The organism is Cronobacter sakazakii, assembly GCF_000982825.1.
Classification (GTDB): Bacteria; Pseudomonadota; Gammaproteobacteria; order Enterobacterales; family Enterobacteriaceae; genus Cronobacter; species Cronobacter sakazakii.
On record NZ_CP011047.1, the window covers coordinates 1374294 to 1428388 of the forward strand.

General features: G+C 54.1%; 67 protein-coding genes, 1 tRNA gene, 3 rRNA genes and 1 pseudogene (2 of these 72 cut by a window edge). 59 read left to right on the top strand and 13 right to left on the bottom strand.

Annotated features, from left to right (window positions below):
- From CSK29544_RS06355 to bfr, 10 genes are all read left to right on the top strand, one after another.
- Positions 1 to 423, top strand: the 3' portion of a protein-coding gene (locus tag CSK29544_RS06355) for a helix-turn-helix transcriptional regulator (RefSeq protein ID WP_004386612.1). Its footprint begins 300 nt before the window's first position; the window shows 423 of its 723 coding nt (coding positions 301–723); its start codon lies beyond the left edge, outside the window; its stop codon occupies positions 421 to 423.
- A complete protein-coding gene (gene tusD / locus CSK29544_RS06360) occupies positions 423 to 809 on the top strand; it encodes a sulfurtransferase complex subunit TusD (protein ID WP_007899709.1) in 387 nt (128 codons plus the stop codon). Before CSK29544_RS06355 ends, tusD begins: the two co-directional genes overlap by 1 nt.
- Complete coding sequence (gene tusC, locus CSK29544_RS06365; RefSeq protein ID WP_007899706.1) at positions 809 to 1168, top strand: sulfurtransferase complex subunit TusC; 360 nt, start codon at positions 809 to 811, stop codon at positions 1166 to 1168. The genes tusD and tusC overlap by 1 nt, the downstream gene beginning before the upstream one ends.
- Before the next feature lie 8 nt (positions 1169 to 1176).
- Complete coding sequence (tusB, locus tag CSK29544_RS06370) at positions 1177 to 1464, top strand: sulfurtransferase complex subunit TusB (RefSeq protein ID WP_007899703.1); 288 nt, start codon at positions 1177 to 1179, stop codon at positions 1462 to 1464.
- Between the two features lie 126 nt (positions 1465 to 1590).
- On the top strand, positions 1591 to 1965 hold the full coding sequence (rpsL, locus tag CSK29544_RS06375) for a 30S ribosomal protein S12 (RefSeq protein WP_000246815.1): 375 nt from the start codon (positions 1591 to 1593) through the stop codon (positions 1963 to 1965).
- Between the two features lie 96 nt (positions 1966 to 2061).
- On the top strand, positions 2062 to 2532 hold the full coding sequence (gene rpsG / locus CSK29544_RS06380; protein WP_001138042.1) for a 30S ribosomal protein S7: 471 nt from the start codon (positions 2062 to 2064) through the stop codon (positions 2530 to 2532).
- A gap of 94 nt (positions 2533 to 2626) precedes the next feature.
- Complete coding sequence (fusA, locus tag CSK29544_RS06385) at positions 2627 to 4741, top strand: elongation factor G (RefSeq protein WP_004386616.1); 2115 nt, start codon at positions 2627 to 2629, stop codon at positions 4739 to 4741.
- A gap of 67 nt (positions 4742 to 4808) precedes the next feature.
- Complete coding sequence (tuf, locus tag CSK29544_RS06390) at positions 4809 to 5993, top strand: elongation factor Tu (protein ID WP_007872666.1); 1185 nt, start codon at positions 4809 to 4811, stop codon at positions 5991 to 5993.
- Between the two features lie 179 nt (positions 5994 to 6172).
- The gene (bfd, locus tag CSK29544_RS06395) at positions 6173 to 6367 is read left to right on the top strand and encodes a bacterioferritin-associated ferredoxin (protein ID WP_004387802.1); all 195 of its coding nucleotides are present in this window, start codon (positions 6173 to 6175) and stop codon (positions 6365 to 6367) included.
- Between the two features lie 65 nt (positions 6368 to 6432).
- The gene (gene bfr, locus CSK29544_RS06400) at positions 6433 to 6909 is read left to right on the top strand and encodes a bacterioferritin (RefSeq protein ID WP_004387803.1); all 477 of its coding nucleotides are present in this window, start codon (positions 6433 to 6435) and stop codon (positions 6907 to 6909) included.
- A 3-nt stretch (positions 6910 to 6912) separates the two neighbouring features.
- On the opposite strand, the gene CSK29544_RS06405 is transcribed toward bfr, so the two are convergent.
- Positions 6913 to 7380, bottom strand: a complete 468-nt coding sequence (locus tag CSK29544_RS06405; RefSeq protein ID WP_007899103.1) for a prepilin peptidase — start codon at positions 7378 to 7380, stop codon at positions 6913 to 6915.
- Positions 7381 to 7758: 378 nt separating this feature from the next.
- Between CSK29544_RS06405 and rpsJ the strand changes: the two genes are divergently transcribed.
- The 31 genes from rpsJ to CSK29544_RS22520 all read left to right on the top strand — a co-directional run bounded on the left by rpsJ (position 7759) and on the right by CSK29544_RS22520 (position 22642).
- Positions 7759 to 8070, top strand: a complete 312-nt coding sequence (gene rpsJ / locus CSK29544_RS06410; RefSeq protein WP_001181005.1) for a 30S ribosomal protein S10 — start codon at positions 7759 to 7761, stop codon at positions 8068 to 8070.
- Positions 8071 to 8102: 32 nt separating this feature from the next.
- Complete coding sequence (gene rplC / locus CSK29544_RS06415; protein WP_007681261.1) at positions 8103 to 8732, top strand: 50S ribosomal protein L3; 630 nt, start codon at positions 8103 to 8105, stop codon at positions 8730 to 8732.
- Between the two features lie 10 nt (positions 8733 to 8742).
- Complete coding sequence (gene rplD, locus CSK29544_RS06420) at positions 8743 to 9348, top strand: 50S ribosomal protein L4 (protein WP_000424395.1); 606 nt, start codon at positions 8743 to 8745, stop codon at positions 9346 to 9348.
- Positions 9345 to 9647, top strand: a complete 303-nt coding sequence (rplW, locus tag CSK29544_RS06425; RefSeq protein WP_004388606.1) for a 50S ribosomal protein L23 — start codon at positions 9345 to 9347, stop codon at positions 9645 to 9647. Before rplD ends, rplW begins: the two co-directional genes overlap by 4 nt.
- A gap of 17 nt (positions 9648 to 9664) precedes the next feature.
- A complete protein-coding gene (rplB, locus tag CSK29544_RS06430; RefSeq protein WP_000301864.1) occupies positions 9665 to 10486 on the top strand; it encodes a 50S ribosomal protein L2 in 822 nt (273 codons plus the stop codon).
- A gap of 16 nt (positions 10487 to 10502) precedes the next feature.
- Positions 10503 to 10781 (top strand): 30S ribosomal protein S19, encoded by a 279-nt coding sequence (gene rpsS / locus CSK29544_RS06435; protein ID WP_001138115.1) that lies wholly within the window; start codon positions 10503 to 10505, stop codon positions 10779 to 10781.
- 13 nt (positions 10782 to 10794) lie between these two features.
- On the top strand, positions 10795 to 11127 hold the full coding sequence (rplV, locus tag CSK29544_RS06440) for a 50S ribosomal protein L22 (protein WP_000447529.1): 333 nt from the start codon (positions 10795 to 10797) through the stop codon (positions 11125 to 11127).
- A gap of 17 nt (positions 11128 to 11144) precedes the next feature.
- A complete protein-coding gene (gene rpsC / locus CSK29544_RS06445) occupies positions 11145 to 11846 on the top strand; it encodes a 30S ribosomal protein S3 (protein WP_004388607.1) in 702 nt (233 codons plus the stop codon).
- 12 nt (positions 11847 to 11858) lie between these two features.
- Positions 11859 to 12269 carry a 50S ribosomal protein L16 gene (rplP, locus tag CSK29544_RS06450; RefSeq protein WP_004388608.1) on the top strand — a complete coding sequence of 137 codons (411 nt, stop codon included), beginning with the start codon at positions 11859 to 11861 and terminating at the stop codon, positions 12267 to 12269.
- The gene (rpmC, locus tag CSK29544_RS06455) at positions 12269 to 12460 is read left to right on the top strand and encodes a 50S ribosomal protein L29 (RefSeq protein ID WP_004388609.1); all 192 of its coding nucleotides are present in this window, start codon (positions 12269 to 12271) and stop codon (positions 12458 to 12460) included. The genes rplP and rpmC overlap by 1 nt, the downstream gene beginning before the upstream one ends.
- Entirely contained in the window at positions 12460 to 12714 is a 255-nt protein-coding gene (gene rpsQ / locus CSK29544_RS06460; RefSeq protein WP_000130100.1) for a 30S ribosomal protein S17, read from the top strand. The genes rpmC and rpsQ overlap by 1 nt, the downstream gene beginning before the upstream one ends.
- A gap of 166 nt (positions 12715 to 12880) precedes the next feature.
- Positions 12881 to 13252, top strand: a complete 372-nt coding sequence (gene rplN, locus CSK29544_RS06465; protein ID WP_004388611.1) for a 50S ribosomal protein L14 — start codon at positions 12881 to 12883, stop codon at positions 13250 to 13252.
- Between the two features lie 10 nt (positions 13253 to 13262).
- Positions 13263 to 13577 (top strand): 50S ribosomal protein L24, encoded by a 315-nt coding sequence (gene rplX / locus CSK29544_RS06470; RefSeq protein ID WP_000729185.1) that lies wholly within the window; start codon positions 13263 to 13265, stop codon positions 13575 to 13577.
- Between the two features lie 14 nt (positions 13578 to 13591).
- Entirely contained in the window at positions 13592 to 14131 is a 540-nt protein-coding gene (rplE, locus tag CSK29544_RS06475; RefSeq protein WP_004388613.1) for a 50S ribosomal protein L5, read from the top strand.
- A 14-nt stretch (positions 14132 to 14145) separates the two neighbouring features.
- A complete protein-coding gene (gene rpsN, locus CSK29544_RS06480) occupies positions 14146 to 14451 on the top strand; it encodes a 30S ribosomal protein S14 (RefSeq protein WP_004388614.1) in 306 nt (101 codons plus the stop codon).
- Between the two features lie 33 nt (positions 14452 to 14484).
- Positions 14485 to 14877 carry a 30S ribosomal protein S8 gene (gene rpsH / locus CSK29544_RS06485; RefSeq protein ID WP_004388615.1) on the top strand — a complete coding sequence of 131 codons (393 nt, stop codon included), beginning with the start codon at positions 14485 to 14487 and terminating at the stop codon, positions 14875 to 14877.
- A gap of 12 nt (positions 14878 to 14889) precedes the next feature.
- Entirely contained in the window at positions 14890 to 15423 is a 534-nt protein-coding gene (gene rplF, locus CSK29544_RS06490; protein WP_004388616.1) for a 50S ribosomal protein L6, read from the top strand.
- Positions 15424 to 15432: 9 nt separating this feature from the next.
- On the top strand, positions 15433 to 15786 hold the full coding sequence (rplR, locus tag CSK29544_RS06495) for a 50S ribosomal protein L18 (protein WP_000358956.1): 354 nt from the start codon (positions 15433 to 15435) through the stop codon (positions 15784 to 15786).
- 14 nt (positions 15787 to 15800) lie between these two features.
- The gene (gene rpsE / locus CSK29544_RS06500) at positions 15801 to 16301 is read left to right on the top strand and encodes a 30S ribosomal protein S5 (protein WP_004388617.1); all 501 of its coding nucleotides are present in this window, start codon (positions 15801 to 15803) and stop codon (positions 16299 to 16301) included.
- Between the two features lie 6 nt (positions 16302 to 16307).
- Complete coding sequence (gene rpmD, locus CSK29544_RS06505; protein ID WP_001140434.1) at positions 16308 to 16487, top strand: 50S ribosomal protein L30; 180 nt, start codon at positions 16308 to 16310, stop codon at positions 16485 to 16487.
- A 3-nt stretch (positions 16488 to 16490) separates the two neighbouring features.
- Entirely contained in the window at positions 16491 to 16925 is a 435-nt protein-coding gene (gene rplO / locus CSK29544_RS06510; protein WP_004388618.1) for a 50S ribosomal protein L15, read from the top strand.
- A 7-nt stretch (positions 16926 to 16932) separates the two neighbouring features.
- A complete protein-coding gene (secY, locus tag CSK29544_RS06515; RefSeq protein ID WP_004388619.1) occupies positions 16933 to 18264 on the top strand; it encodes a preprotein translocase subunit SecY in 1332 nt (443 codons plus the stop codon).
- Between the two features lie 30 nt (positions 18265 to 18294).
- Positions 18295 to 18411, top strand: coding sequence for a 50S ribosomal protein L36 (rpmJ, locus tag CSK29544_RS22515; RefSeq protein ID WP_000868187.1), 117 nt, complete (start codon positions 18295 to 18297; stop codon positions 18409 to 18411).
- Between the two features lie 146 nt (positions 18412 to 18557).
- Positions 18558 to 18914 carry a 30S ribosomal protein S13 gene (gene rpsM / locus CSK29544_RS06520; RefSeq protein WP_004388620.1) on the top strand — a complete coding sequence of 119 codons (357 nt, stop codon included), beginning with the start codon at positions 18558 to 18560 and terminating at the stop codon, positions 18912 to 18914.
- Between the two features lie 16 nt (positions 18915 to 18930).
- Positions 18931 to 19320: a 30S ribosomal protein S11 gene (rpsK, locus tag CSK29544_RS06525; protein ID WP_004388621.1), complete on the top strand. Its 390-nt coding sequence runs from the start codon at positions 18931 to 18933 to the stop codon at positions 19318 to 19320.
- 31 nt (positions 19321 to 19351) lie between these two features.
- Positions 19352 to 19972 (top strand): 30S ribosomal protein S4, encoded by a 621-nt coding sequence (gene rpsD, locus CSK29544_RS06530; protein WP_004388622.1) that lies wholly within the window; start codon positions 19352 to 19354, stop codon positions 19970 to 19972.
- Positions 19973 to 19997: 25 nt separating this feature from the next.
- Positions 19998 to 20987: a DNA-directed RNA polymerase subunit alpha gene (locus CSK29544_RS06535; RefSeq protein ID WP_004388623.1), complete on the top strand. Its 990-nt coding sequence runs from the start codon at positions 19998 to 20000 to the stop codon at positions 20985 to 20987.
- A gap of 40 nt (positions 20988 to 21027) precedes the next feature.
- Entirely contained in the window at positions 21028 to 21414 is a 387-nt protein-coding gene (gene rplQ, locus CSK29544_RS06540) for a 50S ribosomal protein L17 (protein WP_004388624.1), read from the top strand.
- A gap of 117 nt (positions 21415 to 21531) precedes the next feature.
- Complete coding sequence (locus CSK29544_RS06545) at positions 21532 to 21900, top strand: DnaJ family domain-containing protein (RefSeq protein WP_007899077.1); 369 nt, start codon at positions 21532 to 21534, stop codon at positions 21898 to 21900.
- On the top strand, positions 21900 to 22325 hold the full coding sequence (zntR, locus tag CSK29544_RS06550) for a Zn(2+)-responsive transcriptional regulator (protein ID WP_007899075.1): 426 nt from the start codon (positions 21900 to 21902) through the stop codon (positions 22323 to 22325). The genes CSK29544_RS06545 and zntR overlap by 1 nt, the downstream gene beginning before the upstream one ends.
- A 53-nt stretch (positions 22326 to 22378) precedes the next feature.
- The gene (locus tag CSK29544_RS22520; RefSeq protein WP_038859530.1) at positions 22379 to 22642 is read left to right on the top strand and encodes an alternative ribosome-rescue factor A; all 264 of its coding nucleotides are present in this window, start codon (positions 22379 to 22381) and stop codon (positions 22640 to 22642) included.
- Here the strand turns inward: CSK29544_RS22520 and mscL are convergent.
- The 5 genes from mscL to def all read right to left on the bottom strand — a co-directional run bounded on the left by mscL (position 22593) and on the right by def (position 27410).
- Positions 22593 to 23000, bottom strand: coding sequence for a large-conductance mechanosensitive channel protein MscL (gene mscL / locus CSK29544_RS06555; protein WP_007778669.1), 408 nt, complete (start codon positions 22998 to 23000; stop codon positions 22593 to 22595). The genes CSK29544_RS22520 and mscL overlap by 50 nt on opposite strands.
- Positions 23001 to 23154: 154 nt before the next feature.
- Entirely contained in the window at positions 23155 to 24531 is a 1377-nt protein-coding gene (trkA, locus tag CSK29544_RS06560; RefSeq protein ID WP_004388629.1) for a Trk system potassium transporter TrkA, read from the bottom strand.
- Between the two features lie 39 nt (positions 24532 to 24570).
- Positions 24571 to 25860 (bottom strand): 16S rRNA (cytosine(967)-C(5))-methyltransferase RsmB, encoded by a 1290-nt coding sequence (gene rsmB / locus CSK29544_RS06565; RefSeq protein WP_029039078.1) that lies wholly within the window; start codon positions 25858 to 25860, stop codon positions 24571 to 24573.
- A gap of 68 nt (positions 25861 to 25928) precedes the next feature.
- Entirely contained in the window at positions 25929 to 26876 is a 948-nt protein-coding gene (gene fmt, locus CSK29544_RS06570) for a methionyl-tRNA formyltransferase (RefSeq protein WP_007899066.1), read from the bottom strand.
- Positions 26877 to 26894: 18 nt separating this feature from the next.
- The gene (def, locus tag CSK29544_RS06575; RefSeq protein WP_004388632.1) at positions 26895 to 27410 is read right to left on the bottom strand and encodes a peptide deformylase; all 516 of its coding nucleotides are present in this window, start codon (positions 27408 to 27410) and stop codon (positions 26895 to 26897) included.
- Between the two features lie 129 nt (positions 27411 to 27539).
- On the opposite strand from def, the pseudogene dprA reads away from it, so the two are divergent.
- From dprA to CSK29544_RS06605, 6 genes and pseudogenes are all read left to right on the top strand, one after another.
- Positions 27540 to 28652, top strand: a pseudogene (gene dprA / locus CSK29544_RS06580) (DNA-protecting protein DprA).
- Positions 28624 to 29097: a DUF494 family protein Smg gene (gene smg / locus CSK29544_RS06585; protein ID WP_004388634.1), complete on the top strand. Its 474-nt coding sequence runs from the start codon at positions 28624 to 28626 to the stop codon at positions 29095 to 29097. The pseudogene dprA and the gene smg overlap by 29 nt, the downstream one beginning before the upstream one ends.
- A gap of 23 nt (positions 29098 to 29120) precedes the next feature.
- A complete protein-coding gene (locus tag CSK29544_RS06590; protein ID WP_029039077.1) occupies positions 29121 to 29678 on the top strand; it encodes a DNA topoisomerase family protein in 558 nt (185 codons plus the stop codon).
- Positions 29668 to 30240, top strand: a complete 573-nt coding sequence (tsaC, locus tag CSK29544_RS06595; RefSeq protein ID WP_007899053.1) for an L-threonylcarbamoyladenylate synthase type 1 TsaC — start codon at positions 29668 to 29670, stop codon at positions 30238 to 30240. Before CSK29544_RS06590 ends, tsaC begins: the two co-directional genes overlap by 11 nt.
- Positions 30241 to 30243: 3 nt before the next feature.
- Complete coding sequence (gene aroE, locus CSK29544_RS06600; RefSeq protein ID WP_007899051.1) at positions 30244 to 31062, top strand: shikimate dehydrogenase; 819 nt, start codon at positions 30244 to 30246, stop codon at positions 31060 to 31062.
- Positions 31059 to 31316, top strand: coding sequence for a DUF1488 family protein (locus tag CSK29544_RS06605; RefSeq protein WP_004388638.1), 258 nt, complete (start codon positions 31059 to 31061; stop codon positions 31314 to 31316). The genes aroE and CSK29544_RS06605 overlap by 4 nt, the downstream gene beginning before the upstream one ends.
- On the opposite strand, the gene CSK29544_RS06610 is transcribed toward CSK29544_RS06605, so the two are convergent.
- Entirely contained in the window at positions 31292 to 31849 is a 558-nt protein-coding gene (locus CSK29544_RS06610) for a gamma carbonic anhydrase family protein (RefSeq protein WP_029039076.1), read from the bottom strand. The two genes, CSK29544_RS06605 and CSK29544_RS06610, sit on opposite strands and share 25 nt — an antisense overlap.
- A 476-nt stretch (positions 31850 to 32325) precedes the next feature.
- Here CSK29544_RS06610 and CSK29544_RS06615 point away from each other — a divergent pair.
- The 8 genes from CSK29544_RS06615 to aceK all read left to right on the top strand — a co-directional run bounded on the left by CSK29544_RS06615 (position 32326) and on the right by aceK (position 43903).
- Positions 32326 to 33867 (top strand): 16S ribosomal RNA (locus CSK29544_RS06615).
- Between the two features lie 78 nt (positions 33868 to 33945).
- Positions 33946 to 34021 (top strand) — tRNA-Glu (locus CSK29544_RS06620).
- A gap of 201 nt (positions 34022 to 34222) precedes the next feature.
- Positions 34223 to 37125 (top strand): 23S ribosomal RNA (locus tag CSK29544_RS06625).
- Positions 37126 to 37216: 91 nt separating this feature from the next.
- Positions 37217 to 37332, top strand: a 5S ribosomal RNA gene (rrf, locus tag CSK29544_RS06630).
- The 16S, 23S and 5S rRNA genes sit together here with 1 tRNA gene alongside, the layout of an rRNA operon.
- A gap of 374 nt (positions 37333 to 37706) precedes the next feature.
- Positions 37707 to 38636, top strand: coding sequence for a homoserine O-acetyltransferase MetA (gene metA, locus CSK29544_RS06635; protein WP_012123595.1), 930 nt, complete (start codon positions 37707 to 37709; stop codon positions 38634 to 38636).
- A 272-nt stretch (positions 38637 to 38908) separates the two neighbouring features.
- A complete protein-coding gene (gene aceB, locus CSK29544_RS06640) occupies positions 38909 to 40507 on the top strand; it encodes a malate synthase A (RefSeq protein WP_007891567.1) in 1599 nt (532 codons plus the stop codon).
- A 34-nt stretch (positions 40508 to 40541) separates the two neighbouring features.
- The gene (gene aceA / locus CSK29544_RS06645; RefSeq protein WP_007702409.1) at positions 40542 to 41849 is read left to right on the top strand and encodes an isocitrate lyase; all 1308 of its coding nucleotides are present in this window, start codon (positions 40542 to 40544) and stop codon (positions 41847 to 41849) included.
- Positions 41850 to 42112: 263 nt separating this feature from the next.
- Positions 42113 to 43903, top strand: a complete 1791-nt coding sequence (gene aceK, locus CSK29544_RS06650) for a bifunctional isocitrate dehydrogenase kinase/phosphatase (protein WP_029039416.1) — start codon at positions 42113 to 42115, stop codon at positions 43901 to 43903.
- Between the two features lie 43 nt (positions 43904 to 43946).
- On the opposite strand, the gene iclR is transcribed toward aceK, so the two are convergent.
- A complete protein-coding gene (gene iclR, locus CSK29544_RS06655) occupies positions 43947 to 44783 on the bottom strand; it encodes a glyoxylate bypass operon transcriptional repressor IclR (protein ID WP_004387513.1) in 837 nt (278 codons plus the stop codon).
- A 197-nt stretch (positions 44784 to 44980) separates the two neighbouring features.
- Here iclR and metH point away from each other — a divergent pair, with 197 nt between their 5' ends.
- Positions 44981 to 48664, top strand: a complete 3684-nt coding sequence (gene metH / locus CSK29544_RS06660) for a methionine synthase (protein WP_007891563.1) — start codon at positions 44981 to 44983, stop codon at positions 48662 to 48664.
- A gap of 490 nt (positions 48665 to 49154) precedes the next feature.
- Complete coding sequence (locus CSK29544_RS06665) at positions 49155 to 50786, top strand: Na/Pi cotransporter family protein (RefSeq protein WP_007891561.1); 1632 nt, start codon at positions 49155 to 49157, stop codon at positions 50784 to 50786.
- 16 nt (positions 50787 to 50802) lie between these two features.
- Here the strand turns inward: CSK29544_RS06665 and CSK29544_RS06670 are convergent, their stop codons facing one another.
- Together CSK29544_RS06670 and CSK29544_RS06675 are read right to left on the bottom strand one after the other, a co-directional pair.
- Positions 50803 to 51078, bottom strand: coding sequence for an addiction module antidote protein (locus CSK29544_RS06670; protein WP_007852536.1), 276 nt, complete (start codon positions 51076 to 51078; stop codon positions 50803 to 50805).
- Between the two features lie 4 nt (positions 51079 to 51082).
- Positions 51083 to 51388, bottom strand: coding sequence for a type II toxin-antitoxin system RelE/ParE family toxin (locus CSK29544_RS06675; RefSeq protein WP_029039415.1), 306 nt, complete (start codon positions 51386 to 51388; stop codon positions 51083 to 51085).
- 216 nt (positions 51389 to 51604) lie between these two features.
- Here CSK29544_RS06675 and CSK29544_RS06680 point away from each other — a divergent pair, with 216 nt between their 5' ends.
- Both CSK29544_RS06680 and CSK29544_RS06685 read left to right on the top strand, forming a co-directional pair.
- A complete protein-coding gene (locus CSK29544_RS06680) occupies positions 51605 to 51955 on the top strand; it encodes a type II toxin-antitoxin system RelE/ParE family toxin (RefSeq protein ID WP_007891559.1) in 351 nt (116 codons plus the stop codon).
- A complete protein-coding gene (locus tag CSK29544_RS06685) occupies positions 51952 to 52275 on the top strand; it encodes a helix-turn-helix domain-containing protein (protein WP_007891558.1) in 324 nt (107 codons plus the stop codon). Before CSK29544_RS06680 ends, CSK29544_RS06685 begins: the two co-directional genes overlap by 4 nt.
- Positions 52276 to 52301: 26 nt before the next feature.
- Here the strand turns inward: CSK29544_RS06685 and CSK29544_RS06690 are convergent, their stop codons facing one another.
- The 3 genes from CSK29544_RS06690 to rtcR form a co-directional block, all read right to left on the bottom strand.
- Complete coding sequence (locus tag CSK29544_RS06690) at positions 52302 to 52574, bottom strand: YjbD family protein (protein WP_007702377.1); 273 nt, start codon at positions 52572 to 52574, stop codon at positions 52302 to 52304.
- Between the two features lie 90 nt (positions 52575 to 52664).
- Positions 52665 to 53600, bottom strand: a complete 936-nt coding sequence (gene panS, locus CSK29544_RS06695; RefSeq protein ID WP_007891556.1) for a ketopantoate/pantoate/pantothenate transporter PanS — start codon at positions 53598 to 53600, stop codon at positions 52665 to 52667.
- Between the two features lie 161 nt (positions 53601 to 53761).
- Positions 53762 to 54095, bottom strand: partial view of an RNA repair transcriptional activator RtcR gene (gene rtcR, locus CSK29544_RS06700; protein WP_007891554.1) — the end only. 1259 nt of this gene lie beyond the right edge of the window; the window shows 334 of its 1593 coding nt (coding positions 1260–1593); its start codon lies beyond the right edge, outside the window; it ends in the stop codon at positions 53762 to 53764.

Below are 54095 nucleotides of genomic sequence, written 5' to 3' on the forward strand. Positions count from 1 at the left end.
TTCACCCGCGCGAAAAGCGGCGTTCTGATGAAATCGGTGACTATCGCCATCCGTAACCGGGAACATCGCGTGATCGGTCTGCTGTGCATTAATATGAACCTGGATGTGCCGTTCTCCCAGATTATGAGCACCTTTGTACCGCCGGAAACGCAGGAAGTGCCGTCTTCCGTAAACTTTGCCTCGTCCGTGGAAGATCTTGTGACCCAGACGCTGGAGTTCACCATTGAAGAGGTGAACGCGGATCGCAATGTCTCGAACAACGCCAAGAACCGCCAGATTGTCCTTAACCTTTACGAGAAAGGCATTTTTGATATTAAGGACGCTATTAATCAGGTGGCCGACCGGCTGAATATCTCCAAGCACACGGTTTATCTGTATATCCGTCAGTTTAAGAACGGTGATTTTCAGGGGCATGAACGTTAATGCGCTTTACCCTGATGGTTACCGGCCCGGCCTATGGCACGCAGCAGGCGAGCAGCGCCTTACAGTTTGCGAAAGCGTTGCTGGCGGAAGGGCACAGCCTTGAAAGCGTCTTTTTTTATCGGGAAGGGGTCTACAACGCGAATCAGTTCACGTCGCCCGCGAGTGACGAATTCGATCTGGTGCGCGCCTGGCAACAGCTTCACGACGAAAACGGCGTCGCGTTGCATATCTGCGTGGCGGCCGCGCTGCGTCGCGGCGTGACGGATGAAAATGAAGCGCGAGCGCAGGGGCTGCCTGGTGCCAATCTTCAGCCCGGGTTTCAGCTGAGCGGCCTGGGCGCGCTGGCCGAAGCCGCGCTGACCTGCGACAGAGTGGTAGAGTTTTAATGAAACAGGTGGCTTTTGTCTTTACCCAGGCACCGCATGGCACCTCGGCGGGCCGCGAAGGGCTCGACGCGCTGCTGGCAATGTCTGCGTTAACGGAAGAGATTGGCGTCTTTTTTCTGAGCGACGGCGTTTTTCAGATTCTGCCAGGTCAGCATCCACAGGCGGTCCTGAGCCGCGATTATATCTCTACGTTTAAAGTTCTGCCGTTGTACGATATTGAGCGCTGCTATATTTGCCGGGAATCGCTGCAGGAGCGCGGGCTTAGTGAAGAACACGCCTTTGTGTTTGATGTCGAGGCGCTGGACGCCGCAGCGCTGCGCGAACGCCTCGATGATTACGACGTCGTGCTGACATTTTAAGGAACGCCATGCTGTATACGCTTTCTCGCTCGCCCTGGCAGGTGGATATTCACGCGCTGCTGCGCCTTGTGCGTTCGGGCGATGACATTCTTCTGATGCAAAACGGCGTGGTCGCCGCGCTTCACGACAGCCGCTATCTCGCCGTGCTGCTGGCGTCGCCCGCCCGGGTTGTCGCCTTAGAAAACGATGTGGAAGCTCGCGGCCTTGTCGCTCAAATTTCGAGCAGCATCGATACGATTAGCTATACTGAGTTCGTCAACCTTACCGTAAAACACGCAAGTCAGATGGCCTGGTAACGTGCGAACGCTGTATATTTCTTGACACCCTTAAAGCACAGCCCTAAAATTCCGCGTCCTCATATTATATGAGGGCGATTTATTACGTGTTTACGAAGCAAAAGCTATAAAACCAGGAGCTATTTAATGGCAACAGTTAACCAGCTGGTTCGCAAACCTCGCGCTCGCAAAGTTGCTAAGAGCAACGTGCCGGCGCTGGAAGCTTGCCCGCAAAAACGTGGTGTATGTACTCGCGTATATACCACCACTCCGAAAAAACCGAACTCCGCACTGCGTAAAGTATGCCGTGTTCGTCTGACTAACGGTTTTGAAGTGACTTCCTACATCGGTGGTGAAGGTCACAACCTGCAGGAGCACTCCGTGATCCTGATCCGTGGCGGTCGTGTTAAAGACCTCCCGGGTGTTCGTTACCACACCGTGCGTGGCGCGCTTGACTGCTCCGGCGTTAAAGACCGTAAGCAGGCTCGCTCCAAGTATGGCGTGAAGCGTCCTAAGGCTTAATGGTTCTCCGTTAAGTAAGGCCAAACGTTTTAACTTTAATGTCAAACTAAACTCGTAGAGTTTTGGACAATCCTGAATTAACAACGGAGTATTTCCATGCCACGTCGTCGCGTCATTGGTCAGCGTAAAATTCTGCCGGATCCGAAGTTCGGATCAGAACTGCTGGCTAAATTTGTCAATATCCTGATGGTAGATGGTAAAAAATCTACTGCAGAATCAATCGTATACAGCGCGCTGGAGACCCTGGCTCAGCGCTCTGGTAAATCTGAACTGGAAGCTTTCGAAGTCGCTCTCGAAAACGTGCGCCCGACTGTAGAAGTTAAGTCTCGCCGCGTTGGTGGTTCTACCTACCAGGTTCCGGTTGAAGTCCGTCCGGTTCGCCGCAATGCTCTGGCAATGCGTTGGATCGTTGAAGCTGCTCGTAAACGCGGTGATAAATCCATGGCTCTGCGCCTGGCGAACGAACTTTCTGATGCTGCAGACAACAAAGGTACTGCAGTTAAGAAACGTGAAGACGTTCACCGTATGGCAGAAGCCAACAAGGCGTTCGCACACTACCGCTGGTAATCCCTGCGGCATGTTAGTCACCAGACGGGCGCTTCAGGTAAGCCGCCCGTTCTGGGTAACTTATCCTGAACGCCTAAGGCAATAGAGGAATCAAATGGCTCGTACAACACCTATTGCACGCTACCGTAACATCGGTATCAGTGCGCACATCGACGCCGGTAAAACCACTACTACCGAACGTATTCTGTTCTACACCGGTGTAAACCACAAAATCGGTGAAGTTCATGACGGCGCCGCAACTATGGACTGGATGGAACAGGAGCAGGAGCGTGGTATTACCATTACCTCCGCTGCGACTACCGCATTCTGGTCTGGTATGGCTAAGCAGTATGAACCGCACCGTATCAACATCATCGACACCCCGGGGCACGTTGACTTCACCATCGAAGTAGAACGTTCCATGCGTGTCCTTGACGGTGCGGTAATGGTTTACTGCGCAGTTGGTGGTGTTCAGCCGCAGTCTGAAACCGTATGGCGTCAGGCTAACAAATACAAAGTTCCGCGTATTGCGTTCGTTAACAAAATGGACCGCATGGGCGCGAACTTCCTGAAAGTTGTTGGTCAGATCAAAACCCGTCTGGGCGCGAACCCGGTTCCGCTGCAGCTGGCGATTGGTGCTGAAGAAGGTTTCACCGGTGTTGTTGACCTGGTGAAAATGAAAGCCATCAACTGGAACGATGCAGACCAGGGCGTAACCTTCGAATACGAAGATATCCCGGCTGACATGCAGGACCTGGCTGACGAATGGCACCAGAACCTGATCGAGTCCGCAGCTGAAGCTTCTGAAGAGCTGATGGAGAAATACCTGGGTGGTGAAGAACTGACTGAAGAAGAGATCAAAAAAGCTCTGCGTCAGCGCGTTCTGAACAACGAAATCATCCTGGTAACCTGTGGTTCTGCGTTCAAAAACAAAGGCGTACAGGCGATGCTGGATGCGGTAATTGATTACCTGCCATCCCCGGTTGACGTACCTGCGATCAACGGTATCCTGGACGACGGTAAAGATACTCCGGCTGAGCGTCACGCTAGCGATGAAGAGCCGTTCTCTGCACTGGCGTTCAAAATCGCTACCGACCCGTTCGTTGGTAACCTGACGTTCTTCCGCGTGTACTCTGGTGTGGTTAACTCTGGTGATACCATCCTGAACTCCGTGAAATCCGCACGTGAGCGTTTCGGTCGTATCGTTCAGATGCACGCTAACAAACGTGAAGAGATCAAAGAAGTTCGCGCAGGCGACATCGCGGCTGCAATCGGTCTGAAAGACGTGACCACTGGTGACACTCTGTGTAACCCGGATCACCCGATCATTCTGGAGCGCATGGAGTTCCCTGAGCCGGTAATCTCTATCGCGGTTGAACCGAAAACCAAAGCTGACCAGGAAAAAATGGGTCTGGCTCTGGGCCGTCTGGCTAAAGAAGACCCGTCTTTCCGCGTATGGACTGACGAAGAATCTAACCAGACCATCATCGCTGGTATGGGTGAGCTGCACCTCGACATCATCGTTGACCGTATGAAGCGTGAGTTCAACGTTGAAGCTAACGTAGGTAAACCTCAGGTTGCTTACCGCGAAGCGATTCGCAGCAAAGTTACCGACATCGAAGGTAAACACGCTAAGCAGTCTGGTGGTCGCGGTCAGTACGGTCACGTTGTGATCGACATGTACCCGCTGGAGCCGGGCTCTAACCCGAAAGGTTACGAGTTCATCAACGACATTAAAGGTGGTGTAATTCCTGGCGAATACATCCCGGCCGTTGATAAAGGCATCCAGGAGCAGCTGAAGTCTGGTCCGCTGGCAGGTTACCCGGTAGTAGACATCGGTATCCGTCTGCACTTCGGTTCTTACCACGACGTTGACTCCTCTGAACTGGCGTTTAAACTGGCAGCTTCTATCGCCTTTAAAGAAGGCTTTAAGAAAGCAAAACCAGTTCTGCTTGAGCCGATCATGAAGGTTGAAGTAGAAACTCCGGAAGAGAACACTGGTGACGTTATCGGTGACTTGAGCCGTCGTCGCGGTATGCTGCGTGGTCAGGAATCCGAAGTAACTGGCGTTAAGATCCACGCTGAAGTTCCGCTGTCTGAAATGTTCGGATATGCAACTCAGCTGCGTTCTCTGACCAAAGGTCGTGCATCATACACTATGGAATTCCTGAAGTATGATGATGCGCCGAACAACGTTGCTCAGGCCGTTATCGAAGCCCGTGGCAAATAAGCCTCAGGGTTAAAACCAAAGTCCCGTGCCCTCTCGGCGAGGGGGCACTATAGTAAGGAATATAGCCGTGTCTAAAGAAAAATTTGAACGTACAAAACCGCACGTCAACGTCGGTACTATCGGCCACGTTGACCATGGTAAAACTACCCTGACCGCTGCCATCACTACCGTTCTGGCGAAAACCTACGGTGGTTCTGCTCGTGCATTCGACCAGATCGATAACGCGCCGGAAGAAAAAGCTCGTGGTATCACCATCAACACCTCTCACGTTGAATATGACACCCCGACTCGCCACTACGCGCACGTTGACTGCCCGGGCCACGCCGACTACGTGAAAAACATGATCACCGGTGCTGCTCAGATGGACGGCGCTATCCTGGTTGTTGCTGCGACTGACGGCCCGATGCCGCAGACCCGTGAGCACATCCTGCTGGGTCGTCAGGTAGGCGTTCCGTACATCATCGTGTTCCTGAACAAATGCGACATGGTTGATGACGAAGAGCTGCTGGAACTGGTTGAGATGGAAGTGCGCGAGCTGCTGTCTCAGTACGACTTCCCGGGCGACGACACCCCGATCGTTCGTGGTTCTGCTCTGAAAGCGCTGGAAGGCGACGCTGAGTGGGAAGCGAAAATCATCGAGCTGGCAGGTCACCTGGATTCCTACATCCCGGAACCGGAGCGTGCGATTGACAAGCCGTTCCTGCTGCCGATCGAAGACGTATTCTCCATCTCTGGTCGTGGTACCGTTGTTACCGGTCGTGTAGAGCGCGGTATCATCAAGGTTGGTGAAGAAGTTGAAATCGTGGGCATCAAAGACACCGCGAAATCCACCTGTACCGGCGTTGAAATGTTCCGCAAACTGCTGGACGAAGGCCGTGCGGGCGAGAACGTAGGTGTTCTGCTGCGTGGTATCAAACGTGAAGAAATCGAACGTGGTCAGGTACTGGCTAAGCCGGGCTCCATCAAGCCGCACACCAAGTTCGAATCTGAAGTGTACATTCTGTCCAAAGATGAAGGCGGCCGTCACACTCCGTTCTTCAAAGGCTACCGTCCGCAGTTCTACTTCCGTACGACTGACGTGACTGGCACCATCGAACTGCCGGAAGGCGTTGAGATGGTAATGCCGGGCGACAACATCAAAATGGTTGTTACCCTGATCCACCCGATCGCGATGGACGACGGTCTGCGTTTCGCAATCCGCGAAGGCGGCCGTACCGTTGGCGCGGGCGTGGTTGCTAAAGTTCTGGGCTAATTGCTACAGAATTGAAAAGGGCGCTTCGGCGCCCTTTTTTGTTTTATAAGGAAAAGTAGTTTGAAAACATTCATGCCTTCAAAAGAAGCCCATTCTGCATCAGAAAACTCTACTCCAGTCTCGTTGTAATCGTAACTATTCTCATTTACACTCTGTGCATAAACTGAACGGGAGTCATCATGTACGTTTGTTTGTGTAACGGTATCAGCGATAAAAAAATACGGCAGGCGGTACGCCAGCACCATCCCCAGTCCTTCCAGCAGCTTCGTAAATTCATGCCGATTGGTAATCAGTGCGGCAAGTGTGTCCGTGCCGCGCGTGAAATTATGCAGGATGAACTGCTGCAGATTCCGGAATACCAGGAAATTGCGTAAGCTCAGATTTTGACTTCCTCGCCAGCCCATCTACGCTTCATGTAGTGGAAGCGGAGGGAAGCAAAATGAAAGGTGATATTAAGATAATAAATTATCTCAATAAATTATTGGGAAATGAGCTTGTCGCAATCAATCAGTACTTTCTCCATGCAAGAATGTTTAAAAACTGGGGCCTCATGCGCCTCAACGACGTTGAGTATCATGAATCCATTGATGAGATGAAGCACGCCGATATCTATATCGAGCGTATTCTCTTTCTTGAAGGTATCCCAAATCTTCAGGATCTTGGTAAGTTACACATTGGCGAAGACGTAGAAGAGATGCTGCGCTCCGATCTCAATCTTGAGATGGAAGGGGCGAAAGATCTGCGTGAAGCCATCGCCTATGCCGATTCAATTCATGACTACGTCAGCAGGGACATTATGATTAAAATCCTTGAAGACGAAGAGCATCACATTGACTGGCTCGAAACCGAACTGGATCTTATCGGTAAAATTGGCCTGCAGAATTACATCCAGTCCCAGATTAAAGAGCAGAGCTAACGTTCACAGAGTCAGTATCTGGAATGTGACGCCACTGCACACTAACCCCGCTATCGCCAGAAACGGCCCAAAAGGTAGCGGGGTTTTACGTACGGGTGCTTTGCCTTTTATGTAATAAACTATCAATGCGGCCGCAAGCCCAAGTAAAGAAGCAATGGTAAGTAGAACACCAAGCAGTTGCCATCCGTGCCAGGCGCCAAGCGCACCCAAAAATTTCACATCCCCATACCCCAACCCTTCATAACCACGCAGCCAACGATAAGCCCAGTAGAAAAAGCATAATGAAAGGTATCCGGCCAGCGCTCCGGTGACAGCATCCGCCAGATGCTGTGGCGCAAATATAAGCTGGTAAGAAAGCCCTATCCACAAGAGAGGGCAGGTAAGGTTGTCAGGTAGAAGACCGTCACGCACATCTTTTACCACCAGACCCGCATTCAACAGCATATACGCTGAAATCCATATCGCGATCATTCTTGTTCCCTGAGTGCGCCTTCAATGAACTCATAACATACGCTTCCCGGAAGACACGCCAAACGGTGTTTATGCAACAATGCGCGTAGTTTCCATAAAAGAAATGAAGAGAATTGGCGTGATACACAGAATTGCGAGACAGTACGAAAGAATGTTTAATTTCTAATCAGCGCTTGCGTCAGCGCCAGATTTACGTATAATGCGCGGGCCTGTCATCAATGACGGCTGGTTCGATATGAACCCTGATAGCTTCTTTTTCGCTATCAAACAATGCCCCCAATCGGGGGGCTACGTAAGAACGATTACACTCTCCCATCAATCGTAATGGGTTCGAGGAGTAATCATTTTCGTCTATAAAATAATTGGAGCTCTGGTCTCATGCAGAACCAAAGAATCCGTATCCGCCTGAAAGCGTTTGATCATCGTCTGATCGATCAATCAACCGCGGAAATCGTCGAGACTGCTAAGCGCACTGGTGCGCAAGTCCGTGGTCCGATCCCGCTGCCGACCCGCAAAGAGCGCTTTACCGTTCTGATCTCCCCGCACGTTAACAAAGACGCGCGCGATCAGTACGAAATCCGCACTCACAAGCGTCTGGTTGACATCGTTGAGCCAACCGAGAAAACCGTTGATGCTCTGATGCGTCTGGATCTGGCTGCCGGTGTAGACGTGCAGATCAGCCTGGGTTAATCAGGTCATTGAGCGATTGAGAGGTTGAAACAATGATTGGTTTAGTCGGTAAAAAAGTGGGTATGACCCGCATCTTCACTGAAGAAGGCGTTTCTATCCCAGTAACCGTAATCGAAGTTGAAGCAAACCGCGTTACTCAGGTTAAAGACCTGGCTAACGACGGCTACCGCGCTGTGCAGGTTACCACCGGTGCTAAAAAAGCTAACCGCGTAACCAAGCCGGAAGCGGGTCACTTCGCTAAAGCTGGCGTAGAAGCTGGCCGTGGTCTGTGGGAATTCCGTCTCGCTGATGGCGAAGAATACACCGTAGGTCAGAGCATTAGCGTTGAGCTGTTTGCTGAAGTTAAAAAAGTTGACGTAACTGGCACCTCTAAAGGTAAAGGTTTCGCCGGTACCGTTAAGCGCTGGAACTTCCGTACCCAGGACGCTACCCACGGTAACTCCTTGTCTCACCGCGTTCCGGGTTCTATCGGTCAGAACCAGACTCCGGGCAAAGTGTTCAAAGGCAAGAAAATGGCAGGTCAGCTGGGTAACGAACGTGTAACCGTTCAGAGCCTGGACGTAGTACGTGTTGACGCTGAGCGCAACCTGCTGCTGGTTAAAGGTGCTGTCCCGGGTGCAACCGGTAGCGACCTGATCGTTAAACCAGCTGTGAAGGCGTGAGGAGATAGCAATGGAATTAGTACTGAAAGACGCGCAGAGCGCGCTGACTGTTTCCGAAACTACCTTCGGTCGTGATTTCAACGAAGCGCTGGTACACCAGGTTGTAGTTGCTTACGCAGCTGGTGCTCGTCAGGGTACTCGTGCTCAGAAGACCCGTGCTGAAGTAACTGGCTCCGGTAAAAAACCGTGGCGCCAGAAAGGTACCGGCCGTGCGCGTTCTGGTTCCATCAAGAGCCCGATCTGGCGCTCTGGTGGCGTGACCTTCGCTGCGCGTCCGCAGGACCACAGTCAAAAAGTTAACAAAAAGATGTACCGCGGCGCGCTGAAAAGCATCCTGTCCGAACTGGTACGTCAGGATCGTCTGATCGTTGTCGAGAAGTTCTCTGTAGAAGCGCCGAAAACCAAGCTGCTGGCACAGAAACTGAAAGACATGGCTCTGGAAGATGTGCTGATCATCACCGGTGAACTGGACGAAAACCTGTTCCTGGCCGCACGTAACCTGCACAAGGTTGACGTACGCGATGCTACAGGTATCGACCCGGTTAGCCTGATCGCCTTCGACAAAGTCGTAATGACTGCTGATGCTGTTAAGCAAGTTGAGGAGATGCTGGCATGATTCGTGAAGAACGTCTGCTGAAGGTGCTGCGCGCACCGCACGTTTCTGAAAAAGCGTCTACTGCGATGGAAAAAACCAACACCATCGTTCTCAAAGTTGCTAAAGACGCGACTAAAGCAGAAATCAAAGCTGCTGTGCAGAAACTGTTTGAAGTCGAAGTCGAAGTCGTTAACACCCTGGTAGTTAAAGGGAAAGTTAAACGTCACGGACAGCGTATCGGTCGTCGTAGCGACTGGAAAAAAGCTTACGTCACCCTGAAAGAAGGCCAGAATCTGGACTTCATCGGCGGCGCTGAGTAAGTCGGAGGAGTAATACAATGGCAGTTGTTAAATGTAAACCGACATCTCCGGGTCGTCGCCACGTAGTTAAAGTGGTTAACCCTGAGCTGCACAAGGGCAAACCTTTTGCTCCGTTGCTGGAAAAAAACAGCAAATCCGGTGGTCGTAACAACAATGGCCGTATCACCACTCGTCACATCGGTGGTGGTCACAAACAGGCCTACCGTATTGTTGACTTCAAACGCAACAAAGACGGTATCCCGGCAGTTGTTGAACGTCTTGAGTACGATCCGAACCGCTCCGCGAACATCGCGCTGGTTCTGTACAAAGACGGCGAGCGCCGTTACATCCTGGCCCCTAAAGGCCTGAAAGCTGGCGACCAGATTCAGTCTGGCGTTGATGCTGCAATCAAACCAGGTAACACCCTGCCGATGCGCAACATCCCGGTTGGTTCTACTGTTCACAACGTAGAAATGAAACCAGGTAAAGGCGGTCAGCTGGCGCGTTCTGCTGGTACCTATGTTCAGATCGTTGCTCGTGACGGTGCTTATGTCACCCTGCGTCTGCGTTCTGGCGAAATGCGTAAAGTGGAAGCTGACTGCCGCGCAACTCTGGGCGAAGTTGGTAACGCTGAGCATATGCTGCGCGTTCTGGGTAAAGCAGGTGCTGCACGCTGGCGTGGTGTTCGTCCGACCGTTCGCGGTACGGCGATGAACCCGGTGGATCACCCACATGGTGGTGGTGAAGGTCGTAACTTTGGTAAGCACCCGGTAACTCCGTGGGGCGTTCAGACCAAAGGTAAGAAGACCCGCAGCAACAAGCGTACTGATAAATTCATCGTACGTCGCCGTAGCAAATAATTTTAGAGGATAAGCCATGCCACGTTCTCTCAAGAAAGGTCCTTTTATTGACCTGCACTTGCTGAAGAAGGTAGAGAAAGCGGTGGAAAGCGGTGACAAGAAGCCCCTGCGCACTTGGTCCCGTCGTTCAACGATCTTTCCAAACATGATCGGTTTGACCATCGCTGTCCATAATGGTCGTCAGCACGTTCCAGTATTTGTTTCCGACGAAATGGTCGGCCACAAACTGGGTGAATTCGCACCGACCCGTACTTATCGCGGTCACGCGGCTGATAAAAAAGCCAAGAAGAAATAAGTAGGAGGAAGAGATGGAAACTATCGCTAAACATCGCCATGCTCGTTCTTCTGCTCAGAAGGTTCGCCTGGTGGCTGACCTGATTCGCGGTAAGAAAGTGTCGCAGGCTCTGGATATTCTGACCTACACCAATAAGAAAGCGGCTGTATTGGTTAAGAAAGTCCTGGAATCTGCCATTGCTAACGCTGAACACAACGATGGCGCTGACATTGACGATCTGAAAGTCACGAAAATTTTCGTAGACGAAGGCCCGAGCATGAAACGCATTATGCCGCGTGCGAAAGGTCGTGCAGATCGCATTCTGAAGCGCACCAGCCACATCACTGTGGTTGTGTCCGATCGCTGAGACTCTGGAGACTAGCAATGGGTCAGAAAGTACATCCTAATGGTATTCGCCTGGGTATTGTAAAACCATGGAACTCTACCTGGTTCGCGAACACCAAAGAATTCGCTGACAACCTGGACAGCGACTTTAAAGTTCGTCAGTACCTGAACAAGGAACTGGCTAAAGCGTCTGTATCTCGTATCGTTATCGAGCGTCCGGCTAAAAGCATTCGTGTGACCATTCACACTGCTCGCCCGGGTATCGTTATCGGTAAGAAAGGTGAAGACGTCGAAAAACTGCGTAAGGGCGTAGCGGACATCGCTGGCGTGCCTGCACAGATCAATATCGCCGAAGTTCGTAAACCTGAACTGGACGCAAAACTGGTTGCGGACAGCATCACTTCTCAGCTGGAACGTCGTGTTATGTTCCGTCGTGCTATGAAGCGTGCTGTACAGAACGCCATGCGTCTGGGCGCGAAAGGTATCAAAGTTGAAGTTAGCGGCCGTCTGGGCGGCGCTGAGATCGCACGTACCGAATGGTACCGTGAAGGTCGCGTTCCGCTGCACACTCTGCGCGCTGACATCGACTACAACACCTCCGAAGCGCACACCACTTACGGTGTAATCGGCGTTAAAGTGTGGATCTTCAAAGGTGAGATCCTTGGTGGTATGGCTGCTGTTGAACAACCGGAAAAACCGGCTGCTCAACCGAAAAAGCAGCAGCGTAAAGGCCGTAAATAAGGAGCGTCGCTGATGTTACAACCAAAGCGTACAAAATTCCGTAAAGTGCACAAAGGCCGCAACCGTGGTCTGGCGCAGGGTACGGATGTTAGCTTCGGCACTTACGGTCTTAAAGCTGTTGGCCGTGGTCGTCTGACTGCCCGTCAGATCGAAGCAGCACGTCGTGCAATGACCCGTGCAGTTAAGCGTCAGGGTAAGATCTGGATCCGTGTATTCCCGGACAAACCGATCACCGAGAAGCCGCTGGAAGTGCGTATGGGTAAAGGTAAAGGTAACGTGGAGTATTGGGTTGCCTTGATTCAGCCGGGTAAAGTCCTGTACGAAATGGACGGTGTGCCGGAAGAGCTGGCCCGTGAAGCATTCAAGCTGGCAGCAGCGAAACTGCCGATTAAAACCACCTTTGTAACTAAGACGGTGATGTAATGAAAGCAAAAGAGCTGCGTGAGAAGAGTGTTGAAGAGCTGAACACCGAGCTGCTTAACCTGCTGCGCGAGCAGTTCAACCTGCGTATGCAGGCTGCAAGTGGCCAGCTGCAACAGACTCACCTGTTGAAGCAAGTGCGTCGTGATGTCGCACGCGTTAAGACTTTACTGACTGAGAAGGCGGGTGCGTAATGACAGATAAAATCCGTACTCTGCAAGGTCGCGTTGTTAGCGACAAAATGGAGAAATCCATTGTTGTTGCCATCGAGCGTTTTGTGAAACACCCGATCTACGGTAAATTCATTAAGCGTACGACCAAACTGCACGTACATGACGAGAACAACGAATGCGGTATCGGTGACGTGGTTGAAATCCGCGAATGCCGTCCGCTGTCCAAGACTAAGTCCTGGACGCTGGTTCGCGTTGTAGAGAAAGCGGTTCTGTAATAGAGTAGCGCTCTCTAACAGAATAAACGGCTCAGCGATGAGCCGTTTATTTTTTCTACCCATATCCTGTGAGCGGTGTTATAATGCCGCGCCCTCGATTATGGGGATTTTTTAACGACCTGAAGTTAGGTCCCGAAGTAGTAGTTGACATTAGCGGAGCACTGAAATGATCCAAGAACAGACTATGCTGAACGTCGCCGACAACTCCGGCGCGCGTCGCGTAATGTGTATCAAGGTTCTGGGTGGCTCGCACCGTCGCTACGCAGGCGTCGGCGATATCATCAAAATTACCATCAAGGAAGCAATTCCGCGCGGTAAAGTTAAAAAAGGTGATGTGCTGAAGGCGGTAGTGGTGCGCACCAAGAAGGGTGTTCGTCGCCCTGACGGTTCTGTCGTTCGCTTCGATGGCAATGCTTGTGTTCTTCTGAACAACAACAGCGAGCAGCCTATCGGTACGCGTATTTTTGGGCCGGTAACTCGTGAACTTCGTTCTGAGAAGTTTATGAAAATCATCTCTCTGGCACCAGAAGTACTCTAAGGAGCGAATCATGGCAGCGAAAATCCGTCGTGATGACGAAGTTATCGTGTTAACCGGTAAAGATAAAGGTAAGCGCGGTAAAGTAAAAAATGTCCTGTCTTCCGGCAAGGTCATTGTTGAAGGTATCAACCTGGTTAAGAAACATCAGAAGCCGGTTCCGGCCCTGAACCAACCGGGTGGCATCGTTGAAAAAGAAGCTGCTATTCAGGTTTCTAACGTTGCAATCTTCAATGCGGCAACCGGCAAGGCTGACCGTGTAGGCTTTAGATTCGAAGACGGCAAAAAAGTCCGTTTCTTCAAGTCTAACAGCGAAACTATCAAGTAATTTGGAGTAGTACGATGGCGAAACTGCATGATTACTACAAAGACGAAGTAGTTAAAAAACTGATGACTCAGTTCAACTACAATTCTGTCATGCAAGTCCCTCGGGTCGAGAAGATCACCCTGAACATGGGTGTTGGTGAAGCGATCGCTGACAAGAAACTGCTGGATAACGCAGCAGCTGACCTGGCAGCAATCTCCGGTCAAAAACCGCTGATCACCAAAGCACGCAAATCTGTTGCAGGCTTCAAAATCCGTCAGGGCTATCCGATCGGCTGTAAAGTAACTCTGCGTGGCGAACGCATGTGGGAGTTCTTTGAGCGCCTGATCACTATTGCTGTACCGCGTATTCGTGACTTCCGCGGCCTGTCCGCTAAGTCTTTCGACGGTCGTGGCAATTACAGCATGGGTGTCCGTGAGCAGATCATCTTCCCGGAAATCGACTATGACAAAGTCGATCGCGTTCGTGGTTTGGATATTACCATTACCACTACTGCGAAATCTGATGAAGAAGGCCGTGCTCTGCTGGCTGCCTTTGACTTCCCGTTCCGCAAGTAAGGTAGGGTTACTTCATGGCTAAGCAATCAATGAAAGCACGCGAAGTAAAGCGCGTAGCTTTAGCTGAAAAATACTTCGCTAAACGCGCTGAACTGAAAGCGATCATTTCTGATGTGAACGCTTCCGACGAAGATCGTTGGAACGCTGTTCTGAAGCTGCAGACTCTGCCGCGTGATTCCAGCCCGTCTCGTCAGCGTAACCGCTGCCGTCAAACTGGTCGTCCGCACGCTTTCCTGCGGAAGTTCGGGTTGAGCCGTATCAAGGTCCGTGAAGCCGCTATGCGCGGTGAAATCCCGGGTCTGAAAAAGGCTAGCTGGTAATTGTCACCAATTGAATCACGGGAGTAAAGACAGATGAGCATGCAAGATCCGATCGCGGATATGCTGACCCGTATCCGTAACGGTCAGGCCGCGAACAAAGCTGCGGTCACCATGCCTTCCTCCAAGCTGAAAGTGGCAATCGCCAACGTGCTGAAGGAAGAAGGTTTTATTGAAGATTTTAAAGTTGAAGGCGACACCAAGCCGGAACTGGAACTGACTCTTAAGTATTTCCAGGGTAAAGCTGTTGTAGAAAGCATTCAGCGTGTCAGCCGCCCAGGTCTGCGCATCTATAAGAAAAAAGATGAGCTGCCGAAAGTTATGGCCGGCCTGGGTATCGCGGTTATTTCTACCTCTAAAGGTGTTATGACTGATCGTGCAGCGCGCCAGGCTGGTCTTGGTGGCGAAATTATCTGCTACGTAGCCTAATCGGAGGAAAAAATGTCTCGTGTTGCTAAAGCACCGGTCGTTATTCCTGCCGGCGTTGATGTAAAACTCAACGGTCAGGTTATCACGATCAAAGGTAAAAACGGCGAGCTGACTCGTACTCTCAACGATGCTGTTGAAGTTAAACATGCAGATAATGCTCTGACTTTCGGTCCGCGTGATGGTTACGCAGACGGTTGGGCTCAGGCTGGTACCGCGCGTGCCCTGCTGAATTCAATGGTTATCGGTGTTACCGAAGGCTTCACTAAGAAGCTGCAGCTGGTTGGTGTAGGTTATCGTGCAGCGATCAAAGGGAACGTAGTAAACCTGTCTCTGGGTTTCTCTCATCCTGTTGATCATCAGCTGCCTGCGGGTATCACTGCAGAATGTCCGTCTCAGACTGAAATCGTGCTGAAAGGCGCTGATAAACAGCTGATCGGCCAGGTTGCTGCTGACCTGCGCGCCTACCGTCGTCCTGAGCCTTATAAAGGCAAGGGTGTTCGTTACGCCGACGAAGTCGTGCGTACCAAAGAGGCTAAGAAGAAGTAAGGTAACACTATGGATAAGAAATCTGCTCGTATCCGTCGTGCGACCCGCGCACGTCGCAAGCTCAAAGAGCTTGGTGCGACCCGCCTGGTGGTACATCGTACCCCGCGTCATATTTACGCACAGGTAATCGCCCCGAACGGTTCTGAAGTTCTGGTAGCCGCTTCTACTGTAGAAAAAGCTATCGCTGAGCAACTGAAGTACACTGGAAACAAAGACGCCGCTGCTGCAGTTGGTAAAGCTGTTGCTGAGCGCGCGCTGGAAAAAGGCATCAAAGATGTTTCTTTTGACCGCTCTGGTTTCCAATATCATGGTCGTGTCCAGGCACTGGCAGATGCTGCCCGTGAAGCTGGCCTTCAGTTCTAAGGTAGAGGTGTAAGATGGCTCACATCGAAAAACAAGCTGGCGAACTGCAGGAAAAGCTGATCGCGGTAAACCGCGTATCTAAAACCGTAAAAGGTGGTCGTATCTTTAGCTTCACCGCTCTGACTGTAGTCGGTGATGGCAACGGCCGCGTTGGTTTTGGTTACGGTAAAGCACGCGAAGTTCCGGCAGCGATCCAGAAAGCGATGGAAAAAGCTCGTCGCAATATGATTAACGTCGCGCTGAACCACGGCACCCTGCAGCACCCGGTTAAAGGTGCTCACACGGGTTCTCGTGTATTCATGCAGCCGGCTTCCGAAGGTACCGGTATCATCGCCGGTGGTGCAATGCGCGCCGTTCTGGAAGTCGCTGGGGTTCATAACGTTCTGGCTAAAGCCTATGGTTCCACTAACCCGATCAACGTGGTTCGTGCGACTATTGATGGCCTGGCCAACATGAAGTCCCCGGAAATGGTCGCTGCCAAGCGTGGTAAATCCGTTGAAGAAATTCTGGGGTAATTGACCATGGCAAAGACTATTAAAATCACTCAAACCCGCAGTGCAATCGGTCGTCTGCCGAAACACAAGGCAACGCTGCTTGGCCTGGGTCTGCGTCGTATTGGTCACACCGTTGAGCGCGAGGATACTCCTGCTGTTCGCGGTATGGTCAACGCGGTTTCCTTCATGGTTAAAGTTGAGGAGTAAGAGATGCGTTTAAATACTCTGTCTCCGGCCGAAGGCTCCAAAAAGGCGGGTAAACGCCTGGGTCGTGGTATCGGTTCTGGCCTCGGTAAAACCGGTGGTCGTGGTCACAAAGGTCAGAAATCTCGTTCTGGCGGTGGCGTACGTCGCGGTTTCGAGGGTGGTCAGATGCCTCTGTACCGTCGTCTGCCGAAATTCGGTTTCACTTCTCGTAAAGCAATGATCACTGCAGAAGTTCGTCTGTCTGATCTGGCTAAAGTAGAAGGCGACGTAGTAGACCTGAACACGCTGAAAGCGGCAAACATTATCGGCATCCAGATCGAATTCGCGAAAGTGATTCTGGCTGGTGAAGTTACTCGTCCGGTAACTGTTCGTGGCCTGCGTGTGACTAAAGGCGCTCGTGCTGCTATCGAAGCTGCTGGCGGTAAAATCGAGGAATAAGTAGCAGATGGCTAAACAACCGGGATTAGATTTTCAAAGTGCCAAAGGTGGCCTTGGCGAGCTGAAACGCAGACTGCTGTTTGTTATCGGTGCGCTGATTGTGTTCCGAATTGGCTCTTTTATTCCAATCCCTGGTATTGATGCCGCTGTACTTGCCAAACTGCTTGAGCAACAGCGTGGCACCATCATTGAAATGTTCAACATGTTCTCTGGTGGTGCTCTTAGCCGTGCTTCTATTTTCGCTCTGGGTATTATGCCGTATATTTCGGCCTCTATTATTATCCAGCTGTTGACCGTCGTTCACCCGACGCTGGCAGAAATGAAGAAAGAAGGGGAGTCTGGTCGTCGTAAGATCAGCCAGTACACCCGCTACGGTACTCTGGTGCTGGCAATATTTCAGTCGATCGGTATCGCTACCGGTCTGCCGAATATGCCTGGTATGCAAGGCCTGGTAATTAATCCGGGCTTTGCATTCTATTTCACCGCTGTTGTGAGTCTGGTTACCGGGACAATGTTCCTGATGTGGCTGGGCGAACAGATTACTGAACGCGGTATCGGTAACGGTATCTCAATCATAATCTTCGCTGGTATCGTTGCGGGACTTCCGCCGGCCATTGGCCATACCATCGAGCAAGCGCGGCAAGGCGACCTGCACTTCCTCCTGTTGCTGTTGGTTGCAGTATTAGTATTCGCAGTGACTTTCTTTGTTGTGTTTGTTGAGCGTGGTCAGCGCCGTATCGTCGTTAACTATGCGAAACGTCAGCAAGGTCGTCGTGTCTATGCTGCACAGAGCACACATTTACCGCTGAAAGTGAACATGGCTGGGGTTATTCCGGCGATTTTCGCTTCCAGTATTATTCTGTTCCCGGCGACCATCGCGTCATGGTTCGGGGGCGGTACTGGTTGGAACTGGCTGACAACAATTTCGCTGTATTTGCAGCCTGGGCAACCGCTTTATGTGTTACTCTATGCGTCTGCAATCATCTTCTTCTGTTTCTTCTACACGGCGTTGGTTTTCAACCCGCGTGAGACAGCAGATAACCTGAAGAAGTCCGGTGCATTTGTACCAGGAATTCGTCCGGGAGAACAAACGGCGAAGTATATCGATAAAGTAATGACACGCCTGACTCTGGTTGGCGCGCTGTATATTACTTTCATTTGCCTGATCCCGGAGTTCATGCGTGATGCAATGAAAGTTCCGTTCTATTTCGGTGGGACGTCCTTACTTATCGTTGTTGTTGTCATCATGGACTTTATGGCTCAAGTGCAAACTCTGATGATGTCTAGTCAGTATGAGTCTGCATTGAAGAAAGCGAACCTCAAAGGCTATGGCCGTTAATGGTCGCTTGAGAAGTTACGGAGAGTAAAAATGAAAGTTCGTGCTTCCGTCAAGAAACTATGCCGTAACTGCAAAATCGTTAAGCGTGATGGCGTCATCCGTGTGATTTGCAGTGCCGAGCCGAAGCATAAACAGCGTCAAGGCTGATTATCTCGCATATTTTTCTTGCAAAGTTGGGTTGAGCTGGCTAGATTAGCCAGCCAATCTTTTGTATGTCTGTGCGTTTCCATTTGAGTATCCTGAAAACGGGCTTTTCAGCATGGGACGCATAATCAATATAGTAGGAGTGCATAGTGGCCCGTATAGCAGGCATTAACATTCCTGATCATAAGCATGCCGTAATCGCATTAACTTCGATCTACGGTATCGGCAAAACCCGTTCTAAAGCTATCCTGGCTGCAGTGGGTTTCGCTGAGGATGTTAAGATCAGTGAGCTGTCTGAAGAACAAATCGACACGCTGCGTGACGAAGTTGCCAAATTTGTCGTTGAAGGTGATCTGCGCCGTGAAGTGAGTATGAGCATCAAGCGCCTGATGGATCTTGGTTGCTATCGCGGTTTGCGTCATCGTCGTGGTCTCCCGGTTCGCGGTCAGCGTACCAAGACCAACGCACGTACCCGTAAGGGTCCGCGCAAACCGATCAAGAAATAATCGGGGTGATTGAATAATGGCAAAGGCACCAGTTCGTGCACGTAAACGTGTAAGAAAACAAGTCTCTGACGGCGTGGCTCATATCCATGCTTCTTTCAACAACACCATCGTTACTATTACTGATCGTCAAGGTAACGCTCTGGGTTGGGCAACTGCCGGTGGTTCCGGTTTCCGTGGTTCTCGCAAATCCACTCCGTTCGCAGCTCAGGTTGCAGCAGAGCGTTGCGCAGAAGCCGTGAAAGAATACGGTATCAAGAACCTGGAAGTTATGGTTAAGGGACCGGGTCCGGGCCGCGAATCTACTATTCGTGCTCTGAACGCCGCTGGTTTCCGCATCACTAATATTACTGATGTGACTCCGATCCCTCACAACGGTTGTCGTCCGCCGAAAAAACGTCGCGTATAACGCCCGTTTTTAGGAATGTTGGAGAAAGAAAATGGCAAGATATTTGGGTCCTAAGCTCAAGCTGAGCCGTCGCGAGGGCACAGACCTGTTCCTTAAGTCTGGCGTTCGCGCGATCGATACCAAGTGTAAAATTGAACAAGCTCCTGGCCAGCACGGTGCGCGTAAACCGCGTCTGTCTGACTATGGTGTGCAGTTGCGTGAAAAGCAAAAAGTTCGCCGTATCTACGGTGTGCTGGAGCGTCAGTTCCGTAACTACTATAAAGAAGCCGCGCGTCTGAAAGGCAACACCGGTGAAAACCTGTTGGCTCTGCTGGAAGGTCGTCTGGACAACGTTGTATACCGTATGGGCTTCGGCGCCACTCGTGCAGAAGCACGTCAGCTGGTTAGCCACAAAGCCATCATGGTAAACGGTCGTGTTGTTAACATCGCTTCTTACCAGGTTAGTCCGAACGACGTAGTCAGCGTTCGTGAGAAAGCGAAAAAGCAGTCTCGCGTGAAAGCCGCTCTGGAGCTGGCTGAGCAGCGTGAAAAGCCAACCTGGCTGGAAGTTGATGCTGGCAAGATGGAAGGTACCTTCAAGCGTAAGCCTGAGCGCACCGATCTGTCTGCGGACATTAACGAACACCTGATCGTCGAGCTTTACTCCAAGTAAAGCTTAGTACCAAAGAGAGGACACAATGCAGGGTTCTGTGACAGAGTTTCTAAAACCGCGCCTGGTAGATATCGAGCAAGTGAGTTCGACGCACGCCAAGGTGACCCTTGAGCCTTTAGAGCGTGGCTTTGGCCATACTCTGGGTAACGCACTGCGCCGTATTCTGCTTTCATCGATGCCGGGTTGCGCGGTGACCGAGGTTGAGATTGATGGTGTACTGCACGAGTACAGCACCAAAGAAGGCGTTCAGGAAGATATCCTGGAAATCCTGCTCAACCTGAAAGGGCTGGCGGTGAGAGTTCAGGGTAAAGATGAAGTCGTACTTACTCTGAATAAATCTGGCATTGGCCCTGTAACCGCAGCCGACATCACCCACGACGGTGATGTCGAAATCGTCAAGCCGCAGCACGTGATCTGCCACCTGACCGATGAAAACGCATCTATCAGCATGCGTATCAAAGTTCAGCGCGGTCGTGGTTATGTGCCGGCGTCTGCCCGAATTCATTCGGAAGAAGATGAGCGCCCAATCGGCCGTCTGCTGGTCGACGCTTGCTACAGCCCTGTAGAACGTATCGCCTACAATGTTGAAGCAGCGCGTGTAGAACAGCGTACCGACCTGGACAAGCTGGTCATCGAAATGGAAACCAACGGCACAATCGATCCTGAAGAGGCGATTCGTCGTGCGGCGACCATTCTGGCTGAACAACTTGAAGCTTTCGTTGACTTACGTGATGTACGTCAGCCGGAAGTTAAAGAAGAGAAACCAGAATTCGATCCGATCCTGCTGCGCCCTGTTGACGATCTGGAATTGACTGTCCGCTCTGCTAACTGCCTTAAGGCAGAAGCTATCCACTATATCGGTGATCTGGTACAGCGTACCGAGGTTGAGCTGCTCAAAACGCCTAACCTTGGTAAAAAATCTCTTACTGAGATTAAAGACGTGCTGGCCTCCCGTGGTCTGTCTCTGGGCATGCGCCTGGAAAACTGGCCACCGGCAAGCATTGCTGACGAGTAACCGGATCACAGGTTAAGGTTTTACTGAGAAGGATAAGGTCATGCGCCATCGTAAGAGTGGTCGTCAACTGAACCGCAACAGCAGCCATCGCCAGGCTATGTTCCGCAACATGGCAGGTTCTCTGGTTCGTCATGAAATCATCAAGACGACCCTGCCGAAAGCGAAAGAGCTGCGTCGCGTAGTTGAGCCGCTGATTACTCTTGCCAAGACTGATAGCGTTGCTAATCGTCGTCTGGCATTCGCCCGCACTCGTGATAACGAGATCGTGGCAAAACTGTTTAACGAGCTGGGCCCGCGTTTCGCGAGCCGTGCCGGTGGTTACACTCGCATTCTGAAGTGTGGCTTCCGTGCTGGTGACAACGCTCCGATGGCATACATCGAGCTGGTTGATCGCGCCGAGCCGCAAGCAGAAGCAGCTGCAGAGTAATTTGCAGTGAAGTGAAAAAACCCGCCTCGGCGGGTTTTTTTATATCTGTTGTTCTTTGCGCCAATCGCCTATGCTTCATTTTCGTTCTTCTTTCTCATTCCCTGTCAGGAGGCCGCTATGTGGTTAATGGACCAGTGGGCTGAGCGCCATATTCTTGAAGCCCAACAAAAAGGCGAATTCGACAATCTACCCGGCACTGGCGAGCCGTTAGTGCTGGATGACGATTCACATCTTTCCCCGGAACTACGCGTGGGTTACCGACTGCTGAAAAATGCAGGCTTTCTTCCTCCCGAACTTGAGGCGCGCAAAGAAGCGCTTATGCTTAACGATCTGCTGGCGGAGATTAACGAGCATCACCCGGATTACCACCACGTTTGTAAAAGACTGACGGTACTTGAGCTGAAGTTAAAACAAGCCGGGCTTAGCACCGACTTTTTACATGGCAGTTATGCCCGCGCCGTCGCCAGTAAAATGGAGGAGCAATAATGTACCGTATCGGAGAGCTTGCTCGTCTGGCTGACGTCACGCCTGACACCGTGCGTTATTATGAAAAACAAAAGATGATGGAGCATGAAGTCCGCACCGAAGGTGGTTTCCGGCTCTATACAGAAAACGATTTGCGGCGCCTGCGCTTTATCAGACACGCGCGGCAGCTCGGCTTTACGCTTGAGGCGATACGTGAGCTGTTATCGATCCGAATTGATCCTGAGCATCACACCTGTCAGGAGTCCAAAAGCATTGTCCAGGCGCGCCTGCATGAAGTGGACAGCCGGATACAGGAATTACAAAACATGCGCCTTTCGCTGCAAAAGCTAAATGATGCGTGCTGCGGAACGGCACACAGCAGTGTTTATTGCTCGATCCTGGAGACACTCGAGCAAGGCGCCAATGGAGAGAACGGCCAACATTGATCTTTTTTCTGAGCAAGCCTACACTTGCCGCGAATTTACCACAGGAGCAATAAATGAACCGGTACAAACATACGAAAGGGCTAATTCAGGATAACGCGATTGAGGCCCTGCTGCATGATCCACTGTTTCGCCAGCGCGTTGAAAAGAATCAAAAAGGCAAAGGCAGCTATCAGCGTAAAGCGAAACACGGCAAGAAAGGTAACTGGGAGGCCAGTGGCAAACAAGCAAATCGCTTTTTTACCACTGGCCTTCTGCTTTCAGGAACGGTTAAGGACGATGTTCGTTCTGTTGTTTCAGCAAATCACGGATTTCGGTGAGTAATACTTCTTCTTTGCTGGGGCCCGGCGCTTCCTTCGGTTTTTTCTGGTGTAATTTATTAATCACCTTAATGGCCAGGAAAATAGCAAAGGCAACGATGACAAAGTCGAATACGTTCTGAATAAACACGCCATAATGCATGATGACCGCTGGCGTATCGCCAACAGCAGGACGTAACGTCAAAGCGAATTGCTTAAAGTCGATACCCCCAATCAATAAGCCCAGCGGCGGCATAATGATATCGGCAACAAGTGATGAGACAATCTTACCGAAAGCCGCACCGATAATGACACCCACTGCCAAATCCACCACATTTCCGCGCATCGCGAATTCACGAAATTCTTTAAAAAAGCTCATTCTTCTACTCCCTGGATTTCAAAGCCTACCTAAGTCTAACAAAGGAAATATGATTTTCCATTTTCGCACCGCTTTGCCAATTACTTTTTAGCCATGAAAACAATGCGGATAATAGGGTGCAGAAATAATAATGGCGGCCGCAGCCGCCAGATAATTATAAAAAGAACGGACTCGGCTGGAACAGGCGCTCAACATCCGTAACGAATTTTTTATCGGTCAGGAACATAATCACGTGATCGCCTTGCTCAATGCGTAAATTGTCATTGGCAATCATCACATCATTACCGCGCACGACGGCGCCAATGATAGTGCCTGGCGGCAGTTTAATATCATCAATGACCCGCCCGACAACCCTTGAGGTCGTTTCGTCGCCGTGCGCCACGGCTTCGATAGCTTCAGCCACACCGCGGCGAAGTGAGGATACGCTGACGATATCGGCCTTGCGCACATGGCCGAGCAGCGCGGAAATGGTGGCTTGCTGTGGCGAGATAGCAATGTCGATCACGCTTCCCTGAACAAGATCCACATAAGCGCGGCGCTGAATAAGCACCATGACTTTTTTAGCGCCCATACGTTTGGCGAGCATGGCGGACATAATATTCGCTTCGTCATCGTTCGTGACGGCGATAAAAAGATCAACCTGATCGATATGCTCTTCCGCGAGCAGTTCCTGATCCGACGCATCGCCATAAAAAACGATCGTATGCTGAAGTTTCTCGGCAAGTTCCGCGGCGCGTTGCTGATCGCGTTCGATAAGCTTAACGCTGTAGTCTTTTTCCAGCCGCTGCGCGAGCCCTGCGCCGATGTTACCGCCGCCGACCAGCATGATGCGTTTATACGGCTTTTCAAGGCGCTGAAGTTCGCTCATAACGGCGCGGATATGCTGAGATGCGGCGATAAAAAAGACTTCATCGCCGGCTTCCACAATGGTCGATCCTTGCGGCCGGATTGGCCTGTCGTGGCGAAAAATAGCGGCTACGCGGGTGTCGATATGTGGCATATGTTCGCGCATGGTCGACAGCGCATTGCCGACCAGCGGCCCGCCATAATAAGCTTTCACTACCGCGAGGCTAACTTTACCTTCGGCGAAATTCACTACCTGCAGCGCGCCCGGATATTCAATCAGCCGGTAAATATTATCAATGACCAGCTGCTCCGGGGCGATGAGGTGGTCGATGGGCACGGCTTCAGGGGTGAACAGGCGCTCGGCATCCCGAACATAATCTGGTGCGCGGATACGTGCGATGCGGTTAGGCGTATTGAAAAGCGAATACGCCACCTGACAGGCAATCATATTAGTTTCATCTGAGCTCGTGACCGCGACCAGCATATCAGCGTCATCGGCACCGGCTTCACGCAGAACGCGTGGATGGGAGCCGTGTCCCTGCACAACGCGCAGGTCAAACTTATCCTGAAGGACGCGAAGGCGATCGCTGTTGGTATCGACAACGGTAATGTCGTTATTCTCGCCCACCAGGTTTTCCGCCAGGGTGCCGCCCACCTGACCGGCACCCAAAATGATAATTTTCATTGTTGTGCTTCACCCATGCGGGGCCGCCAGCGGGCCCGGTTACTTTTTAATTAGCTTAGCGTAAAAGAAGCCGTCGCCTTCGGTTGCGCCTGGTAGATTCTGAATGCCGGGCGTTTGTGTCGATCCCGTACCGTCCAGCTGCGCATCCGGCGTCCGGGATAAAAATGCCCGGATCTGTTCGCTATTTTCTTCCGGTAAAACGGAGCAGGTGGCATACAGCAATGTACCGCCTGGTTTCAGATGCGGCCAGATAGCGTCGAGAATTTCAGACTGTAATTGCGCCAGTTCACCGATATCAGAATCACGACGCAGCCATTTAATGTCAGGGTGACGCCGAATTACGCCGGTGGCAGAGCAGGGCGCATCAAGAAGGATCCGGTCGAATTGCGTATCGCCGCACCAGGTTGACGGGAAACGACCATCACCCACTTTAACGTCGGCTTTCATCTTCAGGCGTTTGAGGTTTTCATAGACGCGGGAAATACGCTGGGCGTCCACATCGACGGCCATTACGCTGGCCTGCGGCGCGGCTTCCAGAATATGCGTGGTTTTACCGCCAGGTGCAGCGCACAGATCGAGAATCGTCTCACCGTTTTGCGGCGCTAACAGCTCGACGCAGCCCTGTGCCGAGGCGTCCTGCACCGTAACCCAGCCCTGTTCAAAGCCAGGCAGCGCGCTCACAGGCGCCGGTGCATCAAGGCGTACGGCGTCCGGGTAACGCGGGTGGATATGCCCCGTCATTCCGTTTTCTTCCAGCAGCTTAAGCCATTCGTCGCGGGAATGATGTTGACGGTTGACGCGCAGCCACATCGGCGGCCGTTCGTTATTGGCTTCCGCAACGGCTTGCCACTCTTGCGGCCAGGCGATTTGCAGTCTGTTCAGCAACCACATCGGGTGTAACCAGCGGGCATCCTGACCGGAAAATTCAGCCAGTAATTCATCTTGCTGGCGCTGGAACTGACGCAGCACACCATTAATCAGCCCTTTAAACTGCATGCGCTTGATAGCGACTGCGCCTTCTACCGTTTCAGCCAGCGCCGCATGCGGCGGGATACGGGTATAAAGAAGCTGATACAAGCCCACCATAATCAGATAATGAATGGTGCGTTGCTTACCCGTCATCGGGCGTGACATCAGTCTATTGATAAGCCATTCGAGCTGCGAGAGCGTGCGAAGCACGCCGAAACAGAGTTCCTGCAAAAGCGCTTTGTCTTTATCAGAGACTTTATGCTGGAGCGGCGGCAGAACGGTACTGAGGGACTGGCCTTTTTCGACTACCTGTTCGATAGCCTGCGCCGCCAGACTGCGGAGATTAATGGATTTTTTCATAGCCATGGGCAGGTTAACCTGCGTCTGAAATAAAAAGGCCCGGAAAACCGGGCTGTTAATGCCGACACTCAGGCGAGAATGGCGCCTGGCGTAAACCACTCCCGGCGGGAGTTTAAAAGATCCTGTGCTGACATCGGTTTTTTACCGGCAGGCTGGAGTGATTCCAGATTGAGGATACCGTCCGTCGTCGCGACCTGGATACCCTGTTTACCGGCATCAAGGATGGTGCCAGGCGTTGCATGGCTCTGCTGATGGATAACTGACGCCTTCCAGACTTTGACAGGCTGCTCATCAATCATGAAAAAGCTGACCGGCCACGGGTTAAACGCACGAATACAGCGTTCAAGCTGAGCTGCAGAAAGCGTCCAGTCGAGGCGTGCCTCTTCTTTACTGAGCTTGTCTGCATAGGTCGCCTGTGCATCATGCTGCTTTTCAGGAACCACGCGGCCCGCTGCCAAATCCTCAAGCGTGGCGAGCAGCCCCTGCGGGCCGAGCTGTGCCAGCTTGTCATACAGCGAGGCGCTGGTGTCTTCATCGGTAATTGGGCAGGAAAGCTTACGCAGCATATCGCCGGTATCAAGTCCTGTGTCCATCTGCATGATAGTCACGCCGGTTTCGGCATCGCCCGCCCATAGTGAGCGCTGAATAGGTGCCGCGCCGCGCCAGCGTGGAAGCAACGAGCCGTGTACGTTAATACAACCCAGGCGAGGCATGGCGAGCACTGCTTCCGGAAGAATCAAACCGTAAGCAACGACCACCATGACATCGGCATTCAGCGAGGCCACAAGCTCCTGGTTCTCCGCAGGACGCAGAGATTTCGGCTGAAAGACCGGAATGTTGTTTTCCTGTGCCAGCACTTTTATCGGCCCGGGCATCAGCTTTTTGCCACGGCCCGCCGGGCGGTCTGGCTGAGTGAACACGCCGACCACCTGGTGCGAAGAGGACAACAGCGCGTCGAGATGACGCGCTGCGAAATCCGGCGTACCGGCGAAAATAATGCGAAGTGACTCAGACACGTTATTCCCTGTCTTTATTTAACCTGCGGCTTTCGCCTTCATGCGATCCAGTTTTTCAACTTTCTGGCGAATACGCTGACGCTTCATCGGCGACAGATAATCGATAAACAATTTACCGACCAGATGATCCATTTCATGCTGAATGCAGATGGCCAGCAGGCCGTCGGCTTCCAGTTCAAACGGCTTCCCGTCGCGGTCAAGCGCGCGGATTTTGACTTTCTCGGCACGCGGTACAAAAGCGCGTTGCTCCGGGATAGACAGGCAGCCTTCTTCAATGCCGGTTTCGCCGGACTGTTCGAGCAGCTCAGGGTTAATAAGCACCAGGCGCTCATCACGGTTTTCAGAAACATCAATCACGATAATGCGCTGATGAATATCCACCTGCGTTGCGGCAAGCCCAATGCCTTCTTCGGCGTACATCGTGTCGAACATATCATCAACGATACGCTGAATATCTGCATTAACTTCTTTAACCGGTTCAGCGACGATGCGAAGCCGCTCGTCCGGAATATGTAATACCTGCAAAACTGACATAAATTTCCAGAGCTGTATTCAAGAGTTGAAAGGATCTTACCTTCTATTCTAGACAAATCCCCCTTTGATTGACAGCATCAGCAACGAATCACAGGGATTAGAGAACGGCGGCTGGCGGGGGATAGCGCGATGTCACCAACGGAGATTTGGTTACGCCTGATGGCGGTGTATAGCCTCGGCGGCGAAGTTATGGTTCGGGCTTTCCAGTGCCTGCAAAATATACCCGGCGATCCCACGGATGCCTTACGGCTGGCGGGGCTTAATAGTAAGCAACGGGCACTCTTTTTTTATTACCCGCAGGCCAAGCTTGAGGCTGCTCTGCGCTGGCTTGAAATGCCGGAGCATCATCTGCTTACCGCGCTATCGCCTGAATATCCCGTTGCTCTGCGCGCGATCGAGTGGTTTCCTGGTGCGTTGCTGGTGGCAGGCGATCCCAGGGCGCTGTCCCGCCCGCAACTGGCCGTCGTCGGGAGCCGTCATCATTCGTGGTATGGCGAACAGTGGGGAAGCAAACTCTGCTATGCGCTGGTGGAAAGCGGCCTCGTCTTAACCAGCGGGCTTGCACTAGGCATAGACGCTGTTGCGCATCGCAGCGCGCTGAAGGCGCAGGGGAAAACCATCGCGGTGCTGGGCAACGGCCTTGCGCAGGTTTATCCGGCGCGCCACCGTAAACTGGCGGAGGAGATCGTAGAACGGGGCGGCGCGCTGGTGTCCGAGTTTCCTTTTGAGGCGCAGCCGCGTCCGGCGCATTTCCCGAGACGTAATCGCATTATTAGTGGCTTGAGCGTTGGCGTGCTGGTGGTCGAGGCGGCCTTACGCAGCGGCTCGCTGGTCACGGCCCGGTGCGCACTGGAACAAGGCCGGGAGGTTTTCGCGCTCCCTGGGCCTGTTGGTAATCCCGGTTGTGAAGGCCCGCACTGGCTGATTCAGCAAGGCGCTGTCGCCGTTACGCATCCTCAGGACATTATCGATTATTTACAAAATGAGCTGCCCTGGCTCACGACTGCGAATTATTCACCGGATCAAGAGGAAGGTGCATTGCCATTTCCCGAGCTGTTGGCTAACGTAGGAGATGAGGTTACACCTGTTGACGTCGTCGCTGAACGTGCCGGCCAACCTGTGCCATTGACGGTAGCCTAGCTACTCGAACTGGAGTTAGCAGGATGGATCGCAGCTGTACCCGGCGGCTATGTCCGAGTGAGGAGGGCAGGCCATGTTCGACGTACTAATGTATTTGTTTGAAACCTATATCCATAACGAAGCTGAAATGCGCGTTGACCAGGATAAGCTGACGCGGGACCTGACGGATGCGGGTTTTGATCAGGAAGATATCTTTAATGCGCTGTTATGGCTGGAAAAGCTGGCGGATTATCAGGATGGTCTTTCCGCGCCGATGCAACTGGCGTCGGATCCACTCTCGATGCGTATTTATACCGCAGAGGAGTGCCAGCGGCTGGACGCCAGCTGTCGGGGGTTCCTGCTGTTTCTGGAACAAATTCAGGTGCTGAATCTCGAAACTCGTGAAATGGTTATCGAACGCGTCATGGCGCTGGATACTGCCGAGTTTGATTTAGAAGATCTCAAGTGGGTCATCCTGATGGTGCTGTTTAACATCCCCGGATGTGAAAACGCCTATCAACAAATGGAAGAACTGCTCTTTGAAGTGAATGACGGTATGCTGCACTGATATTTTCAGCGCAGTGGTGAATTATGGCAAGGTCAGCACTCTTTTCAGTGCCCAAACACGAGCCCTGCCCAAAATGCGGGGCTGAACTTCTTATCCGTTCCGGGAAGCATGGTCCTTTCCTGGGATGTTCGCATTATCCTGAGTGTGATTACGTTCGCCCGCTGAAAAGCCAGGCGGACGGTCATATTGTCAAAGTGCTCGAAGGTCAGCAATGCCCGGCATGTGATGCGACGCTGGTGCTACGGCAGGGGCGTTTTGGGATGTTTATCGGCTGCAGCCGTTATCCTGAATGCGAACATACCGAGCAAATCGATAAACCTGACGAAACCGCATTGGGCTGCCCGCAGTGTAGCGACGGTCATCTGGTTCAGCGTCGGTCGCGTTTTGGCAAAACCTTCTATTCCTGCGATCGCTATCCGGAATGCCAGTTTGTGATTAATACCAGACCGGTGGCGGGCGAGTGCCCGGAATGCCATTATCCCCTCCTTACCGAAAAGAAAACCGCGCAGGGCATAAAACGCTTTTGCGCCAGTAAACAATGTGGAAAGCCGGTAACGGCGGAAAAAGACAGTGAAGAATAATCAGCCTGCGGACGCGATATCGTCTATCGTCGACGTCCTTAAAAAAGAACAAGTCATCGCTTATCCAACTGAAGCCGTATTTGGCGTCGGGTGTGACCCCGACAGCGAAACCGCTGTAAAACGCCTGCTTGAATTAAAGCAACGCCCGATGGAAAAAGGACTCATCCTGATTGCGGCTAATTTTGATCAACTTAAGCCTTATATAGATGACGCCGCGCTGACGCCCGAACAGCGTGAGGCGGTGTTCGCCCGCTGGCCAGGGCCAGTGACGTTTGTTTTCCCGGCGAAACCGTCGACGCCACGCTGGCTGACAGGCCGTTTTGACTCACTGGCGGTGCGTGTGACCAATCATCCGCTGGTAATCGCACTGTGCGAGGCCTTTGGCAAACCACTGGTCTCGACGAGTGCAAATCTCTCCGGGGTTGAGCCATGCCGCACGGCGCAGGAAGTGCTGGCGCAGTTCGGTGATGATTTTCCTGTGCTGCATGGCGCAACAGGTGGTCGCCAGAATCCTTCCGAGATCCGTGATGCGCTGACGGGTGAACTTTTCCGACAGGGGTAACGCATGGAAACCTACGCTGTTTTTGGTAATCCTGTCTCGCACAGTAAATCGCCGTTTATTCACCAGCAATTTGCGCAGCAGTTACAGATTGAGCATCCGTATGGCCGCGTGCTGGCACCGCTCGATGATTTTGTGAAGACGCTGGAGGACTTCTTCAGCGCAGGCGGTAAAGGCGCAAACGTGACGGTGCCTTTTAAAGAACAGGCGTTTGCTCGTGCCGATGAACTGACGGAAAGAGCGGCGCTTGCCGGTGCGGTTAATACGCTGAAACGGCTCGAAGATGGTCGTTTACTGGGCGACAATACGGATGGTATTGGGCTTTTAAGCGATCTGGAACGTCTCGGTATGATCCAGCCGCGTTACCGGATCCTTCTGGTGGGCGCAGGCGGCGCAGCACGGGGCGTCTTGTTGCCTCTGCTGTCGCTGGATTGCGCGGTAACTATTACTAACCGCACTTTTGCCCGCGCGCAGGAACTCGCAACGCTCTTTAGTCATACCGGCAACGTTAACGCCGTCGCGCTTGCGGATCTGGTTGGCCATGAGTTCGATCTCATTATTAATGCCACTTCCAGTGGGATTCACGGCGAGATCCCGACTCTTCCGTCTTCTCTGCCCGGTAAAAAAACGGCGTGCTATGACATGTTCTACCAGAAAGGGCTAACGCCATTCCTTTCATGGTGTCAGGCGCAGGGGGCAACGCAACTGGCTGACGGTATCGGGATGCTGGTGGGGCAGGCGGCGCACGCGGTTCTGCTCTGGCATGGCATCCTGCCGGATGTTGTGCCCGTTATTGATAAGCTCAGACAGGAGCTGGCGCAATGAATCAGGCGATTCAGTTCCCTGATCGCGAGCACTGGGATGAACAGCGGCAGGCCGTTTGTTTTCCGGCGCTGGTCAGTGGGATGGTGCTTACCTGTGCTATTGCGCAGCCTGTGCTGGTGGCTCGCTTCTCAGGCACGTCGCCCGAAGAATGGATAGCCGCTTTTCGTCAGCACCGTTGGGATCTGGAAGAAGAGGCTGAGCAGCTGATCGCTGCTCAGGCCGAAGACGATCAGGGTTGGGTCTGGCTCTCCTGAGCCAGATACTCATCTTTCCACTTCACATAGTTGTTCGCCGAGTAGCGCAGCCCTTCGCGCTCGGTATCTTTTAACGGGCGAATCTGTTTTACCGGGCTGCCGAGATAAAGATGGCCGCTTTCCAGACGCCTATTCTGCGGCACCAGACTTCCCGCCCCTATCATCACGTCATCTTCTATAACGGCACCGTCAAGCACGATCGAGCCCATACCGACCAGTACACGATTGCCAATAATGCAGCCATGCAGCATCACTTTATGCCCAACGGTAACGTCTTCCCCAATCACCAGTGGATTACCCTCGGGGTTATAAGAAGATTTATGAGTCACGTGCAATACGCTGCCATCCTGAATGTTGGTGCGCGCGCCAACCGCAACGTAATTAACGTCGCCCCGAATCACTACCAGCGGCCAGATGCCGACATCATCAGCCAGTCTCACATCGCCAATCACCACGCTTGAGCTATCGACCATCACGCGCTGGCCTGTGGTGGGAAAGGTATTTTTATAAGGACGTAACACAGAAGAAGACATAGTCGCCTCGGTTTCTTATCAATCGTAAGAAGACTTTGGTTGGATTCAGGCGGCTGTGCAAGCGCAAATGTGTTTGTTCGTTGAGCAGATCGCGCGGGATCGCAGCAATAAGAATGAAAAAACAGCAGTTGAAAGAAAAGATCGAAAAAAGGGTTGTGCTGAAAACTGAGATCCCTATAATGCGCCTCCATCGAGACGGCAATGTGAAGCACTTCACGAAATGGCCGGCGCGATGAGAGAAAAATCCTGAAATTAAGGGTTGACTCTGAAAGAGGAAAGCGTAATATACGCCACCTCGCGACAGCAGGCTGAATGCCGCGTCGCACCGCTCTTTAACAATTTATCAGACAATCTGTGTGGGCACTCGGGGCACTGATATCTTAACGTCTACGGACGATAAACGAATATCAAGTCTCAAGTGAACAACAGTTAATTCATTACGAACTAACAGTTTAATTCTTTGAGCATCAGACTTTTAATTGAAGAGTTTGATCATGGCTCAGATTGAACGCTGGCGGCAGGCCTAACACATGCAAGTCGAACGGTAACAGGGAGTAGCTTGCTGCTCTGCTGACGAGTGGCGGACGGGTGAGTAATGTCTGGGAAACTGCCTGATGGAGGGGGATAACTACTGGAAACGGTAGCTAATACCGCATAACGTCTACGGACCAAAGTGGGGGACCTTCGGGCCTCATGCCATCAGATGTGCCCAGATGGGATTAGCTAGTAGGTGGGGTAACGGCTCACCTAGGCGACGATCCCTAGCTGGTCTGAGAGGATGACCAGCCACACTGGAACTGAGACACGGTCCAGACTCCTACGGGAGGCAGCAGTGGGGAATATTGCACAATGGGCGCAAGCCTGATGCAGCCATGCCGCGTGTATGAAGAAGGCCTTCGGGTTGTAAAGTACTTTCAGCGGGGAGGAAGGTGTTGTGGTTAATAACCGCAGCAATTGACGTTACCCGCAGAAGAAGCACCGGCTAACTCCGTGCCAGCAGCCGCGGTAATACGGAGGGTGCAAGCGTTAATCGGAATTACTGGGCGTAAAGCGCACGCAGGCGGTTGATTAAGTCAGATGTGAAATCCCCGGGCTCAACCTGGGAACTGCATTTGAAACTGGTCAGCTTGAGTCTCGTAGAGGGGGGTAGAATTCCAGGTGTAGCGGTGAAATGCGTAGAGATCTGGAGGAATACCGGTGGCGAAGGCGGCCCCCTGGACGAAGACTGACGCTCAGGTGCGAAAGCGTGGGGAGCAAACAGGATTAGATACCCTGGTAGTCCACGCCGTAAACGATGTCGACTTGGAGGTTGTGCCCTTGAGGCGTGGCTTCCGGAGCTAACGCGTTAAGTCGACCGCCTGGGGAGTACGGCCGCAAGGTTAAAACTCAAATGAATTGACGGGGGCCCGCACAAGCGGTGGAGCATGTGGTTTAATTCGATGCAACGCGAAGAACCTTACCTGGTCTTGACATCCAGAGAATCCTGCAGAGATGCGGGAGTGCCTTCGGGAACTCTGAGACAGGTGCTGCATGGCTGTCGTCAGCTCGTGTTGTGAAATGTTGGGTTAAGTCCCGCAACGAGCGCAACCCTTATCCTTTGTTGCCAGCGGTTCGGCCGGGAACTCAAAGGAGACTGCCGGTGATAAACCGGAGGAAGGTGGGGATGACGTCAAGTCATCATGGCCCTTACGACCAGGGCTACACACGTGCTACAATGGCGCATACAAAGAGAAGCGACCTCGCGAGAGCAAGCGGACCTCATAAAGTGCGTCGTAGTCCGGATTGGAGTCTGCAACTCGACTCCATGAAGTCGGAATCGCTAGTAATCGTGGATCAGAATGCCACGGTGAATACGTTCCCGGGCCTTGTACACACCGCCCGTCACACCATGGGAGTGGGTTGCAAAAGAAGTAGGTAGCTTAACCTTCGGGAGGGCGCTTACCACTTTGTGATTCATGACTGGGGTGAAGTCGTAACAAGGTAACCGTAGGGGAACCTGCGGTTGGATCACCTCCTTACCTGAAAGATACAACCTCGCGTGCTCACACAGATTGTCTGATAGAAAGTAAAGAAGCAGGGTTGTCTGCGAAAGCGAAGTCCCTTTCGTCTAGAGGCCCAGGACACCGCCCTTTCACGGCGGTAACAGGGGTTCGAATCCCCTAAGGGACGCCACCTGCTGGTAATGAGTGAAAGGCGTTACCGATTGATATCTCAAAACTGACTGTAAAGTCGCGTTTGAGATATTTGCTCTTTAACAATCCGGAACAAGCTGAAAATTGAAACAGACACGCTGCTGTATTTCTCCGTAATAAGAAATGCGCGGTGTGTCAGAGTCTCTCAAACTCGCAGCACGAAGACTTCTTCGGGTTGTGAGGTTAAGCGAACAAGCGTACACGGTGGATGCCCTGGCAGTCAGAGGCGATGAAGGACGTGCTAATCTGCGAAAAGCGCCGGTAAGGTGATATGAACCGTTATAACCGGCGATGTCCGAATGGGGAAACCCGGTGCACTTCGGTGCATCATCGTTAGCTGAATACATAGGCTAACGAGGCGAACCGGGGGAACTGAAACATCTAAGTACCCCGAGGAAAAGAAATCAACCGAGATTCCCCCAGTAGCGGCGAGCGAACGGGGAACAGCCCAGAGCCTGAATCAGCTTGTGTGTCAGTGGAACGGTCTGGAAAGGCCGGCGATACAGGGTGACAGCCCCGTACACGAAGGCACACAGGCTGTGAGCTCGATGAGTAGGGCGGGACACGTGATATCCTGTCTGAAGATGGGGGGACCATCCTCCAAGGCTAAATACTCCTGACTGACCGATAGTGAACCAGTACCGTGAGGGAAAGGCGAAAAGAACCCCGGCGAGGGGAGTGAAACAGAACCTGAAACCGTGTACGTACAAGCAGTGGGAGCCTTCGTAAGAGGGTGACTGCGTACCTTTTGTATAATGGGTCAGCGACTTATATTCTGTAGCAAGGTTAACCGTATAGGGGAGCCGAAGGGAAACCGAGTCTTAACCGGGCGTTAAGTTGCAGGGTATAGACCCGAAACCCGGTGATCTAGCCATGGGCAGGTTGAAGGTTGGGTAACACTAACTGGAGGACCGAACCGACTAATGTTGAAAAATTAGCGGATGACCTGTGGCTGGGGGTGAAAGGCCAATCAAACCGGGAGATAGCTGGTTCTCCCCGAAAGCTATTTAGGTAGCGCCTCGTGAACTCATCTCCGGGGGTAGAGCACTGTTTCGGCTAGGGGGCCATCCCGGCTTACCAACCCGATGCAAACTGCGAATACCGGAGAATGTTATCACGGGAGACACACGGCGGGTGCTAACGTCCGTCGTGAAGAGGGAAACAACCCAGACCGCCAGCTAAGGTCCCAAAGTCATGGTTAAGTGGGAAACGATGTGGGAAGGCCCAGACAGCCAGGATGTTGGCTTAGAAGCAGCCATCATTTAAAGAAAGCGTAATAGCTCACTGGTCGAGTCGGCCTGCGCGGAAGATGTAACGGGGCTAAACCATGCACCGAAGCTGCGGCAGCGACGCTTATGCGTTGTTGGGTAGGGGAGCGTTCTGTAAGCCTGCGAAGGTGTGCTGTGAGGCATGCTGGAGGTATCAGAAGTGCGAATGCTGACATAAGTAACGATAAAGCGGGTGAAAAGCCCGCTCGCCGGAAGACCAAGGGTTCCTGTCCAACGTTAATCGGGGCAGGGTGAGTCGACCCCTAAGGCGAGGCCGAAAGGCGTAGTCGATGGGAAACAGGTTAATATTCCTGTACTTGGTGTTACTGCGAAGGGGGGACGGAGAAGGCTATGTCGGCCGGGCGACGGTTGTCCCGGTTTAAGCGTGTAGGCTGACTTTCCAGGCAAATCCGGAAAGTTAAGGCTGAGGCGTGATGACGAGGCACCACGGTGCTGAAGTGACAAATGCCCTGCTTCCAGGAAAAGCCTCTAAGCATCAGGTAACATCAAATCGTACCCCAAACCGACACAGGTGGTCAGGTAGAGAATACCAAGGCGCTTGAGAGAACTCGGGTGAAGGAACTAGGCAAAATGGTGCCGTAACTTCGGGAGAAGGCACGCTGACATGTAGGTGAAGCCCCTGCGGGTGGAGCTGAAGTCAGTCGAAGATACCAGCTGGCTGCAACTGTTTATTAAAAACACAGCACTGTGCAAACACGAAAGTGGACGTATACGGTGTGACGCCTGCCCGGTGCCGGAAGGTTAATTGATGGGGTTATCGCAAGAGAAGCTCCTGATCGAAGCCCCGGTAAACGGCGGCCGTAACTATAACGGTCCTAAGGTAGCGAAATTCCTTGTCGGGTAAGTTCCGACCTGCACGAATGGCGTAATGATGGCCAGGCTGTCTCCACCCGAGACTCAGTGAAATTGAACTCGCTGTGAAGATGCAGTGTACCCGCGGCAAGACGGAAAGACCCCGTGAACCTTTACTACAGCTTGACACTGAACATTGAGCCTTGATGTGTAGGATAGGTGGGAGGCTTTGAAGCGTGGACGCCAGTCTGCGTGGAGCCGACCTTGAAATACCACCCTTTAATGTTTGATGTTCTAACCTGGCGCCATAATCTGGCGTGGGGACAGTGTCTGGTGGGTAGTTTGACTGGGGCGGTCTCCTCCCAAAGTGTAACGGAGGAGCACGAAGGTCAGCTAATCCTGGTCGGACATCAGGAGGTTAGTGCAATGGCATAAGCTGGCTTGACTGCGAGAGTGACGGCTCGAGCAGGTGCGAAAGCAGGTCATAGTGATCCGGTGGTTCTGTATGGAAGGGCCATCGCTCAACGGATAAAAGGTACTCCGGGGATAACAGGCTGATACCGCCCAAGAGTTCATATCGACGGCGGTGTTTGGCACCTCGATGTCGGCTCATCACATCCTGGGGCTGAAGTAGGTCCCAAGGGTATGGCTGTTCGCCATTTAAAGTGGTACGCGAGCTGGGTTTAGAACGTCGTGAGACAGTTCGGTCCCTATCTGCCGTGGGCGCTGGAGAATTGAGGGGGGCTGCTCCCAGTACGAGAGGACCGGAGTGGACGCATCACTGGTGTTCGGGTTGTCATGCCAATGGCACTGCCCGGTAGCTAAATGCGGAAGAGATAAGTGCTGAAAGCATCTAAGCACGAAACTTGCCCCGAGATGAGTTCTCCCTGAGACTATAAGTCTCCTGAAGGAACGTTGAAGACGACGACGTTGATAGGCCGGGTGTGTAAGCGCAGCGATGCGTTGAGCTAACCGGTACTAATGAACCGTGAGGCTTAACCTTACAACGCCAAAGAAGTCTGGCGAGTAGAGAGACAATTCAGCTTGTGACGGATAAACGTTCATGGCGGAAGCGGTGAACGGAACAGAATTTGCCTGGCGGCTGTAGCGCGGTGGTCCCACCTGACCCCATGCCGAACTCAGAAGTGAAACGCCGTAGCGCCGATGGTAGTGTGGGGCCTCCCCATGCGAGAGTAGGGAACTGCCAGGCATCAGATAAACGGAAAAGCCTCATGCGAAAGCATGGGGCTTTTTTGTATGCCGGTCAGCAATGACGCGCGCCTGCGGGCAGAGTAAACCCGGTGCAGACAGACTGGATCGTCCCGCAACGGTAACGGGCCGGGACCCGCCGGCAGGACGTCTGTCCTTTACCACCAGATGCCAGCGAAAAGCCCCCGCTTTTGTTCTGCTGCACTTCAAAAATCTCGCCCCAAATTCCCTTCCATACCCTTCATTACACCCAGCCCTCTTCCCCGTGAAACATTTTCACCTTTCGTACTCCTGCTCGACATTCTCGCCATTCCTGGTTATTGTTGGCTGTCTGGATGTCTAAACGTATAAACGTATGTTGTGAGGAAAAAGGTTATGCCGATTCGGGTGCCTGATGAGTTACCAGCCGTCAACTTTCTGCGTCAGGAAAATGTCTTCGTGATGACAACATCACGCGCCAGCGTTCAGGAGATCCGTCCGCTTAAGGTGCTGATCCTGAATCTGATGCCCAAGAAAATCGAAACGGAAAATCAGTTCCTGCGCCTTCTTTCCAACTCACCTTTGCAGGTGGATATCCGTCTGCTGCGCATAGACAGCCGTGAGTCACGCAACACGCCTGCGGAGCATCTCAATAACTTCTACTGTAATTTCGAAGATATCTGCGACGAAAACTACGATGGTCTTATCGTTACCGGCGCGCCGCTGGGCCTCGTTGAGTTTAACGATGTTGCGTACTGGCCGCAGATCCAGCAGGTGCTGGAGTGGGCAAAAGAGCATGTTACCTCCACGCTTTTTGTCTGTTGGGCCGTCCAGGCGGCGTTAAATATCCTCTATGGCATCCCCAAGCAGACGCGCCAGGAGAAAATCTCCGGCGTTTACGAGCATCACATTACGCAGCCACATGCACTGCTGACAAAAGGGTTTGACGATACTTTTCTGGCACCGCATTCACGCTATGCCGATTTCCCGGCAGCGCTCATTCGTGACTACACCGATCTTGATATTCTGGCCGAATCGGAAGAGGGAGACGCCTACCTGTTCGCCAGCAAAGACAAACGTATTGCGTTCGTTACCGGCCACCCGGAGTACGACGCCCTGACCCTTGCCGGCGAATATTTCCGCGATGTTGAAGCAGGTCTGGCACCGCGCGTGCCGTATAACTATTTCCCGAATAACGATCCGACCAAAACGCCGCGCGCCACCTGGCGCAGCCACGGCAATCTGCTCTTTACTAACTGGCTCAACTACTACGTGTATCAGATCACGCCATACGATCTGCGCCATATGAACCCCACCCTCGAGTAATCTCCCGCGTACGCGATCCTTAAGCGTTTCAGCATACTTTATAAGGCACCTTCGGGTGCCTTTTTTATTTCCGAAAACCTCTTCATTATCAAAAATGACTTTAATTGTATTTTAATCAAAAACTTATACTGATAAAGAAATTAAAATGGAAATTGTTTTTGATTTTAGAAAAAGAATGAGTAGTCTTAATTGTGCTGTACGAAATCTGAACGTAAGAGATCGCGTACGTCTGCTATGGGGAATCTTTTGGATCAAAACCGAGGAGCGCTGCTATGAATCAACAGGCAATTACCGCAGAACTGGCTTTCAGCCAGCCTTTTGGCGAGCAGGAACGGCAGATCCTGACGCCGGAGGCCGTCGAGTTTCTTACTGAACTGGTGGCGCGTTTCACGCCACAACGTAACGATCTGCTCGCCGCACGGCAACAGGTGCAGAAAGAAATTGATGGCGGAAAGCTGCCAGACTTTCTTTCGGAAACAGCTTCCATAAGAAACAGTGACTGGAAAATTCGCGGCATTCCTGAAGATTTGCAAGACCGCCGCGTCGAAATCACCGGCCCGGTCGAGCGCAAAATGGTCATCAATGCGCTGAATGCTAACGTCAAAGTATTCATGGCGGATTTTGAAGATTCCCTGGCACCCGCCTGGAACAAAGTCATCGAAGGGCAGATCAACCTGCGTGATGCGATAAAGGGCACAATTACCTGGACCAACGAGGCGGGCAAAATTTATCAGCTCAAGCCTGACCCTGCTGTGCTTATCTGCCGTGTACGCGGCCTGCATCTGCCTGAAAAACATGTTACCTGGCGCGACGAACCCGTGCCTGGCAGCCTGTTTGATTTCGCGCTCTACTTCTTCCATAACTATAAAAATCTGCTGGCCAAAGGCAGCGGCCCCTATTTCTACCTGCCGAAAACGCAGTCCTGGCAGGAGGCGGCCTGGTGGAGCGACGTCTTCAGCTATGCCGAAGATCGCTTTAACCTGCCGCGCGGCACCATCAAAGCCACGCTGCTTATTGAAACGCTGCCTGCCGTTTTCCAGATGGACGAGATCCTGCACGCGCTGCGTGACCATATCGTCGGCCTCAACTGCGGCCGCTGGGATTACATCTTCAGCTATATCAAAACCCTTAAAAATCATCCCGACCGCGTCCTGCCGGACAGACAATCCGTCACCATGGATAAGCCTTTCCTGAGCGCTTATTCGCGGCTGCTCATTAAAACCTGTCATCGCCGGGGCGCGTTCGCGATGGGCGGCATGGCCGCGTTCATCCCGAGCAAAGATACCGAGCGCAATAACTGGGTGCTTAACAAAGTGAAGGCGGATAAAGAGCTGGAAGCCGCGAACGGTCACGACGGCACCTGGATTGCTCACCCCGGTCTTGGCGATACGGTCATGGCGGTTTTTGACGCCGCGCTGGGCGAGCATAAAAACCAACTGCATGTATTGCGTGAAAACGACGCGCCCATCACCGCCGCGCAACTGCTTGAGCCATGCCCTGGCGAGCGCACGGAAGAGGGAATGCGCGCCAATATTCGCGTGGCGGTGCAGTACATCGAAGCCTGGATTTCCGGCAACGGCTGCGTACCGATTTATGGCCTGATGGAAGATGCCGCGACGGCGGAAATCTCACGCACCTCCATCTGGCAGTGGATACACCACCAGAAAACGCTCAGCAACGGCAGCACAGTCACCAAAGATCTGTTCCGCCAGATGCTGGCCGAAGAGATGCGTGTCATTCAGGAGGAGCTTGGCGAGCAGCGCTACAGCCACGGCCGTTTTGACGAGGCCGCGCGCCTGATGGAGCAAATCACCACGTCTGATGAACTCATCGACTTCCTGACGCTGCCGGGCTATCGCCTGCTGGCCTGACCCTACACCACCACAACAACACGGAGCATCTGCCATGACAACAACACGTACCCAACAGATTCAGCAGTTAGAGCAGGAATGGACAAACCCGCGCTGGGAGGGCATTCGCCGCCCTTATAGCGCGCAGGATGTGGTGAAATTACGCGGTTCGGTCAATCCGGAATGCACGCTGGCGCAGCTTGGCGCGGCGAGAATGTGGCGTCTGCTGCATGGCGAGTCGAAAAAGGGCTACGTCAACAGCCTGGGCGCGCTGACCGGCGGGCAGGCATTGCAGCAGGCGAAAGCGGGGATCGAGGCGGTCTATCTCTCCGGCTGGCAGGTCGCGGCGGACGCCAACCTTGCCGCCAGCATGTATCCGGACCAGTCGCTCTATCCGGCGAACTCCGTGCCTGCGGTGGTTGAGCGGATCAACAACACGTTTCGTCGCGCCGATCAGATCCAGTGGGCTGCGGGCATTGAGCCTGGCGATCCGCGTTATGTCGACTATTTCCTGCCGATCGTGGCCGATGCCGAGGCGGGCTTCGGCGGCGTGCTGAATGCCTTTGAGCTGATGAAAGCGATGATTGAGGCTGGCGCTGCGGCGGTTCACTTTGAAGATCAGCTCGCCTCGGTGAAAAAGTGCGGTCATATGGGCGGCAAAGTGCTGGTGCCCACGCAGGAAGCTATTCAGAAACTGGTCGCCGCACGGCTCGCGGCAGACGTTATGGGCGTTCCGACGCTGCTGATTGCGCGCACCGACGCCGATGCGGCGGATCTCATCACCTCCGACTGCGATCCGTATGATAGTGAATTTATTACCGGCGAGCGTACCAGCGAAGGCTTCTTCCGTACCCGCGCGGGCGTCGAGCAGGCGATCAGCCGCGGGCTCGCCTATGCGCCGTATGCGGATCTGGTGTGGTGCGAAACCTCCACGCCGGATCTCGATCAGGCAAGACGTTTCGCCGAAGCTATCCACGCGCGCTTCCCCGGTAAGCTCTTGGCGTATAACTGCTCGCCGTCGTTCAACTGGAAGAAAAAGCTCGATGACAAAACCATCGCGTCTTTCCAGGAGGAGCTGTCGGCGATGGGGTACAAATACCAGTTCATTACGCTCGCGGGCATTCACAGCATGTGGTTCAACATGTTCGATCTCGCCCACGCCTACGCCCAGGGCGAAGGGATGCGGCATTACGTCGAGAAAGTGCAGCAGCCGGAATTTGCCGCGGGTAAAGAGGGCTACACCTTTGTGTCGCACCAGCAGGAGGTGGGCACCGGTTACTTTGATAATGTCACGACCATTATCCAGGGCGGCGTGTCATCCGTGACGGCGTTAACCGGCTCGACCGAAGAAGCGCAGTTCTGACGCTGCTTTAAGCGCAGCGCATGCACCGGTTGCCAGCGGCGGGTGCGCGTTGCTTACCCGCCCTACAGTCCACTGGATTTTGTGTAGGGTGGATAAGCGCAGCGCATCCACCGATTGTCAGCGGCGGGTGCGCGTCGTTACCCGCCCTACAACCGCTTTGATCCTGTGTAGGGTGGATAAGCGTAGCGCATCCACCGATCGTAGGCTGTGGGTGCGCGTGACTTATCTGCCATACCTTTTATTTTCACACACGGAGCCTGCCTATGCCGCCGCGTGGACTGGAGCTACTCATCGCCCAAACCATCCTGCAGGGGTTTGACGCGCAATATGGTCGTTTTCTGGAAATTACCGCGGGCGCGCAGCACCGCTTCGAGCAGGCCGACTGGCACGCCGTCCAGCAGGCGATGAAAAGCCGTATCCATCTCTACGATCACCATGTCGGGCTGGTGGTGGAGCAGTTGCGCTGCATTATGGAAGGCAAGGCTACCGACCCCGATTTTCTGCTGCGCGTGAAGCGTCACTACACCGACTTGCTTCCCGATTATCCACGCTTTGAAATCGCTGAAAGCTTTTTTAATTCGGTCTATTGCAGGCTTTATGATCACCGCTCGCTGACGCCAGACAGGCTGTTTATTTTCAGCTCCCAGCCCGAGCGACGTTTTCGCACCATGCCGCGACCGCTCGCGAAAAATTTTTTCCCGGAGCAGGGCTGGCAGCCGCTTCTGACCACCTTACTCACCGATCTCCCGCTGCGCCTGCCGTGGCAGGATCTGGCGCGCGACGTGCGCTACATCATCGCGCATCTCAATGAGACTCTCGGCCCGGCGCGCCTTGCGCAGGCGCATCTGGAAGTGGCGAACGAACTTTTTTACCGCAACAAAGCCGCGTGGCTGGTGGGCAAACTGCGCCTGCCTGACGCCACGCTGCCTTTTCTGCTGCCTGTCCACCGCAGCGACGACGGCGAACTGTTTGTCGACACCTGCCTTACCGGCAGCGCCGGGGCGAGCATCGTTTTCGGCTTCGCCCGCTCTTATTTCATGGTGTATGCGCCGCTGCCCGCCGCGCTTGTCGAATGGCTGCGCGAAATCCTGCCGGGCAAAACCACGGCTGAGCTCTATATGGCGATTGGCTGCCAGAAACACGCCAAAACCGAAAGCTACCGCGAATATCTCCACTATCTGCGTCACGCCGACGAGCAGTTTATCGAGGCGCCAGGCATTCGCGGCATGGTGATGCTGGTCTTCACGCTGCCGGGGTTTGATCGCGTCTTTAAAGTCATCAAAGACCGCTTCGCCCCGCAAAAAGAGATGAGCGAAGCGCATGTGCGCGCCTGCTACCAGCTGGTCAAAGAGCACGACCGCGTCGGGCGCATGGCGGATACTCAGGAGTTTGAAAACTTCGTCATTGAAAAACGCCGTATCAGCCCGGAACTGATGGCGCTGCTGCAACAGGAGGTCGGGCAGAAGCTCACCGACATGGGCGATAAAATCTCCATCAGCCATCTCTATATTGAGCGCCGGATGGTGCCGCTCAATATCTGGCTGGAGCAGGCGACGGGCCAGCAGCTGCGCGACGCCATCGAAGAGTATGGCAACGCCATCCGCCAGCTCGCCGCCGCCAACATCTTTCCCGGCGACATGCTGTTTAAAAACTTCGGCGTCACGCGCCACGGGCGGGTCGTGTTCTACGATTACGACGAGATCTGCTACATGACCGAAGTAAACTTTCGCGATATCCCGCCGCCGCGCTACCCGGAGGACGAGCTCAGCGCCGAGCCCTGGTACAGCGTAGCGCCCGGCGACGTCTTCCCGGAGGAGTTTCGCCACTGGCTCTGCGCCGACCCGAAAATCGGCCCGCTGTTTGAGGAGATGCATAGCGATCTGTTCAGCGCCAGCTACTGGCGCGCGCTACAGACGCGCATTCGTGAAGGGTATGTGGAGGATGTGTACGCGTACCGCCGCCGCCAGCGCTTTTGCGTGCGCTGGAAAAACCACAACGGCCACCCGGAGGCAGCCGTTTCAGCGATTGCGCCCTCTGCGGTGGGCGAAGGCTAAAGCGAAGGCGTCAGAAGGAGAACCTCTGACGCCCGCAGGCCATTTAACGAACGCCGCCGAAAGCCTGCGTCACTTCTTTTGCCGCGCGGATCACCATCGCGCCTAACTCCGTCACGCGATCGTCCGTCATGCGTGAAATCGGGCCGGAAATAGAGATCGCGGCGAACGCCTCGTGGTGCTCGTCGTAAATGCAGGCCGCCACGCAGCGCAGGCCAAGCGCGTGCTCTTCATCATCAAACGAATAGCCGCGCTTGCGCGTCTGGGCGAGATCGTCTTTCAGATGCGCAGGTGCCACCAGCGTCGCGTGCGTATAGGCTTTCAACCCCTGACGATGCAGCAGCGCGGAGACATCTTCATCGCTTAACTGCGACAAAAACGCTTTACCGGCACCGGACGCGTGCATCGGCAGCTTGCCGCCAATCGGCGCGGACATACGCATCAGCTGGGTACACTGGACCTGGTCGATAATAATGGCCTGATGGTCGCTCTTATCCAGCACGGCGAGGTTCACGGTTTCGCCGGACTCTTCCATCAGTTTGCGCAGAATCGGGTGGACAATCGCCAGCAGGTTGCGGCTTTGCAGAAAACTGCTGCCGATAATAAAGGCGTGCGCGCCGATGGCCCAGTGGCCTAAATCGCCGACCTGGCGCACAAAGCCCAGCTGCTGCATAGTCGTCAGCAGGCGGTGAGTGGTGGAATTCGGCAATCCGGCTTGCTGCGCCAGCTCCGTCAGCGCCACGCTACCCTGCGATTCAGCTATCCACTCCAGCAGTTTCAGGCCGCGCGTAAGCGACTGCACCTGGCCCGTTGCCTGCGGGGCGGCAGCAGCGGCGGCGTTGCGGGGCTTTTTGCCACGTTTAGCGGGTACGGTAGCGACCATAGCGGCCTCCTTTTCTGTATCGTGGAAATCATTTTCGTTTTATTTGGCGATAATGCAACCGCCAGGCAACTCATCGGAGCAGTCAATAATGAACATGTCTCAAGTTGCCGTCGCTCGCCTTCCCCGGCCGATCGCTTTATGCCAGTATGGTTTGCTGGCCTTTCCGGCCTGGGTTTTGTCGAGTATCAGGAGCACATGTGAGTAGCAAATCTGAACAGCTGCACCGGCAATTAGCGGAACGCATTATGGTGCTGGACGGCGGTATGGGCACTATGATCCAGAGCTACCGTCTGGATGAAGAGGATTTCCGCGGCGAGCGTTTCGCCGACTGGCCGTGCGATCTTAAAGGTAACAATGACCTGCTGGTACTCACTAAGCCAGATATCATCGCCGCTATCCACTACGCCTACTTTGAAGCGGGCGCCGATATCATCGAGACCAATACCTTTAACTCGACGACCATCGCGATGGCCGATTACCAGATGGAATCGCTGTCGGCGGAAATCAACTACGAAGCCGCGAAGCTGGCCCGCGCCTGCGCCGATGAATGGACGGCGCGCACGCCGGAAAAACCGCGTTACGTGGCAGGTGTGTTAGGGCCTACTAACCGTACAGCGTCGATTTCTCCTGATGTTAACGACCCGGCCTTCCGTAATATTACTTTTGATCAGCTGGTGGAGGCTTACCGCGAATCCACGCGCGCGCTGATTGAGGGCGGCGCAGATCTGATTCTCATCGAAACGGTCTTCGATACGCTTAACGCCAAGGCCGCGATTTTCGCCGTGAAGGCGGAGTTCGAGGCGCTCGGCGTCGAGCTGCCCATCATGATCTCCGGCACAATCACCGACGCCTCGGGCCGCACGCTGTCGGGCCAGACCACCGAGGCGTTTTATAACTCGCTGCGCCATGCTGACGCGCTCACCTTCGGCCTTAACTGCGCGCTGGGCCCGGACGAGCTGCGCCAGTACGTGGCGGAGCTGTCGCGCATCGCCGAGTGCTACGTCACCGCGCACCCCAACGCGGGCCTGCCCAATGCCTTCGGGGAATATGATTTAGACGCTGACGTGATGGCCGCGCAAATCCGCGAGTGGGCGCAGTCAGGATTTCTGAATATTGTCGGCGGCTGCTGCGGCACCACGCCGGAGCATATCGCAGCGATGAGCCGCGCGGTGGAAGGTTTACCGCCGCGTAAACTGCCGGATATTCCCGTCGCCTGCCGTCTGGCGGGCCTTGAGCCGCTCAACATCGGCGACGATTCGCTGTTTGTGAACGTCGGCGAGCGTACCAACGTCACCGGCTCGGCCAAATTTAAGAGGTTGATTAAAGAAGAGAAATACAGCGAAGCGCTGGACGTGGCGCGCCAGCAGGTCGAAAACGGCGCGCAGATTATCGATATCAACATGGATGAGGGGATGCTCGACGCCGAAGCGGCGATGGTGCGTTTCCTCAACCTTATCGCGGGTGAGCCAGACATCGCCCGCGTGCCGATTATGATCGACTCCTCGAAATGGGACGTTATCGAAAAAGGCCTGAAATGCATTCAGGGCAAAGGCATCGTTAACTCGATCTCCATGAAAGAGGGCGTCGAGGCGTTCGTGCATCACGCGAAGCTGGTGCGCCGCTATGGCGCGGCGGTGGTAGTGATGGCGTTTGACGAAGTGGGCCAGGCCGACACCCGCGAGCGTAAAATTGAAATTTGCCGCCGCGCTTACAAAATCCTCACCGAAGAGGTCGGCTTCCCGCCGGAAGATATTATCTTCGACCCGAACATTTTCGCGGTCGCGACCGGCATCGATGAGCACAACAACTACGCGCAGGATTTTATCGGCGCGTGTGAAGACATTAAACGCGAGCTGCCGCATGCGCTGATCTCCGGCGGCGTCTCTAACGTCTCGTTCTCGTTTCGCGGCAACGACCCGGTGCGCGAGGCGATCCACGCCGTGTTCCTCTACTACGCCATCCGCAACGGCATGGACATGGGTATCGTTAACGCCGGGCAACTGGCGATTTACGACGATCTGCCCACCGAGCTGCGCGACGCGGTAGAAGACGTCATCCTTAACCGCCGTGCCGATGGCACCGAGCGGCTGTTGGCGCTTGCCGAAAAGTACCGCGGCAGCAAAGCGGATAACGCGGCAGATGCCCAGCAGGCGGAATGGCGCACGTGGGATGTCAAAAAGCGCCTTGAGTATTCACTGGTCAAAGGCATTACCGAGTTTATCGAGCAGGATACCGAAGAGGCGCGCCAGCAGGCGGCCCGCCCGATTGAGGTCATTGAAGGCCCGCTGATGGACGGCATGAACGTGGTCGGCGATCTGTTCGGCGAGGGCAAAATGTTCCTGCCACAGGTGGTGAAATCGGCCCGCGTGATGAAACAAGCGGTGGCGTATCTTGAGCCGTACATCCAGGCCAGTAAAGAAGTGGGCAAGAGCAACGGCAAAATCGTGCTTGCGACCGTGAAAGGCGATGTCCACGACATCGGCAAAAACATCGTTGGCGTGGTGTTGCAGTGCAACAACTACGAGATTATCGATCTCGGCGTGATGGTGCCGACGGATAAAATCCTCAAAACCGCGCGTGAAGTGAACGCCGATATTATCGGGCTTTCCGGGCTCATCACGCCGTCGCTTGATGAGATGGTCAATGTGGCGAAAGAGATGGAGCGTCAGGGCTTTACGCTGCCGCTGCTCATCGGCGGCGCGACCACCTCGAAAGCCCATACGGCGGTGAAAATCGAGCAGAACTACAGCGGGCCGACGGTCTATGTCCAGAACGCCTCACGTACCGTGGGCGTGGTCTCTGCGCTGCTCTCAGACACGCTGCGTGACGATTTCGTCGCACGCACCCGCAAAGAGTATGAAACCGTGCGCATTCAGCACGGGCGCAAAAAACCGCGCACGCCGCCGGTGACGCTCGCCGCCGCGCGTGAAAACGATCTGGCGTTTGACTGGCGAAGCTACACGCCGCCCGCCGCGCACCGTCTGGGCGTCGAAGAAGTAACAGCAAGCATCGAGACGCTGCGCAACTACATCGACTGGACGCCGTTCTTTATGACCTGGTCGCTCGCCGGGAAATACCCGCGCATTCTGGAAGATGAGGTTGTGGGCGAAGAGGCGCAGCGCCTGTTTAAAGACGCCAACGAGATGCTCGACAAACTGAGCGCCGAAAAATCCCTGACGCCGCGCGGCGTGGTGGGGCTTTTCCCGGCGAACCGCGTGGGTGACGATATCGAAATCTACCGCGACGAGACCCGCACGCATGTGTTGTCAGTAAGTCATCACTTACGTCAGCAGACCGAGAAAGTGGGCTTTGCGAACTACTGTCTGGCCGATTTCGTCGCGCCAAAACACAGCGGCAAAGCAGACTACCTCGGCGCGTTCGCCGTGACCGGCGGGCTGGAGGAAGACGCGCTGGCGGAGGCCTTCGACGCGCAGCATGATGATTACAATAAAATCATGGTTAAAGCGGTGGCCGACCGTCTGGCGGAAGCGTTCGCCGAGTATCTGCATGAGCGCGTGCGTAAAGTGCTGTGGGGCTACGCGCCGTATGAAAACCTTAGTAATGAGGAGCTCATCCGCGAAAATTATCAGGGCATTCGCCCGGCGCCGGGTTATCCCGCCTGCCCGGAGCACACCGAGAAATCGGTTATCTGGGATCTGCTGGACGTGGAAAACCGCATCGGCATGAAACTCACGGAGTCCTACGCCATGTGGCCAGGCGCGTCAGTCTCCGGCTGGTATTTCAGCCACCCGGAAAGCAAATATTTCGCCGTGGCGCAGATCCAGCGCGACCAGGTGGAAGATTACGCGCAGCGCAAAGGGATGAGCGTGAGCGAGGTAGAGCGGTGGCTCGCGGCGAACCTTGGTTACGACGCCGATTAGTTTCGGATTAGGCCTGTAAGACGAACACGCCGGTGGGTGCGCACGGCTTACCCACCCTACAACTGAAGCGTAGGGCGGGTAAGCGCAGCGCACCCGCCGTTCCCGTCATTATCCAACAACCACCATTTCCGCGATCCTCAACGCGCTGGTGGGTGCGCGTTGCTTACCCACCCTACAACTGAAACGTAGGGCGGGTAAGCGTAGCGCACCCGCCGTTCCGTCATTATCCAACAACCACCATTTCCGCGATCCTCAACGCGCCGGTGGGTGCGCACGGCTTACCCACCCTACAACTGACGCGTAGGGCGGGTAAACGCAGCGCACCCGCCGTTCCGTCATGATCCAGCACCCATCATTCCCGCCTAATTCAACTCCCGGTTGACCCTTCATATACCCACCCGCCAATACTTCCTCCGGTTAATTACTTATACTCATCAAAGGAGCGGCATCGCGCCTGCTTCTTAGGAAAACACAACGATAAGGAGAAGCCGTGTTAACGCTGTTACACCTGCTTTCTGCTGTGGCGCTGCTCGTCTGGGGCACTCACATCGTGCGTACCGGCGTCATGCGCGTCTTCGGCGCGCGCTTAAGAAGCGTGCTCAGCCGCAGCGTTGAGAAAAAACCGCTCGCCTTCTGCGCGGGCATTGGCGTGACGGCGCTGGTGCAGAGCAGCAACGCCACCACGCTGCTTGTCACCTCGTTCGTCGCGCAGGATCTGGTGGCGCTGACGCCCGCGCTCGTCATCGTGCTTGGCGCGGATGTCGGTACGGCGCTCATGGCGCGCGTGCTCACCTTCGATCTCTCGTGGCTCTCGCCGCTGTTGATTTTTATCGGCGTCATCTTCTTTCTGGGCCGTAAACAGAGCCGCGCCGGCCAGCTCGGGCGCGTCGCTATCGGCCTCGGGCTGATTTTGCAGGCGCTGGAGCTCATCGTGCAGGCGGTTACGCCCATCACCAACGCCTCTGGCGTACAGGTGATTTTCGCCTCGCTCACCGGCGATATCATGCTCGACGCGCTGATAGGCGCGGTGTTCGCGGTCATCAGCTACTCAAGCCTGGCGGCGGTTCTGCTCACCGCGACGCTCACCGCCACGGATGTCATCTCCTTTCAGGTGGCGCTCTGTCTGGTGATTGGCGCAAACCTCGGCTCCGGCCTGCTCGCGATGCTCAACAACGGTGCCGCCAGCCCGGCGGCGCGGCGTGTGGCGCTCGGCAGTCTGCTGTTTAAGCTGGTGGGCAGCGTGCTGGTACTGCCTTTCGTGCCGCTGCTGGCGCAATCCCTGCACAGGCTGCCGGTAGAGGAATCGGAGCTGGTTATCTATTTCCACGTCTTCTATAACCTCATCCGTTGCCTGGTGATGGTGCCCTTCGCGGGCATGATGGCGCGTCTCTGTCAGCGCATCATCCCGGACGCCCCGGAAACCGATCTGCGCATGAAGCCCCGGCATCTTGACCCGAGCGCGCTGGACACGCCAGCGCTGGGCCTCGCCAACGCCGCGCGCGAAACGCTGCGCATCGGCGACGTGCTGGAGCAGATGCTGGAGGTCTACGGCAAAGTGATGCATGGCGAACCGCGTCAGGAGAAGACACTGCGGCGGCTCGCCGACGACGTGGATGTGCTCTACACCGCCATTAAGCTTTATATGGCGCGCATGCCGAAAGAAGATCTGGCGGAAGATGAGGCGAAGCGCTGGGCGGAAATCATTGAAATGTCGCTAAATCTTGAACAGGCGGCGGATATTCTGGAGCGTATGGGCAGCGAAGTGGCGAATAAATCGCTGGCCGCGCGCCGCGCGTTTTCACCAGAAGGCGTGAAAGAGCTGGATACGCTGCTGGAGAAACTGACCGCCAACCTGAAGCTCAGCCTGTCGGTCTTTTTCGCGGGTGACGTACAAAGCGCTCGCCGCCTGCGACGCCATAAGCACCGTTTTCGCATTCTCAACCGCCGTTACGCGCACGCCCATGTGGACCGGCTGCATCAGCAAAACGTGCAGAGTATCGAAACCAGCTCGCTGCATCTGGGGTTGCTTGGCGATATGAAGCGACTCAACTCGCTGTTCTGCGCCGTGGCCTACAGCATCCTCGAACAGCCGGATGACGATGAGGAGCGGCTGGAAGAGTAGCCTTACAAAGCCGCTTTTATGATTTAACCGTTAAACCGAGACCCAACGCTTTCATCACTGCCAGCGTGGTTTTAAGCGTTGGGTTGCCTTTATCACTGAAAGAACGGTACAGCTGTTCACGCGACAGCCCTGTCTGAGCGGCGATATGCGACATGCCTTTAGCGCGCGCGACGACGCCCAGCGCCTTTGCAATATGTCCGGCGTCGCCAGTTTCGAGCGCGTCCGCCATAAAGAAGGCGATCTCCTCATCATCTACCAGCGCCGCTGCGGGATCGTATTCGGTCAGCTTCATCACATTATCTCCACTGGTTCTCTGGCAGGTCAGCCAGCATTTTCGCAAGAAGAATGTCTTTATCCTGCGTGTGCTTATCACCACCACAAAGCAAAATGACAATCACCTCGCCGTGTTGTTTGAAATAAATCCGGTCACCCGCGCCGTAGTGAATACGCAGTTCACTGATGCCTGCGCCGACGGGCTTAACATCACCAGGCAAACCATTAGCCAGCCGAAAAAGCCGCGCGGCAATCATCGTTTTTACCCGCTGGTCTTTCAGACTGGCTTGCCAACGGCGGAATACCTCAGTTTGAAAAATATGCTTCATAACGCTCCCTGTATTTTAAAAACTACATGCGAATTCTACAAGTCTGCTCAGGGAGAATAAGTTTCATAAAAAAGGGAACAAAGGCGTCAGTAATGAATCTGGAAGACATGCCGAAAGATGCCAAAAAACCTCGCTGATGGCGGGGTTTTTTATTTTATCGTGAAAGCTGGACGCTGTTTTTTATACCCATAAAGGTATAATCAGAGGGAACGCAACATGATAAAACCGTTGTTTTGGGTCGGGCAGGCCAGAAAAGATCTTCAGGCGCTGCCGGAGGATGTACAGGATCTTTTTGGCTATGCGCTTTATCTGGCGCAGCAGGGTAGACGCCATCCGCAGGCCAGGCCGCTTAAAGGTTTTGGCGGCGCGGGTGTACTTGAGGTGGTGGAGGATTATCAGGGGAATGCCTTTCGGGCGGTCTATACCGTGTGCCTGAAAGATGCGATTTATGTCCTGCACGTATTCCAGAAAAAATCCTCTTCCGGGATTGCCACGCCCCGCCCGGAGATGGAAAAAATTGAACAACGACTGAAAGCCGCGCAACGCCACGCCGGAGGGCTGAAATGACAGCAGACATTGAACGCAGTAACGGAAATGTGTATGACGATCTCGGGCTTATCGACGCCGAAGAGATGCAGCTAAAAGCGCAGCTCGCTATGGCCGTTAGCGACATTCTTAAAGCGCGCGGCTTAACCCAGCAGGAGGCGGCCCGTCTTCTGGGCATGACCCAGCCAAAACTTTCTTTATTACTTCGCGGCCAGTTTCGCGGGATCAGCGAAACGAAAATGATGGCCTGCCTGATGCTCCTCGGGCGGGATATCAGTATCGTCGTCGGCGAAGCACAACAGGCGCGCGGAAAAATGCGCCTGATTTATGAGCCAGCCTGACACAGGACAGCGCTCGTGGCTGCGCGTTAACGCCGTCCCCGCACGGGCGTGCTGGCGGACCATGAAAAGGTCGCGTCGCTGTCCGGTTTATACGCCTGCGCTTTTTTCTGTTTGCGCGTCTGCTTCGCCGCCTGTTCGCGCTGCGCCATCAGCTTGTCGATATACTCTTTTTTGACGTGGTTGGCTTCGGAATTGGTAAGCGGGCGGCCATGGGCGATGCGGGCGCGGTCGAGCAGGGTTTTTAATTCGCGCTGTTCGCTTTCCGTCATCTCTTTCTGGGTCAGTCGGGGCAGGGACATAGTGGCGACTCCTCAGGGGGTGAGCCGCCAGTGTAACGCAACGCCGCCGCTAACTCAGTAAATAAGCCCGGTTTCGCCGGGCTTATTTGGTTAGCGTGCTGTACGCCGCGCGTTTTTGTCGACCGGTTTGCCGGACCAGTAGCCCGCGAGCAGCGAGCCGGAGAGGTTATGCCAAACCGAGAACAGCGCGCCGGGCAGGGCCGCGAGCGGCGAGAAATAGAGTTTGCCGAGCGCGGCGGCAAGCCCGGAGTTTTGCATCCCGACTTCAATCGCCAGCGTCCGGCAGGTGGATTCGTCAAAGCCGAAGAGACGCCCGCCCCAGTAACCGCCGAGCAGGCCGATACTGTTATGCAGAATCACCGCCACAATCACCATCAGCCCGACCGACGCGATATGCGAGGCGGAACCCGCCACCACGGCGCTGATAATCGCCAGAATACACACCATGGAAAACGCGGGCAGGTAAGGCTCCACCGCTTTCACCACACGCGGGAACAGGTGATGCACGATAAGCCCGAGCGCAATCGGGATCACCACGATTTGCAGAATGCTCAGCAGCATCCCCATCACATCGACCTGAATATGCGCGTCAACATAGAGGCGCGTCAGCAGCGGCGTGGCGACCACGCCTACCAGCGTTGAGACCGACGAAATGGTCACCGACAGCGCCACGTCACCTTTCGCCAGATAGATCATGACGTTAGACGCCGTACCGCTCGCCACGCTCCCCACCAGCACCATACCGGCGGAGAGATCCGGCGGCATATGAAACAGCATCGCCAGCAGCCAGGCGGCCAGCGGCATTACCAGATAGTGCAGGAAAATCCCTGCGGCCACCGGCGCGGGGCGCGACAGCACGCGTTTGAAATCATCGAGTTTCAGGTGTACGCCCATACCAAACATAATCAGCATCAATAACGTGCTGACCCACGGGCCGATGGGCGTAAACGTGGCGGGCGTGTAATACGCAATAACCGAGAGCAGCAGCGCCCAGAGCGGGAACAGCCGGGTGAGTGTCGCGAGCATCGTGTTTTCCTTGCACCCCGTGGCGAACCGTCGTCGTAACGCGGCATCGCCGGGGAGAATGTTGTGTTGTGTCGTTATAAACAGGCCGGGATCGAGCCCGGCCATTGGTATTGTTTATCGTGCGAGGGAAAGTTATTCAAACAAATTATGATGAAAAGCCCTCATTCAGGGGCTTTAACCTGCTCCCAGCTCAGCCCAAAACGCGCCAGATATTTACGCAGCCGGTCGGCGTCGTTCGGGTTGGCTTTCTTCTGGCGCGAAACCGCAAACAGCGTGCGTCCGGCCTCAGAGAGCGAGGCGCTACGCCTGCACACGGCAACAACCGCCGCCAGCTGATCCTGGTCGAAGAGATCGAGCGTTGCGGTATCAACAGGCAGCGCGGCGGCAGGGTCTGCGAGCGGCCGCCAGCTCGCGGTAAGACGGCCGATTTCTTCCTCGACTAACGCGTCGGTAATGCGTCCCTGTTCGGCAAGCGTCGCCATGCGTGCCACCGAG

Excerpts from the sequence above, each read along its gene's own strand:
- tusD (WP_007899709.1), top strand. The coding sequence starts at position 423 with ATGCGCTTTACCCTGATGGTTACCGGCCCGGCCTATGGCACGCAGCAG.
- tusC (WP_007899706.1), top strand. The coding sequence starts at position 809 with ATGAAACAGGTGGCTTTTGTCTTTACCCAGGCACCGCATGGCACCTCG.
- tusB (WP_007899703.1), top strand. The coding sequence starts at position 1,177 with ATGCTGTATACGCTTTCTCGCTCGCCCTGGCAGGTGGATATTCACGCG.
- rpsL (WP_000246815.1), top strand. The coding sequence starts at position 1,591 with ATGGCAACAGTTAACCAGCTGGTTCGCAAACCTCGCGCTCGCAAAGTT.
- rpsG (WP_001138042.1), top strand. The coding sequence starts at position 2,062 with ATGCCACGTCGTCGCGTCATTGGTCAGCGTAAAATTCTGCCGGATCCG.
- fusA (WP_004386616.1), top strand. The coding sequence starts at position 2,627 with ATGGCTCGTACAACACCTATTGCACGCTACCGTAACATCGGTATCAGT.
- bfd (WP_004387802.1), top strand. The coding sequence starts at position 6,173 with ATGTACGTTTGTTTGTGTAACGGTATCAGCGATAAAAAAATACGGCAG.
- bfr (WP_004387803.1), top strand. The coding sequence starts at position 6,433 with ATGAAAGGTGATATTAAGATAATAAATTATCTCAATAAATTATTGGGA.
- CSK29544_RS06405 (WP_007899103.1), bottom strand. The coding sequence starts at position 7,380 with ATGATCGCGATATGGATTTCAGCGTATATGCTGTTGAATGCGGGTCTG.
- rpsJ (WP_001181005.1), top strand. The coding sequence starts at position 7,759 with ATGCAGAACCAAAGAATCCGTATCCGCCTGAAAGCGTTTGATCATCGT.
- rplC (WP_007681261.1), top strand. The coding sequence starts at position 8,103 with ATGATTGGTTTAGTCGGTAAAAAAGTGGGTATGACCCGCATCTTCACT.
- rplD (WP_000424395.1), top strand. The coding sequence starts at position 8,743 with ATGGAATTAGTACTGAAAGACGCGCAGAGCGCGCTGACTGTTTCCGAA.
- rplW (WP_004388606.1), top strand. The coding sequence starts at position 9,345 with ATGATTCGTGAAGAACGTCTGCTGAAGGTGCTGCGCGCACCGCACGTT.
- rplB (WP_000301864.1), top strand. The coding sequence starts at position 9,665 with ATGGCAGTTGTTAAATGTAAACCGACATCTCCGGGTCGTCGCCACGTA.
- rpsS (WP_001138115.1), top strand. The coding sequence starts at position 10,503 with ATGCCACGTTCTCTCAAGAAAGGTCCTTTTATTGACCTGCACTTGCTG.
- rplV (WP_000447529.1), top strand. The coding sequence starts at position 10,795 with ATGGAAACTATCGCTAAACATCGCCATGCTCGTTCTTCTGCTCAGAAG.
- rpsC (WP_004388607.1), top strand. The coding sequence starts at position 11,145 with ATGGGTCAGAAAGTACATCCTAATGGTATTCGCCTGGGTATTGTAAAA.
- rplP (WP_004388608.1), top strand. The coding sequence starts at position 11,859 with ATGTTACAACCAAAGCGTACAAAATTCCGTAAAGTGCACAAAGGCCGC.
- rpmC (WP_004388609.1), top strand. The coding sequence starts at position 12,269 with ATGAAAGCAAAAGAGCTGCGTGAGAAGAGTGTTGAAGAGCTGAACACC.
- rpsQ (WP_000130100.1), top strand. The coding sequence starts at position 12,460 with ATGACAGATAAAATCCGTACTCTGCAAGGTCGCGTTGTTAGCGACAAA.
- rplN (WP_004388611.1), top strand. The coding sequence starts at position 12,881 with ATGATCCAAGAACAGACTATGCTGAACGTCGCCGACAACTCCGGCGCG.
- rplX (WP_000729185.1), top strand. The coding sequence starts at position 13,263 with ATGGCAGCGAAAATCCGTCGTGATGACGAAGTTATCGTGTTAACCGGT.
- rplE (WP_004388613.1), top strand. The coding sequence starts at position 13,592 with ATGGCGAAACTGCATGATTACTACAAAGACGAAGTAGTTAAAAAACTG.
- rpsN (WP_004388614.1), top strand. The coding sequence starts at position 14,146 with ATGGCTAAGCAATCAATGAAAGCACGCGAAGTAAAGCGCGTAGCTTTA.
- rpsH (WP_004388615.1), top strand. The coding sequence starts at position 14,485 with ATGAGCATGCAAGATCCGATCGCGGATATGCTGACCCGTATCCGTAAC.
- rplF (WP_004388616.1), top strand. The coding sequence starts at position 14,890 with ATGTCTCGTGTTGCTAAAGCACCGGTCGTTATTCCTGCCGGCGTTGAT.
- rplR (WP_000358956.1), top strand. The coding sequence starts at position 15,433 with ATGGATAAGAAATCTGCTCGTATCCGTCGTGCGACCCGCGCACGTCGC.
- rpsE (WP_004388617.1), top strand. The coding sequence starts at position 15,801 with ATGGCTCACATCGAAAAACAAGCTGGCGAACTGCAGGAAAAGCTGATC.
- rpmD (WP_001140434.1), top strand. The coding sequence starts at position 16,308 with ATGGCAAAGACTATTAAAATCACTCAAACCCGCAGTGCAATCGGTCGT.
- rplO (WP_004388618.1), top strand. The coding sequence starts at position 16,491 with ATGCGTTTAAATACTCTGTCTCCGGCCGAAGGCTCCAAAAAGGCGGGT.
- secY (WP_004388619.1), top strand. The coding sequence starts at position 16,933 with ATGGCTAAACAACCGGGATTAGATTTTCAAAGTGCCAAAGGTGGCCTT.
- rpmJ (WP_000868187.1), top strand. The coding sequence starts at position 18,295 with ATGAAAGTTCGTGCTTCCGTCAAGAAACTATGCCGTAACTGCAAAATC.
- rpsK (WP_004388621.1), top strand. The coding sequence starts at position 18,931 with ATGGCAAAGGCACCAGTTCGTGCACGTAAACGTGTAAGAAAACAAGTC.
- rpsD (WP_004388622.1), top strand. The coding sequence starts at position 19,352 with ATGGCAAGATATTTGGGTCCTAAGCTCAAGCTGAGCCGTCGCGAGGGC.
- CSK29544_RS06535 (WP_004388623.1), top strand. The coding sequence starts at position 19,998 with ATGCAGGGTTCTGTGACAGAGTTTCTAAAACCGCGCCTGGTAGATATC.
- rplQ (WP_004388624.1), top strand. The coding sequence starts at position 21,028 with ATGCGCCATCGTAAGAGTGGTCGTCAACTGAACCGCAACAGCAGCCAT.
- CSK29544_RS06545 (WP_007899077.1), top strand. The coding sequence starts at position 21,532 with ATGTGGTTAATGGACCAGTGGGCTGAGCGCCATATTCTTGAAGCCCAA.
- zntR (WP_007899075.1), top strand. The coding sequence starts at position 21,900 with ATGTACCGTATCGGAGAGCTTGCTCGTCTGGCTGACGTCACGCCTGAC.
- CSK29544_RS22520 (WP_038859530.1), top strand. The coding sequence starts at position 22,379 with ATGAACCGGTACAAACATACGAAAGGGCTAATTCAGGATAACGCGATT.
- mscL (WP_007778669.1), bottom strand. The coding sequence starts at position 23,000 with ATGAGCTTTTTTAAAGAATTTCGTGAATTCGCGATGCGCGGAAATGTG.
- trkA (WP_004388629.1), bottom strand. The coding sequence starts at position 24,531 with ATGAAAATTATCATTTTGGGTGCCGGTCAGGTGGGCGGCACCCTGGCG.
- rsmB (WP_029039078.1), bottom strand. The coding sequence starts at position 25,860 with ATGAAAAAATCCATTAATCTCCGCAGTCTGGCGGCGCAGGCTATCGAA.
- def (WP_004388632.1), bottom strand. The coding sequence starts at position 27,410 with ATGTCAGTTTTGCAGGTATTACATATTCCGGACGAGCGGCTTCGCATC.
- smg (WP_004388634.1), top strand. The coding sequence starts at position 28,624 with ATGTTCGACGTACTAATGTATTTGTTTGAAACCTATATCCATAACGAA.
- CSK29544_RS06590 (WP_029039077.1), top strand. The coding sequence starts at position 29,121 with ATGGCAAGGTCAGCACTCTTTTCAGTGCCCAAACACGAGCCCTGCCCA.
- aroE (WP_007899051.1), top strand. The coding sequence starts at position 30,244 with ATGGAAACCTACGCTGTTTTTGGTAATCCTGTCTCGCACAGTAAATCG.
- CSK29544_RS06605 (WP_004388638.1), top strand. The coding sequence starts at position 31,059 with ATGAATCAGGCGATTCAGTTCCCTGATCGCGAGCACTGGGATGAACAG.
- CSK29544_RS06610 (WP_029039076.1), bottom strand. The coding sequence starts at position 31,849 with ATGTCTTCTTCTGTGTTACGTCCTTATAAAAATACCTTTCCCACCACA.
- metA (WP_012123595.1), top strand. The coding sequence starts at position 37,707 with ATGCCGATTCGGGTGCCTGATGAGTTACCAGCCGTCAACTTTCTGCGT.
- aceB (WP_007891567.1), top strand. The coding sequence starts at position 38,909 with ATGAATCAACAGGCAATTACCGCAGAACTGGCTTTCAGCCAGCCTTTT.
- aceA (WP_007702409.1), top strand. The coding sequence starts at position 40,542 with ATGACAACAACACGTACCCAACAGATTCAGCAGTTAGAGCAGGAATGG.
- aceK (WP_029039416.1), top strand. The coding sequence starts at position 42,113 with ATGCCGCCGCGTGGACTGGAGCTACTCATCGCCCAAACCATCCTGCAG.
- iclR (WP_004387513.1), bottom strand. The coding sequence starts at position 44,783 with ATGGTCGCTACCGTACCCGCTAAACGTGGCAAAAAGCCCCGCAACGCC.
- CSK29544_RS06670 (WP_007852536.1), bottom strand. The coding sequence starts at position 51,078 with ATGAAGCTGACCGAATACGATCCCGCAGCGGCGCTGGTAGATGATGAG.
- CSK29544_RS06675 (WP_029039415.1), bottom strand. The coding sequence starts at position 51,388 with ATGAAGCATATTTTTCAAACTGAGGTATTCCGCCGTTGGCAAGCCAGT.
- CSK29544_RS06680 (WP_007891559.1), top strand. The coding sequence starts at position 51,605 with ATGATAAAACCGTTGTTTTGGGTCGGGCAGGCCAGAAAAGATCTTCAG.
- CSK29544_RS06685 (WP_007891558.1), top strand. The coding sequence starts at position 51,952 with ATGACAGCAGACATTGAACGCAGTAACGGAAATGTGTATGACGATCTC.
- CSK29544_RS06690 (WP_007702377.1), bottom strand. The coding sequence starts at position 52,574 with ATGTCCCTGCCCCGACTGACCCAGAAAGAGATGACGGAAAGCGAACAG.
- panS (WP_007891556.1), bottom strand. The coding sequence starts at position 53,600 with ATGCTCGCGACACTCACCCGGCTGTTCCCGCTCTGGGCGCTGCTGCTC.